Source organism: Pedobacter sp. SYP-B3415 (assembly GCF_004138205.1).
In the GTDB taxonomy this organism is placed as follows: Bacteria; Bacteroidota; Bacteroidia; order Sphingobacteriales; family Sphingobacteriaceae; genus Pedobacter.
The window spans coordinates 1-56,065 of record NZ_RXNQ01000034.1 but is presented as its reverse complement, the minus strand read 5'-3'; the positions used below and the strand labels follow the sequence as shown (position 1 = coordinate 56,065).

Annotated in this window: 57 protein-coding genes, 1 tRNA gene and 1 riboswitch (1 of these 59 cut by a window edge); of the genes, 38 read left to right on the top strand and 20 right to left on the bottom strand. The window is 48.1% G+C overall.

Features of this window, described 5'->3' with window-relative positions:
- The 4 genes in view from EJV45_RS15145 to EJV45_RS15130 are tightly spaced (at most 15 nt apart) and all read left to right on the top strand, a layout consistent with a single transcriptional unit that may run on beyond the window.
- A protein-coding gene (locus EJV45_RS15145) for a response regulator (protein ID WP_129716861.1) crosses the window boundary here: on the top strand, positions 1-2,825 show its 3' portion. It extends 775 nt beyond the left edge of the window; only the last 2,825 of its 3,600 coding nucleotides appear in the window; the start codon falls outside the window, past its left edge; its stop codon occupies positions 2,823-2,825.
- Positions 2,826-2,840: 15 nt separating this feature from the next.
- On the top strand, positions 2,841-3,209 hold the full coding sequence (locus EJV45_RS15140; RefSeq protein WP_129716859.1) for a response regulator: 369 nt from the start codon (positions 2,841-2,843) through the stop codon (positions 3,207-3,209).
- 1 nt (position 3,210) lies between these two features.
- Positions 3,211-4,035 carry a protein-glutamate O-methyltransferase CheR gene (locus tag EJV45_RS15135; protein WP_129716857.1) on the top strand — a complete coding sequence of 275 codons (825 nt, stop codon included), beginning with the start codon at positions 3,211-3,213 and terminating at the stop codon, positions 4,033-4,035.
- Complete coding sequence (locus tag EJV45_RS15130) at positions 4,014-4,601, top strand: chemotaxis protein CheB (protein ID WP_129716855.1); 588 nt, start codon at positions 4,014-4,016, stop codon at positions 4,599-4,601. Before EJV45_RS15135 ends, EJV45_RS15130 begins: the two co-directional genes overlap by 22 nt.
- Before the next feature lie 2 nt (positions 4,602-4,603).
- On the opposite strand, the gene EJV45_RS15125 is transcribed toward EJV45_RS15130, so the two are convergent.
- Positions 4,604-6,277, bottom strand: a complete 1,674-nt coding sequence (locus EJV45_RS15125) for a Zn-dependent hydrolase (RefSeq protein ID WP_129716853.1) — start codon at positions 6,275-6,277, stop codon at positions 4,604-4,606.
- Positions 6,278-6,394: 117 nt separating this feature from the next.
- Between EJV45_RS15125 and EJV45_RS15120 the strand changes: the two genes are divergently transcribed.
- Positions 6,395-7,222 (top strand): N-acetylmuramoyl-L-alanine amidase, encoded by an 828-nt coding sequence (locus tag EJV45_RS15120; RefSeq protein WP_129717287.1) that lies wholly within the window; start codon positions 6,395-6,397, stop codon positions 7,220-7,222.
- 53 nt (positions 7,223-7,275) lie between these two features.
- On the opposite strand, the gene EJV45_RS15115 is transcribed toward EJV45_RS15120, so the two are convergent.
- The gene (locus EJV45_RS15115) at positions 7,276-8,928 is read right to left on the bottom strand and encodes a glutamine--tRNA ligase/YqeY domain fusion protein (RefSeq protein WP_129716851.1); all 1,653 of its coding nucleotides are present in this window, start codon (positions 8,926-8,928) and stop codon (positions 7,276-7,278) included.
- Between the two features lie 107 nt (positions 8,929-9,035).
- Here EJV45_RS15115 and EJV45_RS15110 point away from each other — a divergent pair, with 107 nt between their 5' ends.
- The 7 genes from EJV45_RS15110 (at position 9,036) to EJV45_RS15080 (ending at position 14,089) form a co-directional block, all read left to right on the top strand.
- Entirely contained in the window at positions 9,036-9,455 is a 420-nt protein-coding gene (locus EJV45_RS15110) for a cobalamin B12-binding domain-containing protein (RefSeq protein ID WP_129716849.1), read from the top strand.
- Positions 9,456-9,457: 2 nt separating this feature from the next.
- On the top strand, positions 9,458-10,234 hold the full coding sequence (locus EJV45_RS15105; RefSeq protein ID WP_129716847.1) for an enoyl-CoA hydratase/isomerase family protein: 777 nt from the start codon (positions 9,458-9,460) through the stop codon (positions 10,232-10,234).
- Positions 10,235-10,345: 111 nt separating this feature from the next.
- The gene (locus tag EJV45_RS15100) at positions 10,346-11,758 is read left to right on the top strand and encodes a sigma-54 dependent transcriptional regulator (RefSeq protein WP_129716845.1); all 1,413 of its coding nucleotides are present in this window, start codon (positions 10,346-10,348) and stop codon (positions 11,756-11,758) included.
- A 51-nt stretch (positions 11,759-11,809) separates the two neighbouring features.
- Positions 11,810-12,862: an AI-2E family transporter gene (locus EJV45_RS15095; protein ID WP_129716843.1), complete on the top strand. Its 1,053-nt coding sequence runs from the start codon at positions 11,810-11,812 to the stop codon at positions 12,860-12,862.
- Between the two features lie 71 nt (positions 12,863-12,933).
- The gene (locus tag EJV45_RS15090; RefSeq protein ID WP_129716841.1) at positions 12,934-13,200 is read left to right on the top strand and encodes a YtxH domain-containing protein; all 267 of its coding nucleotides are present in this window, start codon (positions 12,934-12,936) and stop codon (positions 13,198-13,200) included.
- 69 nt (positions 13,201-13,269) lie between these two features.
- Positions 13,270-13,662 carry a phage holin family protein gene (locus tag EJV45_RS15085; RefSeq protein WP_129716839.1) on the top strand — a complete coding sequence of 131 codons (393 nt, stop codon included), beginning with the start codon at positions 13,270-13,272 and terminating at the stop codon, positions 13,660-13,662.
- Positions 13,637-14,089: a hypothetical protein gene (locus EJV45_RS15080; protein ID WP_129716836.1), complete on the top strand. Its 453-nt coding sequence runs from the start codon at positions 13,637-13,639 to the stop codon at positions 14,087-14,089. Before EJV45_RS15085 ends, EJV45_RS15080 begins: the two co-directional genes overlap by 26 nt.
- A gap of 34 nt (positions 14,090-14,123) precedes the next feature.
- On the opposite strand, the gene aspS is transcribed toward EJV45_RS15080, so the two are convergent.
- On the bottom strand, positions 14,124-15,872 hold the full coding sequence (gene aspS / locus EJV45_RS15075; RefSeq protein WP_129716834.1) for an aspartate--tRNA ligase: 1,749 nt from the start codon (positions 15,870-15,872) through the stop codon (positions 14,124-14,126).
- Between the two features lie 170 nt (positions 15,873-16,042).
- Between aspS and EJV45_RS15070 the strand changes: the two genes are divergently transcribed.
- From EJV45_RS15070 to EJV45_RS15050, 5 genes are all read left to right on the top strand, one after another.
- Positions 16,043-16,594: an RNA polymerase sigma factor gene (locus EJV45_RS15070; RefSeq protein ID WP_129716832.1), complete on the top strand. Its 552-nt coding sequence runs from the start codon at positions 16,043-16,045 to the stop codon at positions 16,592-16,594.
- Positions 16,591-17,121 (top strand): hypothetical protein, encoded by a 531-nt coding sequence (locus tag EJV45_RS15065; RefSeq protein WP_240755299.1) that lies wholly within the window; start codon positions 16,591-16,593, stop codon positions 17,119-17,121. The genes EJV45_RS15070 and EJV45_RS15065 overlap by 4 nt, the downstream gene beginning before the upstream one ends.
- Positions 17,118-18,497, top strand: coding sequence for a DUF4097 family beta strand repeat-containing protein (locus EJV45_RS15060; protein ID WP_129716829.1), 1,380 nt, complete (start codon positions 17,118-17,120; stop codon positions 18,495-18,497). The genes EJV45_RS15065 and EJV45_RS15060 overlap by 4 nt, the downstream gene beginning before the upstream one ends.
- A gap of 86 nt (positions 18,498-18,583) precedes the next feature.
- A complete protein-coding gene (locus EJV45_RS15055; protein ID WP_129716828.1) occupies positions 18,584-19,366 on the top strand; it encodes a TerC family protein in 783 nt (260 codons plus the stop codon).
- Positions 19,366-20,010, top strand: a complete 645-nt coding sequence (locus EJV45_RS15050; RefSeq protein WP_129716826.1) for a Pr6Pr family membrane protein — start codon at positions 19,366-19,368, stop codon at positions 20,008-20,010. Before EJV45_RS15055 ends, EJV45_RS15050 begins: the two co-directional genes overlap by 1 nt.
- Here the strand turns inward: EJV45_RS15050 and EJV45_RS15045 are convergent.
- Positions 20,007-20,900, bottom strand: coding sequence for a bestrophin family protein (locus EJV45_RS15045; RefSeq protein ID WP_129716824.1), 894 nt, complete (start codon positions 20,898-20,900; stop codon positions 20,007-20,009). The genes EJV45_RS15050 and EJV45_RS15045 overlap by 4 nt on opposite strands.
- Positions 20,901-21,031: 131 nt before the next feature.
- Here EJV45_RS15045 and EJV45_RS15040 point away from each other — a divergent pair, with 131 nt between their 5' ends.
- Together EJV45_RS15040 and EJV45_RS15035 are read left to right on the top strand one after the other, a co-directional pair.
- Complete coding sequence (locus EJV45_RS15040) at positions 21,032-22,558, top strand: MFS transporter (RefSeq protein WP_129716822.1); 1,527 nt, start codon at positions 21,032-21,034, stop codon at positions 22,556-22,558.
- Positions 22,559-22,568: 10 nt separating this feature from the next.
- Positions 22,569-22,826, top strand: a complete 258-nt coding sequence (locus tag EJV45_RS15035; RefSeq protein ID WP_129716820.1) for a DUF6814 family protein — start codon at positions 22,569-22,571, stop codon at positions 22,824-22,826.
- Here the strand turns inward: EJV45_RS15035 and EJV45_RS15030 are convergent.
- Positions 22,823-24,007 carry a class I SAM-dependent rRNA methyltransferase gene (locus EJV45_RS15030; RefSeq protein ID WP_129716818.1) on the bottom strand — a complete coding sequence of 395 codons (1,185 nt, stop codon included), beginning with the start codon at positions 24,005-24,007 and terminating at the stop codon, positions 22,823-22,825. The two genes, EJV45_RS15035 and EJV45_RS15030, sit on opposite strands and share 4 nt — an antisense overlap.
- Positions 24,008-24,082: 75 nt before the next feature.
- On the opposite strand from EJV45_RS15030, the gene EJV45_RS15025 reads away from it, so the two are divergent.
- The 4 genes from EJV45_RS15025 to EJV45_RS15010 all read left to right on the top strand — a co-directional run bounded on the left by EJV45_RS15025 (position 24,083) and on the right by EJV45_RS15010 (position 26,173).
- A complete protein-coding gene (locus EJV45_RS15025) occupies positions 24,083-24,418 on the top strand; it encodes a tRNA-binding protein (protein ID WP_129717283.1) in 336 nt (111 codons plus the stop codon).
- A gap of 4 nt (positions 24,419-24,422) precedes the next feature.
- On the top strand, positions 24,423-24,896 hold the full coding sequence (locus EJV45_RS15020; protein ID WP_129716816.1) for a nucleoside deaminase: 474 nt from the start codon (positions 24,423-24,425) through the stop codon (positions 24,894-24,896).
- An 81-nt stretch (positions 24,897-24,977) separates the two neighbouring features.
- Positions 24,978-25,586, top strand: a complete 609-nt coding sequence (locus EJV45_RS15015) for a superoxide dismutase (protein WP_129716814.1) — start codon at positions 24,978-24,980, stop codon at positions 25,584-25,586.
- A gap of 149 nt (positions 25,587-25,735) precedes the next feature.
- On the top strand, positions 25,736-26,173 hold the full coding sequence (locus tag EJV45_RS15010; RefSeq protein WP_129716812.1) for a hypothetical protein: 438 nt from the start codon (positions 25,736-25,738) through the stop codon (positions 26,171-26,173).
- Between the two features lie 4 nt (positions 26,174-26,177).
- On the opposite strand, the gene EJV45_RS15005 is transcribed toward EJV45_RS15010, so the two are convergent.
- Complete coding sequence (locus tag EJV45_RS15005; protein ID WP_129716810.1) at positions 26,178-27,110, bottom strand: hydrogen peroxide-inducible genes activator; 933 nt, start codon at positions 27,108-27,110, stop codon at positions 26,178-26,180.
- A gap of 108 nt (positions 27,111-27,218) precedes the next feature.
- Complete coding sequence (locus tag EJV45_RS15000; protein WP_129716808.1) at positions 27,219-28,157, bottom strand: GDP-L-fucose synthase; 939 nt, start codon at positions 28,155-28,157, stop codon at positions 27,219-27,221.
- A gap of 185 nt (positions 28,158-28,342) precedes the next feature.
- Here EJV45_RS15000 and trmB point away from each other — a divergent pair, with 185 nt between their 5' ends.
- The 4 genes from trmB to EJV45_RS14980 are packed head-to-tail and all read left to right on the top strand — an operon-like array spanning position 28,343 to position 30,277.
- Entirely contained in the window at positions 28,343-28,993 is a 651-nt protein-coding gene (trmB, locus tag EJV45_RS14995; RefSeq protein ID WP_129717281.1) for a tRNA (guanosine(46)-N7)-methyltransferase TrmB, read from the top strand.
- A 21-nt stretch (positions 28,994-29,014) separates the two neighbouring features.
- Positions 29,015-29,341 (top strand): MGMT family protein, encoded by a 327-nt coding sequence (locus EJV45_RS14990; RefSeq protein ID WP_129716806.1) that lies wholly within the window; start codon positions 29,015-29,017, stop codon positions 29,339-29,341.
- Between the two features lie 5 nt (positions 29,342-29,346).
- On the top strand, positions 29,347-29,697 hold the full coding sequence (locus tag EJV45_RS14985) for a carboxymuconolactone decarboxylase family protein (protein WP_129716804.1): 351 nt from the start codon (positions 29,347-29,349) through the stop codon (positions 29,695-29,697).
- 16 nt (positions 29,698-29,713) lie between these two features.
- On the top strand, positions 29,714-30,277 hold the full coding sequence (locus tag EJV45_RS14980; protein WP_129716802.1) for a DNA-3-methyladenine glycosylase I: 564 nt from the start codon (positions 29,714-29,716) through the stop codon (positions 30,275-30,277).
- Between the two features lie 18 nt (positions 30,278-30,295).
- On the opposite strand, the gene EJV45_RS14975 is transcribed toward EJV45_RS14980, so the two are convergent.
- Positions 30,296-30,988: a hypothetical protein gene (locus EJV45_RS14975; protein WP_129716800.1), complete on the bottom strand. Its 693-nt coding sequence runs from the start codon at positions 30,986-30,988 to the stop codon at positions 30,296-30,298.
- 98 nt (positions 30,989-31,086) lie between these two features.
- Between EJV45_RS14975 and polA the strand changes: the two genes are divergently transcribed.
- Positions 31,087-33,900, top strand: coding sequence for a DNA polymerase I (gene polA / locus EJV45_RS14970; RefSeq protein ID WP_129716797.1), 2,814 nt, complete (start codon positions 31,087-31,089; stop codon positions 33,898-33,900).
- A gap of 40 nt (positions 33,901-33,940) precedes the next feature.
- On the opposite strand, the gene EJV45_RS14965 is transcribed toward polA, so the two are convergent.
- The 3 genes from EJV45_RS14965 to EJV45_RS14955 form a co-directional block, all read right to left on the bottom strand.
- Complete coding sequence (locus EJV45_RS14965; protein WP_129716795.1) at positions 33,941-34,621, bottom strand: metal-dependent hydrolase; 681 nt, start codon at positions 34,619-34,621, stop codon at positions 33,941-33,943.
- Between the two features lie 9 nt (positions 34,622-34,630).
- A complete protein-coding gene (locus EJV45_RS14960; RefSeq protein WP_129716793.1) occupies positions 34,631-34,936 on the bottom strand; it encodes a YbaB/EbfC family nucleoid-associated protein in 306 nt (101 codons plus the stop codon).
- A gap of 74 nt (positions 34,937-35,010) precedes the next feature.
- On the bottom strand, positions 35,011-36,228 hold the full coding sequence (locus EJV45_RS14955; RefSeq protein ID WP_129717279.1) for a serine hydrolase: 1,218 nt from the start codon (positions 36,226-36,228) through the stop codon (positions 35,011-35,013).
- A gap of 165 nt (positions 36,229-36,393) precedes the next feature.
- Between EJV45_RS14955 and fumC the strand changes: the two genes are divergently transcribed.
- The 6 genes from fumC to EJV45_RS14925 are packed head-to-tail and all read left to right on the top strand — an operon-like array spanning position 36,394 to position 40,772.
- The gene (fumC, locus tag EJV45_RS14950) at positions 36,394-37,791 is read left to right on the top strand and encodes a class II fumarate hydratase (protein WP_129716791.1); all 1,398 of its coding nucleotides are present in this window, start codon (positions 36,394-36,396) and stop codon (positions 37,789-37,791) included.
- The gene (locus tag EJV45_RS14945; protein WP_240755298.1) at positions 37,791-38,321 is read left to right on the top strand and encodes a fumarate hydratase; all 531 of its coding nucleotides are present in this window, start codon (positions 37,791-37,793) and stop codon (positions 38,319-38,321) included. The genes fumC and EJV45_RS14945 overlap by 1 nt, the downstream gene beginning before the upstream one ends.
- Positions 38,322-38,342: 21 nt before the next feature.
- On the top strand, positions 38,343-39,146 hold the full coding sequence (locus EJV45_RS14940; RefSeq protein ID WP_240755297.1) for a S1/P1 nuclease: 804 nt from the start codon (positions 38,343-38,345) through the stop codon (positions 39,144-39,146).
- 11 nt (positions 39,147-39,157) lie between these two features.
- Positions 39,158-39,595 carry a hypothetical protein gene (locus EJV45_RS14935; RefSeq protein WP_129716788.1) on the top strand — a complete coding sequence of 146 codons (438 nt, stop codon included), beginning with the start codon at positions 39,158-39,160 and terminating at the stop codon, positions 39,593-39,595.
- Positions 39,592-40,038, top strand: a complete 447-nt coding sequence (locus EJV45_RS14930; protein WP_129716786.1) for a low molecular weight protein-tyrosine-phosphatase — start codon at positions 39,592-39,594, stop codon at positions 40,036-40,038. The genes EJV45_RS14935 and EJV45_RS14930 overlap by 4 nt, the downstream gene beginning before the upstream one ends.
- A gap of 53 nt (positions 40,039-40,091) precedes the next feature.
- The gene (locus EJV45_RS14925) at positions 40,092-40,772 is read left to right on the top strand and encodes a ThuA domain-containing protein (RefSeq protein ID WP_370291459.1); all 681 of its coding nucleotides are present in this window, start codon (positions 40,092-40,094) and stop codon (positions 40,770-40,772) included.
- A 5-nt stretch (positions 40,773-40,777) separates the two neighbouring features.
- On the opposite strand, the gene EJV45_RS14920 is transcribed toward EJV45_RS14925, so the two are convergent.
- The gene (locus tag EJV45_RS14920) at positions 40,778-41,467 is read right to left on the bottom strand and encodes a hypothetical protein (RefSeq protein ID WP_129716782.1); all 690 of its coding nucleotides are present in this window, start codon (positions 41,465-41,467) and stop codon (positions 40,778-40,780) included.
- A gap of 133 nt (positions 41,468-41,600) precedes the next feature.
- Positions 41,601-42,641: a dipeptide epimerase gene (locus EJV45_RS14915; protein WP_129716780.1), complete on the bottom strand. Its 1,041-nt coding sequence runs from the start codon at positions 42,639-42,641 to the stop codon at positions 41,601-41,603.
- A gap of 80 nt (positions 42,642-42,721) precedes the next feature.
- Here EJV45_RS14915 and EJV45_RS14910 point away from each other — a divergent pair, with 80 nt between their 5' ends.
- A complete protein-coding gene (locus EJV45_RS14910) occupies positions 42,722-43,684 on the top strand; it encodes a hypothetical protein (protein WP_129716778.1) in 963 nt (320 codons plus the stop codon).
- On the opposite strand, the gene EJV45_RS14905 is transcribed toward EJV45_RS14910, so the two are convergent.
- Both EJV45_RS14905 and EJV45_RS14900 read right to left on the bottom strand, forming a co-directional pair.
- Positions 43,673-44,284: a rhomboid family intramembrane serine protease gene (locus EJV45_RS14905; protein WP_129716776.1), complete on the bottom strand. Its 612-nt coding sequence runs from the start codon at positions 44,282-44,284 to the stop codon at positions 43,673-43,675. The genes EJV45_RS14910 and EJV45_RS14905 overlap by 12 nt on opposite strands.
- A 1-nt stretch (position 44,285) precedes the next feature.
- Positions 44,286-46,028, bottom strand: coding sequence for a M14 family metallopeptidase (locus tag EJV45_RS14900; RefSeq protein ID WP_129716774.1), 1,743 nt, complete (start codon positions 46,026-46,028; stop codon positions 44,286-44,288).
- Positions 46,029-46,131: 103 nt separating this feature from the next.
- Between EJV45_RS14900 and pepT the strand changes: the two genes are divergently transcribed.
- Positions 46,132-47,385 (top strand): peptidase T, encoded by a 1,254-nt coding sequence (pepT, locus tag EJV45_RS14895; RefSeq protein WP_129716772.1) that lies wholly within the window; start codon positions 46,132-46,134, stop codon positions 47,383-47,385.
- Here the strand turns inward: pepT and EJV45_RS14890 are convergent.
- The 4 genes from EJV45_RS14890 to EJV45_RS14875 all read right to left on the bottom strand — a co-directional run bounded on the left by EJV45_RS14890 (position 47,382) and on the right by EJV45_RS14875 (position 51,810).
- The gene (locus EJV45_RS14890; protein WP_129716770.1) at positions 47,382-47,876 is read right to left on the bottom strand and encodes a GNAT family N-acetyltransferase; all 495 of its coding nucleotides are present in this window, start codon (positions 47,874-47,876) and stop codon (positions 47,382-47,384) included. The two genes, pepT and EJV45_RS14890, sit on opposite strands and share 4 nt — an antisense overlap.
- Positions 47,873-48,487, bottom strand: a complete 615-nt coding sequence (locus EJV45_RS14885; protein WP_129716768.1) for a thiamine pyrophosphokinase — start codon at positions 48,485-48,487, stop codon at positions 47,873-47,875. The genes EJV45_RS14890 and EJV45_RS14885 overlap by 4 nt, the downstream gene beginning before the upstream one ends.
- Before the next feature lie 236 nt (positions 48,488-48,723).
- Positions 48,724-49,362 (bottom strand): thiamine phosphate synthase, encoded by a 639-nt coding sequence (locus tag EJV45_RS14880; protein ID WP_129716766.1) that lies wholly within the window; start codon positions 49,360-49,362, stop codon positions 48,724-48,726.
- Between the two features lie 6 nt (positions 49,363-49,368).
- Entirely contained in the window at positions 49,369-51,810 is a 2,442-nt protein-coding gene (locus tag EJV45_RS14875; RefSeq protein WP_370291430.1) for a TonB-dependent receptor, read from the bottom strand.
- A 58-nt stretch (positions 51,811-51,868) separates the two neighbouring features.
- A riboswitch (TPP riboswitch) is annotated at positions 51,869-52,010 on the bottom strand.
- A 272-nt stretch (positions 52,011-52,282) separates the two neighbouring features.
- Between EJV45_RS14875 and EJV45_RS14870 the strand changes: the two genes are divergently transcribed.
- On the top strand, positions 52,283-54,550 hold the full coding sequence (locus EJV45_RS14870) for a Tex family protein (RefSeq protein WP_129716764.1): 2,268 nt from the start codon (positions 52,283-52,285) through the stop codon (positions 54,548-54,550).
- Between the two features lie 4 nt (positions 54,551-54,554).
- Here EJV45_RS14870 and EJV45_RS14865 read toward each other — a convergent pair whose 3' ends face one another.
- Complete coding sequence (locus tag EJV45_RS14865; protein ID WP_107213703.1) at positions 54,555-55,031, bottom strand: Lrp/AsnC ligand binding domain-containing protein; 477 nt, start codon at positions 55,029-55,031, stop codon at positions 54,555-54,557.
- Positions 55,032-55,333: 302 nt separating this feature from the next.
- Here EJV45_RS14865 and EJV45_RS19515 point away from each other — a divergent pair.
- Positions 55,334-55,475, top strand: a tRNA-Asp gene (locus EJV45_RS19515).
- The last annotated feature ends 590 nt before the right edge of the window (positions 55,476-56,065 follow it).

Sequence of the window (56,065 nt, the reverse complement as noted above, 5' to 3'; positions counted from 1 at the left end):
GAAGCATGAACACCATGGCGCAGTCGTTGCAGGAGTCTTTCGGGCGTCTTGCCGATGAAGAATGGCTGCAGACCGGCATCGCCAATCTGAATAATAAGATGGTTGGCGAGAAAAATGAAGTGCAGCTTGTTGAAGATATCGTAGAAAACGTCGCCATGTATACAGATAGCCAGGTGGGCGCCATGTACGTTCTCGGCATGGACAACAAACTATATCTGATGGGCGGTTATGGCCTTGTGAAAAACAAAGCCCTGGCTCAAATAGAAATGGGAAGCGGATTGATCGGTCAGGCTGCGAAATCTTTGAAGACATTGCAGGTTAATGGGGTTCAGGAGGCAGACATTATCGTGTCGCACGCATCGGGTGAGCTTAAACCGGGGTATATTGTTGCCCAGCCGATTCTCCGGTACGGGCAGTGCATTGCTGTTCTCGAGCTGGCTTCGCTGGCCCCATACAGTGCCCAGGATATCACCTTATTAAACCGGATCAGCGAAAACGTAGGGCTGGCGTTATTTTCCGCTCAGAACCGCCGGCGGCTGCAGGAACTGCTTGAAGAAACCCAGGCACAGTCTGAAGAACTTCAGGTTCAGCATAACGAACTGGAAGGTCTGAACGCCGAACTCGAAGCGCAGACACAAAAACTGCAGGCATCTGAAGAAGAACTTCGCGTGCAGCAGGAAGAATTGCTGCAAAGCAACCAGGAGCTGGAAGAACGCAGTGCCCTGCTGGAAGAAAAAAACCAGCTTATTGAGGAAAGAAATGCAGATATCCAGGTTAAGGCTGCCCAACTTGAACAAAGCACAAAATACAAGTCTGAGTTTCTGGCGAACATGTCGCATGAGCTGCGGACACCGTTGAATTCGATCCTGTTGTTGTCTAAACTGTTGTCAGAAAATAAAGAGATTGAAAAGGAATACGTAGAATATGCAGAGGTTATCCAAAGCTCGGGGCAGGGTCTTCTTGCCCTGATCGATGAAATCCTCGATCTGTCGAAGATTGAAGCAGGCAAGATGACGCTTGAGCGTCAGAACATCCAGGTTAGCGAGGTATTGCAGGATATGCGGCTGCTCTTCGATCCGCAGGCAACCAACCGCGGATTAAAGCTGGTTGTAAATGAAGAAGCCGGTGTTCCTGAGACGCTCTTTACAGACAAAATGCGTTTGGAACAGGTGCTGAAAAATTTGCTTTCAAACGCGATCAAGTTTACATCAGAAGGTCAGGTGACGCTTAGCGTTTCAACCTATAAAAGCCCCGATTTTGTACGTTTTTCGGTCACAGATACAGGAATCGGCATTCCGAAAGATAAACAGGCTATGGTATTCGAAGCGTTCCAGCAGGCCGACGGGTCAACGAGGCGCAGGTTTGGCGGTACGGGTCTTGGTTTGTCAATAAGCCGGGAACTGGCGAAACTCCTGGGCGGCGAAATTTCGTTGAGCAGTACCGAAGGAAAGGGCAGTACATTCAGTATTGTTATTCCCCGTGATGCTACAAAAGTGCAGGCTGTACTTGAAGAAGATGTAACTGAATTGCAGCCAACCGCGGAGCCTGAACCTGAGCTGGCCGTAGCGCTTCCTGAAACACATCGTGTAACCCGGATCCCGCTGGATGTAGCTGATGACCGCGATCAGATTGCAGCAGGAGATAAGGTGATCCTGATCATTGAAGATGATACGGCCTTTGCAAAGGTACTTCTTGATTTTACCCGCAAACGCGGCTACAAAGGTATTGTTGCTGTGCGCGGCGATGCGGGCATTGAAATGGCTCAGAAATTTGCCCCGCTGGCTATCCTGCTCGACATCCAATTGCCTGTCAAAGACGGTTGGGAAGTGATGCAGGAGCTGAAGTCAAACCTGCAGACCCGCCCGATCCCCGTGCACATTATGTCTTCGCTTGAGGTGAAAAAAGAAAGCCTGCTGAAGGGTGCTGTAGACTTTATCAACAAGCCGGTCGCACTCGAACACATGCAGCAGATATTCAGGAAGCTGGAAGACGCACTTAGCCGGCATCCGAAGAAGGTACTGATTGTAGAAGAAAACCAGCAACACGCAAAAGCTTTGAGTTATTTCCTGAGCAATTTTAATATCCAAACGGAGATTGTAGATAACGTGGGTTCAGGCATCGATGCGCTTCAAAAGAGTGAGGTCAACTGTGTGATCCTTGATATGGGCGTACCCGATAAAACTGCTTACGACACGCTTGAACTTGTAAAACAAAATCCGGGTCTGGAGAATCTGCCTATTATCATTTTCACGGGTAAGAACCTGTCAAAAGGTGAAGAACGCCGAATCAGACAATATGCCGACTCAATCGTTGTTAAAACCGCGCATTCTTACCAGCGGATACTAGACGAAGCTGCGTTGTTCCTGCACCTGGTAGAAGAGAAAGCTGAAGATAAAAAGCCAAATGCAGCTAACGGATCGGTACTGGGCGGAATGCGTGAAGTGCTGAAGGAAAAAACCGTGCTGATCGCTGATGACGATGTACGGAACATTTTCTCCATTACAAAAGCCCTTGAACAGCATAAAATGAAAGTAATTCCTGCCACCGACGGTAAAGAGGCGCTTGAGATATTAAAGAAAAATCCGGGAATAAATGTCGTACTGATGGACATGATGATGCCTGAAATGGATGGTTATGAGTCGATACGGGAGATCCGGAAAATCCAGTCGTTCAGAAACCTGCCGATACTGGCCGTTACGGCAAAAGCAATGATGGGCGACCGCGAGAAATGTATCGCTGCCGGTGCCTCAGATTATATTTCAAAACCTGTTGATATTGACCAGCTGATATCCCTGCTGCGTGTCTGGCTGTATGATGCAGTTTAGTAAAAACCTGTACACATGGAAAACAAAAAAATTCTGATCATAGACGACGACAGCAGAAACATTTTTGCACTAAAAGCGGTTCTAAAGGCAAAAGGTTATAGCTGTGTATCAGCACTTGGCGCTGCCGAGGGGCTGGCTCTGCTCGAAAACGGTGATATCGCCGTGGTGCTGCTTGATATGATGATGCCTGAAATGGATGGTTACGAAGCCTTGTCGAAAATCAGGGCGAACGCGGTCACCGCTTCAGTTCCGGTTATCGCGGTAACTGCGCAGGCCATGGTTGGCGACCGGGAACGATGTCTTGACGCCGGTGCCGACGGGTACATCTCTAAACCAATCAACGTTGAGGAATTGATAAAACTTTTAGAACAATACGCCATTTAAATTGACCAGCCCATCCATCACAGATGAACAACTTGAGTTCCTGCTTTCAGATTTGCTGGAGTGGTATGGGTATGACTTTACCGATTACACCCGGGCGTCGCTGAAGCGTCGGGTAAACAGGCTGTTCGGTCTTGATAAGTTTGTAAGTTTTGCTGAGTTCAGGTATCAGCTGCAGACTGATCCGATCTATTTTAAGCGGTTTGTAGAACAGATTACGGTCAACGTGACAGAGATGTTTCGCGATCCCGGCTTTTACAGTGCACTGCGCAGGGAAGTTTTGCCTAACCTGAATACATATCCCGTAATTCGTATCTGGCTGGCCGGCTGCTCCACCGGCGAGGAAGCCTACTCGATGGCTATTCTTCTGCATGAGCACAACATGCTTCACAAGACGCTGATCTATGCGACCGATCTTAACCCGGCCGTGCTTGAGCGGGCAAGTCGTGGCACCTTTCCGTTGGCTTATATGAAGCAATATTCAGAAAATTATATCGGAAGCGGCGGCAAAAATGACTTTTCCTCTTATTACACCGCTAACTACAATAACGCTAAATTCGACGATCATTTTCGTTCGAAAATTATTTTTTCTACGCATAACCTTGTTTCAGACCACTCTTTCAATGAATTCCAGCTAATTCTGTGCAGGAACGTACTGATCTACTTTGAACGTAATCTGCAGGGGAAGGTGCTGGAGCTTTTTGACAGCAGCCTTGAAAATCTTGGTTATCTTGCCCTGGGCTCTAAGGAAACGATAGATTTTACCAGTATTGCCAAAACGTACAAACGTATACCCGGCGAGAAGATATGGAGGAAACGATCGTCATGAGATGTGAGGCATTATTTATAGGGGGCTCGGCAGGCAGCCTGGATGTGCTGCTCAAGGTTTTTCCTGACCTGAAAACGGATATTTCTTTCCCGATTGTAATCATTGTGCACCGCAAAAGAGGAACAGACTCACTGCTAAGTGACCTGCTGGCTTCCCGCACTTCACTCAAGGTTAAAGAAGCAGAAGAAAAAGAACCGCTGCAAAACGGCTGGGTCTACGTTGCCCCGGCAGACTATCACCTCCTTGTTGAACAAACGCGTACGCTGTCCCTTGATTATTCAGAAAAAGTAAATTACTCACGGCCTTCAATCGATGTTTCCTTCCAGACGGCTGCAGAGGTTTACCGCGACAAGCTGGTATGTGTGTTACTTTCAGGATCAAATGCCGACGGAGTAGAAGGCTTGCAGGTAACAAAAGAACATGGGGGCATCGCTGTTGTGCAGCGTCCGGATACAGCCCAGGTTCCATACATGCCCGCACAGGGCGCCGAGCGTGTAGATATCGATGCACAGCTTAGCCCGGCCGAAATGGCAGCGTTTATCAACGGGCTTAATCCGGAAGATTAAATCTATTTCATGCCAAGAATATCGGCACCCTGATCAAACACCACATCAACAGGAATACCTTTGCGGCTAAGCCTGTCAAGATCGGCTTGCAGATCTGCGGGAATTACAGCCATTTCGCGCTGAAGCTTCTCAACTGCTGTGCGGTCCCCATTGCCTTGCAGGGTCAGAATCACACCGCTGAGTTTGTCCATAGCCAGTCCGAACTTCTCGAAGTCGACCCTGTATGTGCCGTTTGCTGAGCGCTGAAATGCGCCTTCCTTTTTGAAGAAGTTGAAGCATTGCATGTTTGCCTTACCATGTGCACTTGCAGCACCAAAACGCACTGAGCGCAGAATGCCGGCCATAAAGGTTGTATAGAAGGATTTGAGATCGCCGCTCAGCTCGCCTTTTTTTACCAGTGCTGTAACCATATACAGACCCAGGATATCTGCCTTTCCCTCTTCCAGCCACGATGCCTGCTCCTGAAGGGCGCTGCGTACAGTGCCTTTGCCATTAACGGTTTGTTTGATACCGAGGCCGTGCGCAACCTCATGAAACATTACATTTGAAAAGAATGCATCAAAGTTGATCAGGCCGATCTGGTCTTTGTCAATCAATTCCTGCGCAATAGGCACCAGGATCTTGTCGAACTTGGCTTTCATGGCGTTCTTTAATTGAGACCGCCGGGTACCTTTTTTCTGCTGTATAATCTCGTCATTTGGCAGGTTCACGGCGATCGTTTTTGAACCCGAATTACAATCACCCGCATAAAACACTACATCATAAGCATTCAGCTCAGAGTCTGTACCAGGCTTTTCTGCTTTATATTTTGCAGCTACAGGAAGGCCTTTTTGCAGTTCAGGCAGCAAGGTAACATACTTAGCAAGACGCTTGCTCCACTCACGGTCTTTTACAAGCACATAGGCCTCATACGAAGTTCTGGCATTAAACAGTTTGTCCTCATAATTTTCTATCGGACCAATAATGATATCCAGCCCATTGTTTTTCATATCAAGCCAGGCATAATCGCTGGCTGTGAATTTGTCCGTAACCAGAGCATCGGCCCGCAGGTTCAGGTATTTTTTTAATCCCGGGTCTTCAGCAAGCAGGGCTGCCTGTTTAAGTAAGTTTGACGCTTTTTGAAGCTCAGCGGCAAAAGCAATATGATAGGGTACGGATGCCAATACACCCGCGCTATCACGCCTAAGGATTGAATAAGGATCGAGCTTGCCGGGCAGTTCTGACTTTTCGATTTCCTCTCTGGTAATCCCTGCCGGGTAAAAACCCGCGCCGTCAGGTTTCGCACCGACACCCGCTACAAAAGGTTTATCGCCGTTCAGGCGGTCCCAGGGGCCATAATTGATCTGTATAAACTCGCGTGTTTTTTCATCTTTCACAACAGCAAGAAGGCTGTCGCGTGCAGGATAGGTTTGTTTCCAGAACAGCTCATCCATAATTTCTGCCGCCTGAATAAGGAACGGCAGCATTTTACGCTCAGTAACACTGAGCTGGTTCAGGTCTGTGCTGAGCCTTACGCGCTCATAAATCGGCAAACGCTGTGACACATATTCCTGAAGGCTGTCGGCTACTTTTGCCGTACTGCCTTGTCGCGATTGCTCGGTACCGTTACAGGCACTCAAGCCGATTGCTGCAGCCGAACTGAGAAGGATGCCGATAGTTCTGAAGGAAAAAGCCATAACCCTGATTTGAATTTGGCAACGAAAATAGGAAAAAATCGGTCTAACGCATAAAGTTGACAAATAGCAGGGGCTTTTTATGGATATTCGTATTTTCATACACAAATAAAAAACATGATGTTTAAGGGATACCGGGCCGGCCTTTTTTCGGTGATTGCACTGCTTGGGCTTTCAGGCTGTGGAGCAGGCAAGTATGCCGCCACCGAAAAAGTATACAGGCAAAAAGCAAAAGAGTTTGCAAAGACGATACGTGCCACACCTCCTCAGGGGCAGGCAATCGAGAATTTCAATGCCGATCAGCAGTGGTGGGTTGGTTCAGTTAACTTTGGTATCCGCAAGCCTAATTATGTCGTTATTCATCATACCGCGCAGGACTCTCTGGAGCAGACCATCAAAACCTTTCATTCAACGCGGGCTGCGGTCAGCGCACACTATGTAGTTAGCCGCGATGGCAAGATTGTGCAAATGGTTAATGATTACCTGCGCGCCAACCATGCGGGTATCGGGAAATGGGGCAACAACACCGATCTGAATTCAAGTTCGATCGGCATTGAACTGGACAACAATGGGAGGGAACCCTGGCCCGATGCGCAGGTTAATGCGCTCATTCAGTTGCTGGGAACCCTGAAGAAGCGGTATAACATTCCCCAGGCTAATTTTATCGGTCACGCCGACCTTGCGCCGAAACGTAAACCTGATCCGGCCAATTTCCCCTGGCAAAAACTGGCGTACCGGGGCTTTGGTTTCTGGTATGATAAAGTACTGAAAAATCCGCCTGCAGATTTCAAACCAGAGATTGCCCTGAAGCTGATGGGTTATGATACAAAAGATCTTCCGGCTGCCATTGTAGCCTTTAAGAGGCATTTCATACAAAAGGACCTGTCGCCGGCTTTTTCACCGCTCGATAAACTGATCCTTTATAACGTGTATGAAAAATACATGTAATACAAAAACGGGTAACTTTCCAAAAGTTACCCGTTTTTTTTTTTCATTAAATGCTAGTTTTTCCAGCTGTCCTTTAATGTAACTGTGCGGTTAAAGATCAGCTTGTCAGGGGTAGAATTTTTATCTACGGCAAAGTAACCTTTCCTGATAAACTGGAACCGGCTGCCCGGGCTTGCGCCTGCGAGCGCGGGCTCGATATAGGCTGTCTGAAGCACTTCAAGGCTTGCCGGGTTCAGATAATCTTTAAAATCACCTTCTTCAGCATCGGGTGAGGCTACTGAGAACAAACGGTCGTAAAGCCGCACTTCTGCTGTCTTCGCATGTTCTGCGCTTACCCAGTGGATGGTGCCTTTAACATTTACACCGCTGGCGTCGTTACCGCTTTTTGATTCGGGAAGGTAGCTGCATATCACTTCAGTAACATGGCCTTCTGCGTCTTTAACGAAGTCTTCGCATTTGACAATATAGGCGTGCTTAAGCCGCACCATTGCTCCCGGAGCCAGCCTGAACCATTTTTTTGCTGGTTCTTCCATAAAATCTTCGCGCTCGATCCACAATGTCTTGCTGAATGGAATTTCGCGTGTGCCGCCTTTATCTTCTGCTTCCGGATTGTTTTCGCCGGTTAGTATTTCGGTTTCGCCTTCAGGATAGTTGGTAAGCGTCAGTTTGATCGGGTCAAGCACCGCCATAACGCGGTTTGCTGATTTATTCAGGTCTTCACGGATACAAAACTCAAGCAGGCTCAACTCGATCAGATTCTCGCGTTTTGCAATGCCGATACGGTCACAGAATTCACGGATACTTTCAGGCGTGTAACCGCGGCGGCGGAAACCGCTGATCGTCGGCATCCTTGGGTCATCCCAGCCATCAACCAGGTTTTCATTCACCAGTTGCAGCAGCTTGCGCTTGCTCATTACCGTATAACTCAGGTTAAGCCGGGCAAACTCGTATTGTTTGGAAGGGAAAATCTCCAGTTTATCGATGAACCAGTCGTACAGCTCCCTGTGTGGAACGTATTCAAGCGTACAAATTGAGTGCGTAATGTTTTCAATGCTGTCGCTCTGGCCATGTGCAAAATCATACATCGGGTAGATGCACCATTTGTCGCCGGTGCGGTGGTGGTGTTCCCGTTTTATGCGGTAGATGATCGGATCGCGCATAATCATGTTCGGACTCGCCATGTCTATCTTCGCACGGAGGGTCATGGAGCCGTCGGCGAATTCGCCCGCCCGCATGCGCTCAAACAGGTCGCGGTTCTCAGCGGGGCTGCGGTCGCGAAAGGGACTATTGGTGCCTACAGTCGTGGGCGTTCCCTTCTGCTGTGCAAGCTCTTCAGAAGTGCTTTCGTCTACATATGCAAAGCCCTTATCAATAAGTTTAAGCGCAAAACCATACAATTCATCAAAGTAATCTGAAGCATGAAGCTCATTTTTCCATTGAAAACCCAGCCATTTGATGTCTTCCTGCTGACTGTTTACATACTCGGTTTTTTCGGTTACCGGATTGGTATCGTCAAAACGCAGGTTGGTATAGCCGCCGTATTTTTGGGTGAGGCCGAAGTTCAGGCAGATTGCTTTAGCATGCCCGATATGCAGGTAGCCATTCGGTTCGGGCGGGAAACGCGTAACAAGCGTTTTATATTTGCCCGACTTCAGGTCGTTCTCAATGATTTCTTCAATAAAATTTAACGGTTTCTCGTCGCTCATAAAGTGTTCTGTATAAGAATGCAAAGTTACGAACATTAGGTGTTTTTGAGCGCATTAATAAATAAGTAGCTAAAATTTCTACATTTACTTTATCTTTCAGAGAGCACATGGAAAACGAATTAAAGCGGCCCATCCGCGTTCTGGTTGCAAAAGTTGGTCTTGACGGGCATGACCGCGGCGCAAAGGTCATTGCTACTTCGTTACGCGATGCCGGCATGGAGGTGATCTATACCGGTCTCAGGCAGACGCCAGAGATGGTGGTGAATACCGCGCTGCAGGAAGATGTAGACGCGATCGGCATCTCGATCCTGTCCGGGGCACATATGACCGTTTTTCCGCGGGTAATTGAAATCATGAAACAGAAAAAACTCGATGATGTCCTGTTAACAGGGGGTGGAATTATTCCGGAAAATGACATGCTTGCGCTGAAGAAGCTTGGTGTCGGCGAACTCTTTCCACCGGGAACGAGTATGGCAAGCATTGTCGACTACATTTCAGGTTGGGTGAAGGAAAACAGAAACTTTTAACAATGGCGTATCAGAATTTATTAATAGAGACCGATAACCTGGTGCAGGTCATCACCATTAACCGTGAGGCGAAGCTAAATGCGCTTAACCGGGAAACCCTGGCTGAACTTTCATCAGCCATCACTGCTGCAGCAGAAGACAAAGGTGTCCGCGGGATTATTCTCACAGGTGCCGGCCCGAAGGCCTTCGTTGCCGGGGCAGATATTGCTGAATTTGCTTCCTATTCAGCTGCTGAAGGTGAGGAGCTGGCCCGAACCGGGCAGGAAACCGTGTTTAACAAGATAGAGCACTGCCCCAAGCCGGTTCTCGCGGCTATAAATGGGTTTGCCCTCGGGGGCGGATTAGAATTGGCCCTGGCCTGCCATATCAGAATTGCAAGCAAACAGGCTAAACTTGGCCTTCCCGAAGTCGCTTTAGGTCTGATACCGGGCTACGGCGGCACACAAAGGCTTAGCAGCCTGATCAGCAAGGGAAAAGCATTTGAACTGATCGCAACCGCAGATATGCTTCCGGCTGAAGATGCTTTGCAGTGGGGTTTGATCAATCATGTTACTGAAGCGGAAGGTTTGCTTGCCAAAGCAAGGGAGATTATGGCAAAAATCACCTCCCGCGCCCCGCTCGCCATCTCGGCCGCCATACAGGCTGTGAACAAAGCAGGCACGCCGGAGGGTTTCGAAACGGAAATCGCAGGCTTTGGTGCATGTTTCGGGACGGCCGATTTCAAAGAAGGCACAAAGGCATTCCTGGAGAAACGTAAGCCGGAGTTTAAGGGGGAATAATGGGATAATTATTTCCCATAAGCTGCATCAGAATTTGGAAGTGTAGAAAAATATTCCCGGAATCTGGGGATTTACGTATCTTTACGGGAACGCCTACCTGGCTTATCTGTTATGAAGAAGATACTGATCGTCGACGACGAAATTAACACCGGGGTCCTGTTGTCTAAATTTCTGTCCAGAAATTCTTATGAGGTTACCACGGCACTAAGTGGCTCTGCAGCCATGGAACACCTGGCTTCAGGTGATTACGACCTCGTTTTATGTGATTACCGCCTCGAAGATACTGACGGTCGGGAGATGCTGATCAAAATCAAGGACCTGTATCCAAAAACCGGTGTCATCATCATTACCGGTTATTCAGATATCAAGCTGGCTGTCGAGCTGATCAAACTCGGCGCCTATGACTATATCACCAAGCCGCTTTATCCTGATGAAATTCTGAATACGGTCAACAAGGCAATTGAAACACAGATTGCTTTGAATGACACCAAAAGCAAAACCAGCACCAGCGAGGTAAAACAGCTGGAGAAACCAGAAATTACTTATATACGGGATGAGGCATTCGTTGTGGGACAAAGCGGTGCCTCGAAAGAACTGACCCGGCAGATCAAGCTTGTTGCACCAACAAGCTACAGCGTAATCCTGACCGGCGATAGCGGCACGGGAAAAGAGTCTGTAGCCAAGACAATTCACCTGAACAGTCCGCGTAAAGACAAGCCCTTTGTGGCCATGGATTGCGGTTCACTTACAAAAGAGCTTGCAGGAAGCGAGTTTTTTGGTCACGAAAAAGGCGCTTTTACCGGCGCACTCTACACAAAAATAGGGCACTTCGAGATGGCTAACGGCGGTACTTTGTTCCTTGACGAAGTTGGCAACCTCTCTTATGAGGTGCAGGCTATTCTGCTGCGTACGGTTCAGGAGCGAAAGGTGAAAAGGATCGGCAGCACAAAAGAGATCAATCTGGATGTGCGGCTCATTGTTGCCACCAATGAGAATCTTCAGGACGCCATACAGAAAGGACGGTTCAGGGAAGACCTTTATCACCGGTTCAACGAATTTTCTATCCACCTGCCGCCGCTTCACGACCGCGGAAAAGACATCCTGCTGTTTGCCGAAAACTTTTTGGGTGAGGCGAATCGGGAACTAAACCGCCAGATCAAAGGCTTTTCGCCCGAGGTGATTGAATGTTTTCTTAACTACAAATGGCCGGGCAACGTTCGTGAACTTAAAAACGTAATCAGGCGGGCAACCCTGCTCACAGAGGGCGATGAGGTGCAGGTTAAGGCGCTTCCGCTGGAAATTTCTACCTACTCAAATGTTTCGGCAGAAACCGGCGGACAACAGCCCTTACGTACAGAGGAGAAACCACGGGATCTGAAAGCGGCCGCGCTTGAAGCGGAGTATGAAACCATTCTGAAACTGCTTAAGGAAGTGAACTTCAATAAAACCAAGGCTGCAAAACTATTGAATATTGACCGCAAGACCTTGTATAACAAAATGAAGGCAATAAGCCGCAAGGACTAACTTAAAACAATTACAGCCGATTGTTTGTAGCATAGTCAGTTCAGCACCGCCATGTCTTTCTTTTCTTATAAGCAACGCAATAACATCAATCTGATTATCATCATTGCATTGGGTATGCTGATCGCATACTCCCTGCAGGGTATTTTCGGATCTATTCTGGCCACGCTGGTCATGTACACGGTCCTGCGACCCGGTTACGTCTACCTCGCCGAAAAGCGCGGCTGGAACCGCAGTGTCGCGGCTATCCTGATGATATTCATATCTGTGGTTGTGATCGTGCTGCCATTCTATGCATTGAGCAGTATGGTTATTGAGAAAATTGCAGAGCTTAATAACAATGTTGGCTACTTCAAGAAGGTGCTTGATAAGGTCAAACACCTGGTACCGGTAAATTCGACGGTGCAGAATTTTATTGAAGACGGGCTGCGCAAAGCGGGCACCTGGGTTACAGGCTTGTTCCCTTCGCTGATTACCGGAGCCTTCAATATCATTCTCGGGTTGCTGATCATGTACTTTCTGCTTTATTTCATGCTTATTGAGCGCGAACGCTTCGAGGCCGCTTTAATAAAGTATGCACCCATGCGCGAACAGAATGCGCTGCTCTTCGGGCAGGAGATGCGCAACACCACCTATGCCAACGTGGTGGGGCAGGGATTTATCGCGCTGGTGCAGGGTTCCTTGGTCAGCCTTGCTTTTTACGTGCTGGGTTATAAAGACCCGCTCTTCTGGGGTGTCGTGACCACGTTTATATCATTTGTGCCGGTGCTCGGTCCGCCGGTAATCTTCGTTCCTGCGGCCCTGTTACAGATGGCTAATGGCAACAACTTTGCGGCCTGGGCTATGCTGATCTTCGGTTTTGTTGTTGTAATCAACATTGATAATGTGCTGCGGTTTATTATTGCGAAGCGTGTAGGAAATATTCACCCGATCATTACAGTGATCGGTGTAATTATTGGAATTCCGCTGTTTGGCATTCTCGGGCTGGTATTCGGACCGCTGCTCTTGTCATACTTTATCCTGCTGGTCAGGATCTACGAAACAAGTACGCTGGCATCAGACAGACTTGAAAAGATTAAAACAATTGGCGACGAAAATCAGTTATAAAAATTAACATTGATGACGCACCAAGTTATAACTGGAAAATAACTTTGTAAACACTAAAAAAACAGAAAACCATGAACGATAACTCAAAAGTATTGGTCGCCTTATTGGCTGGTCTGGCAGCCGGAGCCGCATTGGGAATTCTTTTCGCCCCTGATAAAGGAAGCGATACCCGCGACAAATTAAGCGAATCATTAAAAGATCTTGGCGATTCAATCAGAGACAAGGCTGCAGATGAAATTAACAGCCTTGCTAACCTGAAAGACAAAGTGGTCAGTTCGATTAAAACGAAACTGCGCGGCGAAGAAGAAGAATACAACGACGAAATCGAGCACGCATAGTCGCGCTTTTATCTAAGATACGACCAGCTGGAAAGGGATATGCTCCCTTCCAGCTAAATTCTACCCAGTATGGAGCAAACTGACAAAGAGAAAACTTTCGAGGACATCATTGTCCAGGTTAAAGATTACATTGACACCCGGAAAGAGTACATGAGACTGTACGTGGTCGAAAAGGCATCAAAGATCTTTGCTGACCTCGTGACCAACCTGACTGTGGCTGTTTGTTTCATTCTGGCTTTCCTTTTCGGAACCTTTACCCTTGCGCTTTTCCTTTCTGATGTATTGGGAAGTTATACGCGTGGTTTTGGTTGCGTAGCCCTGATCTACCTGGCCCTGGCCCTGATCGTGTACTTTACCAAAGACAAGTATATCGAGAAAGCGATTATCAATATTTCCATCAGGAAATACTTTAACAAATTAGCCGATAAAGAAGAAGATGAGGAAAAAGTACAACATCCGTAACCTCGAAGAATTGCACAGAGAGGTGCTGACCCTTAAGGTTGATTATCAATTAAAGGGCGACCTTCTGGCGCATGATGCGAAAAATTATGTGAAACAGTTCACGCCCGGTAACCTGTTCAAAAAATATGTTACGGGCAGCAATCTGCTCAAGGCCGATGACAAACTGAACCTCAGCGGCACGTTGATGTCACTGTTCCTGCCGGGACTGCTGAATAAAACAATTTTCAGAGGTTCGGGACTTATTACCAAAACCGTTGTCTCGCTTGTTTCGGGCAAACTTGGTAAGTCTCTGGACGCCGAACATCTCACCGGGGCATTTAATTCAGCGAAAAACTGGGTTACAGGCCTGATACAGGGCAAAGATAAAAAGAAGAAAGCGGTAAAATTTGTCGACTACGGCATACCGCCGGATAGCGAAACGTATTAAAAAAAAGCGCGGCCCTTTCTGAGCCGCGCTTTTTTTATTTTACAGTTGAACGGATGCTAAGTTCGTCCATTTGCTTCTGGTCTATCGCAGACGGGCTGTCGATCATGACATCACGGCCCGAGTTGTTTTTAGGGAATGCAATCACATCTCTGATGCTGTCCAGACCGGCAAAGATAGAGCTGAGCCTGTCGAACCCAAATGCGATACCCCCATGTGGCGGCGCTCCATATTCGAAGGCGTCAAGCAGGAAACCGAACTGGTGCTGCGCTTCCTCGGGGCTAAAGCCAAGGTGTTTAAACATAAGCGACTGCAGTTCCCGGTCATGGATACGGATTGATCCGCCGCCAATCTCTGTCCCGTTAATCACCATATCATACGCATTCGCACGCACTTCGCCCGGCTGGCTGTCCAGCATCGCAATGTCTTCCGGCTTCGGTGAAGTAAAAGGATGGTGCATGGCATGGTAACGCCCGCTTTCTTCATCCCACTCCAGCAACGGAAAGTCGACTACCCACAGTGCGGCAAATTTGTTTTTATCACGTAAGCCAAGCCTGTTGCCCATTTCCAGGCGAAGCTCATTCATTTGTTTGCGTACCTTATCTTTGGTTCCGGCCATGATCAGGAAAAGGTCTCCCTTCTCGCCGCCAAAGGCCTTGGCCCATTCCTGCAGCGCAGGCTCATCAAAAAACTTATCTACCGACGATTTGATGCTGCCGTCTTCATTGAATCGGGCATAGATCAGTCCGGTGGCGCCAATCTGCGGTCTCTTGATAAAGTCGGTCAGTTCATCGAGCTGTTTCCGTGTATATGATGCAGCTCCTTTTGCATTGATTCCGATTACCAGCTCTGCCGAATCAAAAACACCAAAACCTTTACCTTTCACCAGATCATTCAGTTCAACGAACTGCATGCCGAACCGGGTATCAGGCTTGTCAGAGCCATACAGGCGCATGGCATCCGCATATTGCATGCGCGGAACTTCAGGCAGGTCGATACCCATTATTTCTTTGAACAGCGTTCTTACAAGGCCCTCAAAAGTGATCAGGATGTCTTCCTGCTCGATGAAAGACATTTCGCAGTCGATCTGTGTAAATTCAGGTTGCCGGTCTGCACGGAGGTCCTCGTCGCGAAAGCATTTGACAATCTGAAAATACCGGTCAAATCCCGAAACCATCAGCAGCTGTTTGAACGTTTGCGGCGATTGCGGCAAGGCGTAAAATTCACCTGGATTCATGCGGCTTGGCACAACAAAATCGCGTGCACCCTCAGGAGTAGATTTGATCAGAACCGGGGTTTCTACTTCGATGAAGTTGAGCTCGTCGAGATACCTGCGGATGGCTTGTGCCATTTTATGTCGTAACACCAGGTTGTTTCGAACCGGGTTACGTCTCAGGTCAAGGTAACGGTATCTCATGCGCAGTTCGTCGCCTCCATCGGTGTCGTCTTCTATAAGAAAAGGAGGAAGCTTCGCAGCGTTCAGAATTTGAAGCGTGGTTGTTTTGATTTCAATTTCTCCGGTTGGGATCTTGAGGTTTTTGTTAGTGCGCTCGATGACGGTTCCGCTAACCTGGATCACGAATTCGCGGCCCAGCTGGCGGGCCTGCTGACAAAGCTCGCTGTTATCATCCATATTAAAAACAAGCTGGGTCAGGCCGTAGCGGTCGCGAAGGTCAATGAAGGTCATGCCGCCAAGGTCCCTCGATTTTTGTACCCATCCACTCAGGGTAACCGTTTCTCCAAGGTTGTTGAGGCTAAGCTGGCCACAGGTCGCTGTTCTTAACATAATGATGCGTATAGTTTAAGGCGCAAAAATAAGGATTTTCAGCTTAACGAACTCAGTTTTTATCGGCATACCGGTATCTTGAACAAAAAAGACGGCAGTCATTTAAATTTTTTTTTATTCACGTGCAACGTTTGTAAACTGCCGCTGTCTTTTATCCAGAACCTAACATCTTGGAAGCGGTATATATCGATAAAAACAGCTCGCTCGTGGAAGCCTGTCGCAAGGGCAGCCGCAAAGCGCAATTTGACTTGTACAAATTGTATGCAAAGGCCATGTACAATGTATCTGTCAGAATACTGAATGATGAGGCTGAAGCAGAAGATGTGCTGCAGGAGGCTTTTCTTGATGCGTTTACAAGGATCAGCGATTTCAGACAGGAAACAACTTTCGGTTTGTGGCTAAAGCAGATCGTGATTAACCGGTCGATAAATTACCTGCGAAAACGTAAGGTCGAGCTGGTCAGCGTTGACGATGTTGAGGTGGCAGATGAAGCACCGGAAGATCTGATGTCTCAGCAGCTGCAGGCAGAAGAGATCAGACGGGCCATGATGCTGCTGCCCGACGGTTACCGGGTGGTATTGAGCTTGTATCTCCTGGAAGGGTACGACCATGAAGAAATTGCACATATTCTCCAGGTAAGTGAAGCAACGAGCCGCAGCCAGTATATGAGGGGAAAGAAAAAGTTAGTAGAGATTTTAGAAAAAAGGGGAATAGCAAGATGAAAAACAACATTGAAAACTTCGTTAAACAGAACCGCCGGGATTTTGATGTTTTTGAACCATCAGACGCAGTTTGGGATAAAATAGAGGCGGCACTCGACGGGCAGCAGCCAAAAAAGTCGCTGAGGCTTTACATGTGGTCATCGATAGCCGCTTCAATAGTCATTATTTCAGGCATATTCTGGCTGCTCGCAGTAAAGCCGCAAAAGGGTGGTCCCGTAGACATCGCAGACGTTAATCCGGCAATTGCACAGCGCGAAGTGCGGTTTGCAGGTATGATCGAAGAAAAAAGGGACAGCCTGCAGGTGCTCACAGAAAACCAGCCCGAGCTGTCTAAGAAGTTTAGTCTGGATCTGGAAAAGCTGGATGCAGACTACGAAAAGTTAAAAAAAGAATTACCTCAAAGCCCGAACCCGACACTGGTCGTAAAGGCTATGGTTAAGAACAGGGAGATTCAGCTTGGAATCTTAAATCAACAATTGCTGATAGCCAATCAGGTTAACGGCAATAAAAAAGAAGATCAATTATGAAAAAATTAACGTTCGCCGCGTTCATGTTGTTGCTCCTTACAGCGCGGCTCTATGCTCAGGAACAGGGGCATCAGCTAAGAGTTAGCCGGGAAGCCGGAACCCGGGCCGTACTTGCCCGGTCGGCAAGCGCCCGTGCCGCTGCTGAGGCAATGCATGCCGCGCATCTCACTGCACCAGTGCCACCAGCGCCACCGGCCGCACCGGTACAGCCATCAGGCCCGGCTGTCGTTTTTATGCAATCAGATCCTTCCGATGATCCGGTACTGCGAAAGGTGTTCAGTAAATCTTTTTCGGTAGACCGCTCAAACAGGGTGGTGATCAATAACCAGTTTGGCGAAGTGCAGATCAAAAGCTGGGACAAAATGGAAGTGCGTGCAGAAGTCGAGATCAAGGCCTATGCGACTGAAACCGAAGATGCACGGCGCCTCCTGGACGGTGTGACCATACAGGCCAGCCAAAACGGAAACGTCGTCACTTACCGCACCAATATAGACGACAACCGGGGCAAGTGGGGCAGCTGGTTTAGCGGCGGCAAGCGCGGACGGCGCGAAGTGCGGGTAAATTACGTGGTTTACCTGCCAACGGTAAACAGCCTCAATGTAACCAATCAGTATGGAAACGTAGAGATGGGGAATTTTTCAGGCCCGCTGACAGCCAACGTGCAGTACGGAAATTTCAACGCTGTTAAACTGACCAATAGTGCCGTATCTATCAGTACACAGTACGGAAAAACGACTGTAGAAGCCTTAAATCGGGCCAATATACGTCATGAATATGGCGCAGGCATAACGATCGGTGCCGCTTCAGGCCTTAATCTGCATGCACAGTATGCTAAAGTTACTATTGGTAGCGTAGCAAACGATGCACTCATCAGGCAGGAGTATGGCGAAGGGCTTACATTAGGAACAGTTGGTTCGCTCGACCTGAGTGCACAATATGTCAGGGTAAACATTCGGGAGATTAAAAGTGCGAATCCATCCATCAGGCTTGACTACGGGAGCCTCCTGCTTGGCAATGTGCGCAGCCTGAGCCTTGACGCAGATTATACCGACGTAAATATCAGTAACCTCAGGGGTGACGGCCGCTTTAGCGTAACTTATAATAAACTTTCCATTGGTCAGGTCGGTGCCGGCGTGAGGTCGCTGGTGGTGAACGGTCAGTATGCCGATATCTCCCTTGGATTTGTCGATGACTTCAATGGAGATTTTGATGTTCAGACGAATTATTCGAACCTGCGGTACGGCGGCAACAACCGGATATCTGCGCGCAGCATAGCAGATGACAACCATACAAGCCGCCGGTATCAGGGCAAGATCGGCAGCGGCGGGTCTGTTGTAAAAATCAATTCAGATTATGGCGGAGTAACCTTTCGCTGATCCGGATAAATACTTTAATAAAACAAGGCCTGCCGCAGTAACATCGGCGGGCTTTTTTTATATTCGCAGGATAAACCTTTTACCTGATGGAATTCTTAAGCACGCCCGAAGCGTGGATATCGCTGGTCACCCTTACCGTACTTGAAATCGTACTGGGTATTGACAACATTGTATTTATCTCGATCCTTACAGGCAAACTGCCGCAGGAGCAGCAGAAAAAAGCCCGCCAGATTGGGTTGGGACTTGCCATGATAACCCGCGTCCTGCTTCTTTTTTCGCTCAGCTGGATCATGCGTCTTACCTCACCGCTGTTTAACGTTGGCGACTGGATTGGCATTACCAATGCAGAATGGATGCAGAAGCTTGCGGTTTCGGGCCGCGATCTGATCCTGATCCTGGGTGGTCTTTTCCTGATCTATAAAAGTACCCACGAAATACACAACAAGCTGGAAGGCGAGGAAGAAGGCGAAAACAAATCAAAAGTGCATTCTTTTGCAGGTATCATTTTTCAGATCCTGATCCTGGATGTCGTATTTTCGCTTGATTCAGTAATTACCGCTATTGGTATGGCCGACCACATCGAAATTATGATCGCAGCTGTTATCATCGCAGTAGGTATCATGATGGTTTCGGCGGCATCGATCGGGAATTTTGTAAACAAACACCCCACGGTAAAGATGCTCGCATTGTCATTTTTGCTTCTTATCGGCGTTTCATTGCTTGCAGAGGGTTTTGACCAACATATTCCGAAAGGTTACGTTTATTTCGCAATGGCCTTTTCGGTACTCGTTGAGCTGCTGAATCTCCGCATGAAAAAGAATTCAGGCAAAAAACCTGTGAAACTGCGTAATTCGCCGCCAACACCCTGATGCGCACAGAATCCTGGTCAAAATCGTTTTTTATCTGGACAGGATTTCTGACTGCCCTGTTCGCAGTCGTTGTGCAGCTTTATCTGAATATTGACCGCGGTGGACTTTCATTTATCGGCACGCTGATAAATTTTCTGAGCTTTTATACCATCCTTACCAATATCCTGATCATGGTCTGTTATGCCGCGCTGCTGTTCGGACATGAGGGAAGAATTTCAGCCTTTTTCGAACGGCCGGTTACGCAAACTGCGCTGATGATCAATATTTTTGTGGTAGGCGCTATATATAATGTCGTGCTCAGAAGTCTGTGGGCCCCCGAAGGTTTGCAATGGATCGTGAATGAGCTGCTTCATGCGTTTAACCCGGTTTGGTTCCTGTTATTCTGGCTGCTTTTCACAGACAAACGAAATATGCCATCCGGACAGCTGCTTAGCTGGCTTTTATATCCTGCAACCTATCTTGTTTATACACTTGTGCGCGGATCTTTTACAGGCTGGTATCCTTATCCCTTCGTAAACATTACGCAGCTCGGCCTTGGCAGGGTTTTGCTGAACTGTGTCGCCATTACTGCTTTTTTTCTCATTCTCTTTTTGCTTAGCATAGCCGTCGGGCGCGCTGCAACCCGCAGACAAAAAACGAATTAAAGAATATATTCGTCGTTGATTGGCTTAACCGGTGCCGGTACATTTTTTTCGCCCAGCATTTGCAGCAAATTGATCTCTATGGTTCTTGTAATTGAGTTCAGTGGAATAGAGGCCGAATTATTCTCAAAGGGATTTACCAGGCTCATGCCATTTATCTGGGTTGAGACAAATACAAACCCAATGATCCAGCCCATAAAGATAGACCATACACCCATCGACTGGCTGATTACGAGCGTGAACGACACCACAAACAGCCAGATAAACACCTTTGTCAGGTAACTGTATGTTGTTGGGAAGACTGTATTTTTAATCCGTTCAGACATGCCCATCTCGTCAGAAAACTTGACAAGGAGTTCATTCATCTCGATAAAACGGAAACTGTCTATCGATTTGTTCTGCGCAAGCCGTTGCAGGTCGCGCGATTGCAGGGAAAGTATGGCATTGTGCAGGTTGCTGTGACCGGCAATGGCCAGTTCATCTTCTACTGTAAGGTATTCTGCCCTGAAGTTTTGGACTTCGCCGCGAAGCGCTGCTTTTAGTGCATACAAAAAACCAATATGACGGAAAACCATAGCGCGTGCAAGTACAATATCCGCAGGGTCTACATAATGGATAAGACCACGTGCCCAGGAGCGCGAATCATTTACCAGCGCACCCCAGACTTTGCGGGCTTCCCACCACCGGTCATAAGCCTGGTTGTTGTTGAAGCCTATAAAAAAAGCGATAGCAGTACCTAAAACTGTCGGGATAATGGAGGGTATTTCAAGGTGATGCGCAATCAGGAATTCGCGTATCAGGTAAGCAGCCGTGCAGGAGACGATCATAATCAGGTCTACCTGCCAGGTGTTGCGCAAAATGCGCGAAAATCGGATATTCTGAACGAGAAGCATTGTATGGGTTTAAATTCTTAAGTACAATCGAGTGCTTTAAATGTTTTCAGACGCCTGGTCTTTTTAACATCGTTGTGGAATAGGCTATCCCGAAAAAAAGGATATCTTTATAAACACCAAATTAAATCTTTATGAGTAACGCACTGCCTGAGCGCAGCATTTTCCGGGTGATCGGGGCCTCGTCGCTCGGAACACTGATTGAATGGTACGACTTCTATATTTTCGGCAGCCTGGCTGCCATTATCGGTACGCAGCTGTTTCCTGATGATGCAGGCGCATCGGCGCTGATCAACACCCTGGCAATTTTTGCCGCAGGTTTTATTGTGAGGCCATTTGGCGCCCTCGTGTTTGGCAGGCTGGGCGATCTTATTGGCCGTAAGTATACCTTTTTATTAACGCTTGTGCTTATGGGCGGTTCGACCTTTCTGATCGGCCTGATTCCCTCATACAAGTCGATCGGGTATGCCGCCCCGATACTCGTGCTGGTGCTGAGGCTTGTACAGGGGCTGGCACTCGGCGGGGAGTATGGCGGTGCAGCGACTTACGTTGCCGAACATGCGCCTGCCGGAAAAAGGGGTTTTTTCACCAGCTGGATCCAGACCACGGCAACTTTAGGGTTATTTCTCTCCCTGGGGGTGATCGTGATCAGTAAAAACCTGATCGGAGCTGAGGCCTTTGCCGACTGGGGATGGCGTATTCCTTTCCTAATTTCCATTCTGCTGGTTGTTGTTTCAATTTATATCCGCATGCGGATGCACGAATCGCCACTGTTCAGCAAACTAAAGTCTGAAGGTAAAGTTGCAACGAACCCGCTTAAGGAGAGTTTCAGCCGCAAAACCAATTTCAAAATGGTGCTGCTGGCTCTTTTCGGCGCGGCGATGGGGCAGGGAGTTATCTGGTACACAGGACAATTTTACGCGCAGTCATTTCTTGAAAACACATGTAAGCTTGATTTTAACGTTTCCCGTTATATCCTGCTGTGGGGAATTGCCTTTGCAACGCCGTTTTTTGTAATCTTTGGCTCGTTGAGTGACCGCATCGGACGCAAATGGATTATGCTGCTGGGCATGCTGGGCGGCATTTTACTGTACCGGCCTATCTACCAGCAGTTCCTTGATGACACGCATGTTGAAGCTATTCCGGCGACTGAGGTCGTGGAAGTTAGCGAGCCGGTTACAGAGATTAAAACCATCAGCGGGAGTAACCTTGGATTGAGGTTGCGAAAACAGAGCTTTCATCTGGCTTCTGGTATGAGTTACCTGAAGACGGAAACAGACACGATTGAAAGTGGTCAGGTTATTTCAAGGGAGCCCCACGTTGGCTATAGCGACAAAAAACTTTCAGACCCTGTCTTCTGGAAATTCGTGGCACTCGTATTTGTACAGGTTCTGCTGGTAACCATGGTTTACGGGCCTATAGCCGCCTTTCTGGTAGAACTATTTCCGACAAGAATACGCTATACATCCATGTCGCTGCCTTACCATATTGGCAATGGCGTTTTCGGCGGGCTTGTTCCTTTTATTGCAACGCTCATTGCCAGTTTCCCGGGCGCAACGCCGCTGTCGGGCTTATGGTATCCCATTGCTATAGCTGCACTGAGCTTTGTAATCGGAGCTGTTTACCTGAATAACCGCCAGGAAGAAAATGTTAACGATTAAAAACTGAACAATGGACGTGATAAAGAAGATTCTGGGCGTTGTCTGGATCGTACTTGGCCCTGCAGCCATCATCTTTCTGGCCGCGCAGGCCTATGAGAAAATCAACCTGGCCGCTGAAGGCGCCGAACGCACCAACACGGCCTTACAATGGGGAATCATCCTGTTTATCTTTCTTCCCATCTGCACCGGGCTGGTTATTTTCGGTTACTATGCCCTGCGTGGTGAATATAATCGCCTGCCGGCGGATTCAGCATCCGGGAAAAATTAGAGGACCCTGACCAGCAGGCCCTTCAGGTACTCTCCTTCGGGGAAGGATAGCCTAACCGGGTGATCTTCCGGCTGCGTAAATTGTCTGATGACCTGCACCTCTTTTCCTGCATCAAGGGCAGCCCAGGCAATGATTTGTTTAAATGTCTCAATGTCTACAGCGCCTGAACAGGAAAACGTAGCCAGTAGCCCGCCCTGATTCAGCAGCAGCATGCCAAGCCGGTTCAGGTCTTTGTAAGCCCTGGCGGCCCGGTCTAAAGCAGAACGCGACGGCGCGTATTTTGGCGGATCGAGCACGATGATATCGAAGGTACGGCCTGCGTCGCGAAAAGCACGCAGTTGTTTATTGACATCAGATTGGATGGATTCTGACCTCGACAGGTCCAGGTTATTTAATTGGACATTCTGACGCAGGGTTTCGATGGCCAGCGCTGAACTGTCTACACTGGTTACCCGGGCAGCGCCCTGTTTCAGGCTGTTCAGGCTGAAGCCGCCGCTGTAAGAAAAACAATCGAGCACATCTTTGTCTTTTGCATAACCCGAAAGCAGCAGGCGGTTCTCGCGCTGGTCGCAGTAAAAGCCCGATTTCTGTCCTTCAGCAATGTTTACGTGGTAAACGATGCCGTTTTCCTTTACAGGTAAAAATTCGGGTGGCTGCGCGCCCCACAGCAGACCCGTACCGGCTGAGAGCCCTTCATGCTCACGGGCCGAGGCATCGCTTTTGTCGAAGATGCCCTTTGGCTGCAGCTCCTTTACCAGAATATTGATGAGGAGGGATTTTTTTTTCTCCATTCCGGCACTCAGTATCTGCAGGGAAAGAAAATCGCCGTATTTGTCAACGATAAGTCCGGGTAAAAAATCAGCTTCGCTGAAAACAATGCGGCAGGTGTCAGTCTGATCGTTCAGCAGGCTGCGACGCGCGGAAACTGCCTGTGCAACGCGGCTTTCAAACCAGGTGTCATCAATCTGGCGTTCTTCATTCCATTCCATAAGCCGAACGGCAATGCGGGAACGGCTGTTGAAAAATCCGTAGCCAAGAAACTCCTTGTCGAATGCGACAAGGCGAATTACATCGCCGTCTTCCGGACTGCCTTTGATCTTTTCTACCGCACCGGAAAATACCCAGGGATGTCGCTGTATAGCAGCTTTTTCTTTGCCTTTCTTCAGAATTACCTCAACCATCCCGCAAAGGTAAATAAAAAAACAGACCGATGTTTCGGGCTATAAATGCTAAGTTTGAGCCATAAGATCATGATCATGGATGAGATTAGCTGGAACGATTTTGAAAAGGTTGAACTGAGAGCCGGGACGGTTATCGGCGTACTTGCTTTTCCTGAGGCAAGAAAACCTGCTTACAAATTGCAGGTAGATTTCGGGCCGTTCGGTGTCATGACAAGCAGCGCCCAGATTACGGCTTTATATGAACCGGCATCACTGATCGGCAGACAGATCGTAGGCGTCGTTAACTTTCCGAAAAAACAGATAGGCAAGTTCTTTTCTAAGTTTCTGGTTACCGGTTTTGAAGATGAAAGCGGCGCAATTGTGATCACGACTGTTGAACGCCCGGTACCAAATGGAAGCCGTTTAAAATAAGTTTATGAGTTTTTTCAGTTTTGAAGAGGAAGAGCCACAGCCGCAGCAGGATGACTTTTACATGGGGCATGCACTTCGTGAAGCTGAGCTTGCATACAGCCTTGAAGAAATTCCTATCGGTGCAATCGTGGTTTGCAGGAACCGCATTGTAGGCCGTGGACACAACCTGACCGAGCGGCTTAATGATGTTACCGCACATGCCGAAATGCAGGCCTTTACAGCAGCAGCCCAGACACTCGGCGGTAAGTATCTGAAAGATTGTACCCTGTATGTTACCATTGAGCCATGCGTCATGTGTGCCGGTGCCAGTTACTGGATGCAAATCGGGCGGATCGTCTACGGGGCACGTGAAGAAAAGCGCGGATTTCTTTCCAAAGGCGGATCCATCCTGCACCCGAAAACTAAACTTCAGGGAGGTGTGAGGGCTGTGGAATGTGCCGGGCTGATGAAGCGTTTTTTTGCAAGCCGGCGGGACTAACATGACAAAGTATTGAACAAAACTGCAGGAGGGAATGTTATATTTGTTCAGAAATTTTTTAAATCCTAAAAATTAAATCATATGGCTTTTGAATTACCTGCGTTACCATACGCAACCGATGCGCTCGAACCACACATCGATAAAGCAACCATGGAAATTCACCATGGCAAACACCACCAGGCTTATGTGACCAACCTGAACAAGGCGCTTGAAGGTAAACCTGAGGCGAATTCAAGTATCGAAGACCTGATTAAAAATATCTCGAAGCATCCCGCAGCTGTACGCAACAACGGCGGCGGTCACTATAATCACTCTTTGTTCTGGAATATTTTAGGTCCGAATAAAGGCGGTACGCCAAGCGGCGACCTGGCGAAAGCGATTGATGAAACTTTCGGTTCTTTTGATGCGTTGAAGACAAAAATTTCTGAAGCCGGAGCGACCCGTTTCGGTTCTGGCTGGGCCTGGCTTTCTGTCGGCGCCGACAAGAAACTGGTTGTGTCATCAACGCCAAATCAGGACAACCCGCTTATGGATGTTGCTGAAGTAAAAGGTACACCAATCCTTGGTATTGATGTTTGGGAACATGCTTATTACCTGAAATACCAGAACAAACGCCCTGATTACCTGGCTGCGATCTGGAACGTAATAAACTGGGATGCCGTTTCAGAACTGTATAAAAAAGCACTTTAAGCTTAATTATCAGGCATCAATCAGAAGCCCTGCAACCCTGGTTGCAGGGCTTCTTTGTTTATAGCAGTTTTGCGGTTCACGCGCGTATGCCTATCTTAGCAAACGAACTGACCACTGCGCGTTTTGGCTTTGGTCTCAGACGATTGAAAATGAAGAAGATCTTAATTCTGTTTCTGCTGTTCATCGCCATTGCTAGCGGTGCCTATGCGCAACAGCAACCCAAGATGCCTACGGCCGAAGAGATTGCAAAGAAGAACCTGGACGAGCTGGAGAAAAAGCTGAAGTTAAACCCGACGCAAAAAACCGTCATTTCTACCTATGTGCTTAGTCAGGCGAAAGACGAACAAGGGCTTATGAAAATGCAGCAAAGCGGTGCTACCCGCGAAATGCTGATGGACAGGTATTACAAAATTCAGGAAGACGCCAGCCGCAACATCAAGGCCGTGTTAAAGCCCGAGCAGCAAAAAGAATATGATGCCTGGGTACTTGAAAAAAGAAGCGGCCCGGAAAAAAAGAAGAAAAAAGGCAAAAAAAATAATGAGGATGACGAGGTTGTTGATGGCGTTGAAGCATTAAAACTTCAGTAGCCGCCTAGATAGCAATTACTTCCTTCTTCTTTTTGGTCTTCATCTCTTTCGGGATCGCATTTGTGATCTCATCTTTAAGCGCCTGAAGCATTCTTTTCTTGATGAAATTTTTGTGGGTCACCAGGCTGATTTCCCTCACCGGTTCAGGCGTTTTGAAATGCCTGATCTTATTCAGCTGTTTGCTGTTCAGCTCAGCCAGAGCCAGTTCAGGAAGCAACGTCGCACCATCATTAAGGTCTACCATTCTGATTAATGTCTCTACACTTCCCGTGTTATACTCAAGGCCCTGCAGCCTGTTGTTTTTTGTAGTACGGCAAATGTTCAGCACCTGCTCACGCATGCAATGCCCTTCGTTTAAAAGCCAGACATTTTCCTGCTGAAGATCATCCGGATCAAGTGTTTTCTTCTTGAACAATTTACTGTTCTTGCTGATATAACTCACAAAGTTTTCATAAAACACCGGGTACTCAAGAATATTTGGATCAGTTAGCGGGGTAGCCAGTATACCACAATCAAGCACGCCGGTTTTCAGATGATGCACAATATCCTCAGTCGTATACTCCCAGATAAGCAGTTTAAGACCCGGAAAATTTTTCATCATTGCAGATATAACGCCGGGCAGCAGGTATGGAGCCACGGTTGGGATTACCCCCAGCCTCAGTTCACCGCTGATCTCCTGCTGCTGGCTGCTGATCAGCTCCTTAATTTTTCCGCTTTCCTGCAGTACAATACGCGCCTGTTCAAGAATCTGAATGCCAATTTCTGTGGGCGTTACCGGTTGCTTACTGCGGTCAAAAATCTTAACATTGAGCAGTTCTTCCAGTTTTTGCACCTGCATACTCAGCGTTGGCTGGGTAACAAAACATTTTTCTGCGGCGGTAACAAAACTCCGGTAGGTATCTACTGCAACGGCATATTCAAGCTGAACAAGTGTCATATAGCAGTTGTCTATTTGTTATAAACAAATGTATAAATAAAAACTTTATCTGTAATTGCCGAAAAAAAAAGCCCGGAACGTTGTTCGGGCTCTATAGCTAAATTTCTTTTAAAATTGTGAACCGTTTTTGCTGAGGAAATCTTCGTAGGCAAGTTTTATTCCTTCAGGCAGTTCAACCTGGTGTTTCCAGCCTTGTGCATGGAGTTTTGAAACATCCATGAGTTTGCGTGGGGTGCCATCGGGCTTGGTTTCATCAAATACCAGTTCGCCTTCAAAGCCTATGATGTCTTTAATAAGCAGGGCAAGCTCCTTGATGCTGAGGTCCTCACCGGTTCCAATATTGATCAGGTTTGGCTCGTTGTAGGTTTGCATCAGGTAAAAACAGGCATCGGCAAGATCGTCTGCAAAAAGGAACTCTCTTTTCGGCGATCCTGTTCCCCAGATGGTAACGGTTTTATCCCCGTTATTTTTGGCTTCGTGGAATTTTCTGATGAGCGCAGGCAGTACGTGCGAATTTTTAGGATGGTAATTGTCGTTATAGCCGTACAGGTTAGTCGGCATAACTGAGATGAAATTGCAGCCATACTGATCGCGGTACGCATCGCACATTTTAATACCGGCAATCTTCGCAATCGCATACGGTTCGTTGGTGTTTTCCAGCAGGCCTGTCAAAAGGTACTCTTCTTTCAGGGGTTGAGGCGCAAGTTTCGGATAGATGCAGCTGGAACCCAGGAACATCAGTTTTTTTACGCCATTCAGATAAGACTGGTGTATGACGTTGTTCTGAATAGCCAGGTTTTCATACAGGAAGTCGGCACGGTAGGTATTATTGGCTACGATACCGCCAACTTTTGCTGCCGCAAGAAATACATAGTCCGGTTTTTCAGCTTCAAAGAAGGCTGCAACCGCGGTCTGGCTGCGTAAGTCCAGCTCAGCCGATGTACGTACGATCAGGTTTGTAAAGCCTTCTTTTTCAAGTTTACGGTATATCGCTGAGCCAACCATTCCGCGGTGTCCGGCGATAAATATTTTTGCGTTCTGTTCCAAAGTCTGTTTCTTAAATTCAGCGCAAAAATAGTCAAAAATGATTTAACCCGATACCCCGAAATAGGTATTTATCAGTGCGTTGGTGAACATGTCAGGGATTTTAATGAGCGGGACATTGGTCCGGCTTTTTTTAACCACACCCACACGGGATAAATTGTATTTTTGTGCGTTTTACAAAAAAATCAGTGGGCAAAGACAAATTAAGAAGATTCGCGGAGATAGAAACGTTTGCGAATGTGTACCAGCTGGATCAGGCAAAACCGCTAAAGGGAAAGTGGGCCGAACAGCATTTCAAAAATAGTAATCCGGTAGTACTGGAGCTGGCCTGCGGCAAGGGTGAATATTCAGTAAACCTTGCGCGCATGTTTCCTGACAAAAATTTTATCGGTATAGACTACAAAGGGAACCGCATCTGGCGTGGCGCAAAGACAGGATTGGAAGAAGGCATAAGTAACGTTGCATTTTTGCGTATCCAGATTGACCACATTCTTGACTATTTTGCGAAAGGCGAGATTGCAGAGATCTGGATTACTTTCCCCGATCCGCAGCCGCAGGATAAGCGCGAGAAAAAGCGGCTCACTTTTCCGGCATTTTTAAACCGGTACAAGGAAATTCTAGCAGATGGCGGCAGTGTGCATCTTAAAACAGACAATGACGGTTTATATGCGTATACCTGCGCAAAGGTCGATGAACTGGGGCTGGTGTGCAAGCGCAAAACGGATGCATTATATGCGTCTGAGTTTGTTGATGAAGTCCTGTCTATCAAAACGCATTATGAAAAGATTTATCTGAAAAGCGACAAGAATATCAACTATATTGAGTTTGCTTTCGCCTGAGGCGGACCCTGCAGCGTTGCTATGGAAACTAATTTTTACGAAATGGTTTATGAGCTGGTGCGCCTGATCCCGGCCGGACGCGTTAGCTCTTACGGCGCCATAGCTAAAAGCATCGGTGCAGGTGGAACAGCCCGCATGGTTGGTTACGCCATGCGCCACGCCGGCACGGCTTATCCGGCGGTCCCGGCACATCGCGTGGTAAACAGCAGCGGACTTCTGACCGGTAAGTTTCATTTTGATCCGCCGGAGGCGATGGAAGAACGACTGGCTGCCGAAGGGGTTCAGGTAAAAGATAACAAAGTGGTAGATTTTAGAAACATTCACTGGGATCCCCGGGAAGAACTTTAACACATATGGGAAAATTACAGGACGACTTTAACAGTTACCGCAGCCGCATGAACGAGCGCGTTATGGAAACGGCAAACACAAACATCAAGCGCTTCTTTGCTCTCGATACAACGAGTTACGCCGCAGGAGCACTGGATGTTAAAACAAAAGAAATGCTTGGCCTGGTCGCTTCAATGGTGCTGCGCTGCGATGATTGCATCAAATATCACCTGCAAAAATGTTATGAGGAAGGCGTGAACACAGATGAAATGAACGAAATCTTTATGATAGCCAACCTTGTGGGCGGTTCAATCGTGATCCCGCATTACCGCCGGGCGCTCGAATTCTGGGAAGAGCTGACCGAACAAGAAGCATAACCACATAATCATCCCGATGCAAACAAACCCGAAACGATGTGCCTGGTGCGGAACAGACCCGCTTTACATCAAATATCACGACGAGGAGTGGGGAAAGCCCGTTTATGATGACAAGACCCTTTTCGAATTTCTGATCCTTGAAGGGGCGCAGGCTGGTCTGAGCTGGATAACCATTTTACGGAGGCGTGAGCACTACCGCAGGGCTTTTGCAGATTTTGATGTTGCTAAAGTTGCGTCTTTCAACGAAGAAGATGTATCCCGGCTTATGCAGGACACCGGCATCATCCGCAATAAACTTAAGATTAGCGGGGCAATCCGGAACGCCCAGCTTTTTATCGGGATTCAAAAAGAATTTGGCAGCTTTTCTGCATACATCTGGGGATTTTTGCCTGACGGGAAACCCATATTAAACAACGTACGAAGTATGGGTGATGTGCCGGCACGGACCGCGCTGTCTGATCAGATCAGCAAGGACATGAAGAAACGTGGTTTTAAATTCTTCGGAACGACAATTTGCTATGCGCATATGCAGGCGACCGGTATGGTAAATGACCATCTGGTTGACTGTATCAGCAGATAGGCAGATGTCAGTTTATCTCTAGGGCTGTTTTGACGGGTGCTTTGTATTGTACGCTTTGATCAGCGCGAGCACGTCTTTCCGGTCAAAGGCTTCAGAAGTGTTAATTTGAGCTGCAATTTCCGGGTCATCGCCCAGATTTAGCAGCAGGATGTCTTTAACAGCGCGTTTGTAGGCATCGGGGGTTACAATCGCAAACGGGATAGACTGAACACCGTTTTTGCCGGGCTTCTCGACATAATACCAGGTTTTGGGTGCAGGCTGGGGCCGGTCGTCGGCAGAACCTCTGCCGCCGCCGAATGAAATACTGCCGCCAATGCCGCCTCCCAGGCCGCCGGTTCCCATCCCGACACCTATATTGGGCCGTGCCCTGACCGTACTGCGCTGGGAAGGCTGAGCGGTCGGGCTTCCGCCAACGGCGTAAAGGTTTACAGCACCCGATTCAAGTACTTTAGCAAAACGTTCTTCGGGTTTCTTTGCATCAAAAAAGGTCTTCACGATATAGGTGTCTCCATTCCAGAAAAAATCCCTGACATCTTTGATTTTGAATATCTTTTCGCCGCCTCTTTCGTCTTCAATGACTACGTTATAGGCATCGCAAGCCTTGATGATACCACGCAGATAATCGCCGTTTCGCCGGGTTATGATATCCTGGCCGTGGAGCAGTGTGCCAGAAAACAGAAAAAATATGATGCTGAGAATGACCCTGTTCATGTGCTCTTTTTAGACCGGCAAGTTGCGACAAAATATTTATTCATGCAAAATTAAGAGGCTGCGCCATGCTATTTAAAGGGGATTGTTAACTTTGGTTTATGAACAAAAAACTCTTCCTTCTGGATGGGATGGCACTCATTTACAGGGCGCATTTCGCACTAAGCAAAAGCCCAAGGTTCACATCTACCGGCATCAATACATCGGCAGTGATGGGATTTACAAATACCCTGCTTGAGGTGCTCAAGAAAGAGCAGCCCACTCACCTGGCTGTTGTGTTTGATACCGATGCACCAACTGAACGGCATACCGAATTCGAAGCTTATAAAGCACACCGCGAGGCTATGCCTGAAGATCTTGCGAAAGCGCTGCCATATGTGTTTCAGCTTATAACCGGCTTTAACATTCCTGTAATTACCTCTGATGGTTACGAGGCCGATGATATTATCGGGACGCTTGCAAAAAAAGCCGAAGACAAGGGTTATACGGTTTACTGCATGACACCCGATAAGGACTTTGCTCAATTGGTTTCTGAAAATATTTTTATCTATAAGCCTGCCCGGATGGGCAATGATATGGAGATTCTTGGTGTGAAAGAGGTGCTTGCCAAGTGGGAGATTGAGCATGTGCACCAGGTGATCGATATCCTTGGTTTGTGGGGCGATGCGGTAGACAATATTCCCGGCATTCCCGGTATCGGCGAAAAAACCGCAAAAGCATTGATCAAACAGTATGGGTCGATGGAGAATATTATTGCCAATTCGCATCAGCTGAAGGGTAAGCAACGGGAGAACGTAGAAACTTATGCCGAACAGGGGCTTATTTCAAAAAAACTGGCCACCATTCTCCTGAATGCACCGGTCGAACTTGATGAAGAAGCCCTCAAAGTAACGGCACCGAGCCGTGAGATGCTTGAGCCGCTCTTTGCCGAACTTGAGTTTCGCACGATCGGCCGGCGTGTATTCGGCGACGAATTCAGCATCACAGACGGGAAAATTTCTGTTAATCGGCAGACCGATCTGTTTGGTAACCAGGTTGAGGAGGTGAGGGTCCAGGTAACAACCAGCGCTGCCCCCGAGATATTTGAGCCGCTTACCCCGGCAAATACCATCGACAATACGCCACACGATTACCGGCTGGTCGATACACCCGAAGGGCGCAAGGAGCTGATTGATCAGCTTTCGGCACAGCAAAGTATTTCTTTCGATACGGAGACGACAGGGACCGACGCCAACGAGGCCGAACTTGTCGGTCTTTCCTTTTCCATTGAGCCTGGTACGGGATTTTATGTGCCGGTGCCTGCCGAACGTGATCAGGCGCAGGCAATCATTGATGAATTTAAGCCCGTTCTGGAAAATCCCGCAATTATCAAGATTGGCCAGAATACAAAATACGACATCCTGATGCTGAAGTGGTACGGGGTAAACGTGCAGGGCGAGCTGGTTGATACCATGCTGGCACATTACCTGATAGACCCTGATACGCGGCACAATATGGACGTGCTTTCTGAGAATTATCTCGGTTATACACCTATATCTATTACCAGTCTGATCGGCCCTAAGGGCAAAGGGCAGGGCACGATGCGCGAAGTAGCGCCTGAGCGCGTAACCGATTATGCGGCCGAAGATGCCGATGTAACATTGCAGCTTTCCCAGGTCTTTCAACCTCTGCTGAAAGAGCGGCGCGTTGATAAGCTGGCCCAGGACGTTGAATTCCCCCTGGTATACGTGCTGGCCGATATGGAAAAGGAAGGTGTACGTATAGATACGGATAACTTGCGCGAATATTCTGCACAACTGGAAAGCGACATTCGTAAATATGAACAGACCGTTTATGAAAAGGCCGGACTGAAATTTAACATTGCATCGCCAAAGCAGCTTGGAGAGGTTTTGTTTGATAAATTACAGCTCGATCCGAAGGCAAAAAAAACCAAAACCGGCCAGTACCAGACCGGCGAAGACGTGCTGATGGCGCTGGCAAGTAAAAGTGATATCGTTCAGGATATTGTAGACTTCCGGCAGCTGCAGAAGTTGAAGTCGACCTACGTGGATGCGCTTCCGCTGCTGGTTAACCCGAAAACCGGACGGGTGCATACATCATTTAACCAGGCCGTGGCCGCTACGGGAAGGCTAAGTTCAAATAATCCGAACCTTCAGAACATCCCGATCCGCACAGACCGCGGCAGGGAAGTAAGACGCGCTTTCATTGCGCGCGACGAGGAGCATATCCTGCTTTCTGCAGATTATTCACAAATCGAACTCCGCATCATTGCAGACATTGCAAAAGAAGAAAATATGCTGGATGCTTTCAGCAAAGGGCTTGACATTCATACCGCTACGGCAGCCCGGGTGTATGGGGTAGATATTGCAGATGTTGACGGCACACAACGCAGAAACGCCAAAGCAGTAAATTTTGGCATTATCTACGGACAGTCTGCCTTCGGTTTGTCGCAAAGCCTCGGTATACCCAGAAAGGAAGCTGCAGAAATTATTGAGCAGTACTTTAACCAATACCCGGGCATAAAAAAATACATGAGCGATACGATGAATTTTGCCCGTGAACATGGTTTCGTCAAGACCATTATGGGAAGGCGAAGATACCTGCGCGATATCAACTCGGCCAACATGACCGTGCGCGGCTTTGCAGAGCGAAATGCCATAAACGCACCGATACAGGGTTCTGCGGCAGATATGATCAAAATTGCCATGATCAACATTCACCGGGAAATGAAGAAGCAGGGATTACGATCAGCTATGACCATGCAGGTGCATGATGAGCTGGTTTTTGATGTGCTTCAGCAAGAAAAGGAAACAATGAAGCAGCTTATTGAAGAGGGCATGCGCAACGCTATCCCGATGTCGGTGCCGATTGTGGTTGAGATCGGTGAAGGCTTCAACTGGCTCGAAGCCCATTAGACGCATAAAAAAGCGGAGCCTGTTGTGCTCCGCTTTTCTCTTATAAAAGGTTGATTGTTTCGTTGATAGCCGGCAGCAGGAGCGTCTTGCCTTCCCGGCTGAATTTCGCCTGCGCATCTTCCTCATTGATGCGGATTGGCGGAAAGGTGTTATAATGTACGCCAATCACACGCTCGCAGCCAACAAATTTTGAAGCGAGGAGGGCGTCATCAACATCCATGGTATAATGTCCGCCGATAGGCAAAATAGCGTAATCAAGGTTGTACAGATCGGCGAGCAATTTCATTTCCAGGGTGAGGGCCGTATCGCCGGCATAGTAGATCTGCTTGCCTTCGAGCTCAAGGACGAAGCCCGCCGGATTGCCGCCATAACTTCCGTCAGGATTTGAACTTGAATGCAGGGCATGCACAGTTCTTAGTTTGCCGAAATCAAAATGCTGCACGCCGAAGTTGACACCGGCAACATTGCTCAGGCCCTGACTGCTGGCCCAGGCTGCCACCTCGACCATGGCGATAACTTTTGCCCCGGTTTGCTCTGCGAGCGTAATGAGATCAGCAACATGGTCATCGTGGCCATGGCTGATTAAAATAAAATCAGCTTCTATGCTATCTGTATCAACATGCGCTGCAAGTTCATTTGGCGTAATGAAAGGATCAAAAAGCAGCTTTTTGCCGTCAGCTTCCAGCAGGAAGCAGGACTGGCCGTAGTACGTATATTTCATGGTTTCTGGTTATTGTCCGAACATTCCGCCCAGTCCGCCAAGCATATCTTTTGTTGCGGCCTGCATTTCGTTTGCACTAACCTGGTCGGCCTGCTGCAAAGCACGGTTTACGGCGGTTACCAACAGTTCTTCAAGCTCTTCACGATCGGCACTGGCCAGGAAGTCGTCTTTCAGTTCAATTGCAGTAATCGCTTTGTTTGCTGTAGCGGTAACGCGGATAGCGCCACCTTCCACCTCGCCATACACCGAAACCGTGTCCAGTCTTTTTTTTATTTCTTCTGCCTTCTGCTGGGCAGCCATGATTTTATCGAACATGTTATTCTGAGTTTGTTGTAAGTATAAAATGTTTACATGGTAAATTGTTTCAATAAGCTGAAAATAGCCGACGGCTAGTCTTCATCGCTTCCCGGCTGGCTGCCGTTGCCGTGGTATGCACCTTTTCTGATGATCGGCATCTTCAGATAGCGGTACAGGTCATCCAGGTGCAGCAAACTTCCGTTTGTCAGGTTGCCCAGGAAGATCACAACCAGGTCCTGCGTCAGGTCGCGCACATAAATGTGTCTGAAACCATGCCACCAGCCGGTATGGTAGACAACTTTATCCATTTTCTCGCCGTCAAACATGCGCCAGCCATAACCATAGTTGAAATGGCCGTTAACAGGCTTGTTTCTGCCGAGGTAAGCGGAGTCCAGACTCTTTTTGCTAAGTAATCTGCCTTTTTTCAGGGCATGGTCGTACAAGACGAGATCGTGTATGGTGCTGTAAATTCCTTTATCACCAACCGGACCATCAAGAAAGTTCTGCACGACTGAATACCGCCATGTACGGTCGTGGCCAACCACATCGACAGGAATTTTTGGATACACGGTAGTTGAATAAACATGTGTATTTTTCATGCCTGCCGGTTTAAAAACGTTCTCCATCATGTACTCGGCATAGGTCTTTCCGGTTACCTTCTCAATGATGGCGCCTAGCACCATGTAGTTCGAATTGTTGTAATGGAAGCGCGTATCAGGCGCAGCATAACGCTGTGGTTTGTGAACAGCAAGAAGTTTCATTACATCCTGGTTGCTCATCGGTTTTTTCTTATCCGGCCAGATTTCCTTTTTGTCAGCGAAATAAACATAGTTCATCATACCGCTGCGGTGTGTGAGCAACAGCCTGACAGTGATGCCATCCCAGGGAAAATCGGGATAAAATTTTTTGACATTGTCATTCAGCGAGAGTTTGCCCGCTTCAACAAGCTGCATAATGGCTACGCCGGTAAATGTTTTGGTCACCGAGGCCAGTTCGAATTCCGAGTTGATTTTTAGGCTGTCGCGATGCAGGTAATCTGCCCAGCCAATGGCCTTCTCAAAAATGATCTTACCTTTTTTTGCTACAAGAACGTTTCCGTTAAATCCGGAGCGTTTATGCAGGCGCTGTACAAAGTCTGCAATCCACTTGTCTTCTTTTTTCGGATTGTAAACAAGGAGCAAGCTATCGGTTTTATCGTCCTCTTTGGTTCTGATGCGCGCGTCCTTTTCTTTTTGTTCGGGGTCTGATGAACAGGCTGTAAAAATTGATGCCGACATTGCTGCGGCAAGCAAAATATTTCTGACGGTCATTCGGTGTGTATCGTTAAAAAGCGGAAAAATAAACAATCCCGCATGTTTAAACGCAAAAGAGTTTTGAACATTGCCGCGTGCCGATGCTTTCCTATTCAAAATCTTACGTTTATCCCAGCCATTCAAAACCAAAAAGCCTAAATTTGCGGCTAAAATGTAAATCTTATGAGTTTCAGAACCGAACACGATACCATGGGCGAGGTGCAGGTACCTGCCGACAAATATTGGGGAGCGCAAACCGAGCGTTCGCGGAACAACTTTAAAATCGGTCCGGAAGCATCCATGCCGAAAGAGATTATCCATGCGTTCGGATATTTGAAAAAGGCTGCTGCCCTGGCCAACCAGGAACTGGGTGTGCTGAGCGCTGAAAAAGCTGAACTCATCTCGCGTGCCTGTGAGGAAATTGTTGCAGGTAAACTTGACGATCAGTTTCCGCTGGTGATCTGGCAAACCGGTTCGGGAACCCAGAGTAACATGAACGCGAATGAAGTGATTGCTTACCGCGCGCACGTGCTGAACGGCGGCGATCTTGCCGATGAGAAAAAAGTTCTTCATCCGAACGATGATGTGAATAAATCGCAGTCATCTAATGATACTTATCCAACTGCTATGCACATTGCTGCATACAAGGTTGCCGTAGAAACAACGATACCCGGGCTTGAAAAACTACGCGATGCACTGAAGCAAAAAGCTGCAGAATTTGGCAGTATCGTAAAAACCGGCAGAACCCATTTTATGGATGCCACACCGCTTACACTCGGACAGGAATTTTCGGGTTATGTACAGCAGATCGACAACAGCATCAGGGCGATTAAAAATGCGTTGGTTATGGTTGCAGAGCTTGCTCTTGGCGGAACAGCTGTTGGCACCGGTCTGAACACACCAAATGGTTACGATGTTCTTGTTGCCAAAAAAATCGCCGAATTAACAGGTTTACCTTTTGTAACCGCTCCAAATAAATTTGAGGCGCTTGCTGCGCATGATGCCATGGTCGAACTTTCGGGTGCACTGAAAAGAAGTGCGGTCGCGTTAATGAAGATTGCGAACGATGTGCGTATGCTTAGCTCGGGACCACGGTGCGGAATCGGTGAAATCATTATTCCTGACAATGAGCCGGGATCATCAATCATGCCCGGTAAAGTTAACCCTACCCAGCCTGAAGCATTAACTATGGTTTGCGCACAGGTAATAGGTAACGATGTTGCTGTATCAGTTGGCGGTGCAACCGGCCATTTTGAACTGAACGTTTTCAAACCGCTTATCGCGGCAAATGTGCTTCAATCTGCACGTTTAATTGGCGATGCGTGTGTATCGTTCACCGACAAGTGTGCTGCGGGTATCGAACCAAATTATGCGCAGATTAAAACACATCTTGAAAATTCGCTGATGCTTGTTACGGCGCTCAATCCGCACGTAGGTTATGAGAATGCAGCAAAAATTGCAAAGAAGGCACACAAGGAGAACAAGACCCTGAAAGAAGCTGCTGTTGAACTTGGCTTGCTGAGTGCAGAAGATTTTGATAAATGGGTACGACCTGAAGATATGGTAGGCAGCCTTAAGTAATGACGCGTTACAGCATCCAACCAGCTCAATGGCTGCAGGTTAATATTGTGATGGCGGGCATGCTGTGCCTGTTCCTGCTGGGCAGTTGTGTCAGGCAGGAAAATATCCAGGGCCCGGGTGATTCACGGATGCAGGGAATTTGGAATCAGGACAGCATTCCGTATCGCGAGCAGCTGAACAGTTTTACCGAACACCGGCTGAAATTTACCTGCGATTCATTTTATGTCGATCTTACAACTCACAGTAAAGTAAACTATTACGAAGAGGCTTGTTTCAACAAAGGTGTCTGGCAAGAGTATGCCAAAGGAAACTATGCTGTTCGGGGCGATACGCTGTTTCTGGCAGGAACCTTTACAAAATCCAACTACAAGCAAAAGGTTAGCGGCTGTTACCGCACGGGGCGGTATATGGAAAATTTCCTGATTAAAAAAGCCACTTCGACACTGCTTGTGCTTGAAAGTCTGAGCGATCACCGGGAGTCATCGCTGGCATTGAAACAGAAAATAACCTGTGTGCCTAAACCGCTTTAACGTTTTTCAAAACAAATGTATATGATCAAAAAACACATGTTCAGCCTGCGCGCAATGACTGTCGCTGCGCTGATGTTTGTCCTGCCGCTCACCGCCTCGGCCTGGGGAATGCTTGGCCACCGGATTGTTGGCGAAATTGCCAGCACGTACCTGCAGCCAAAAGCCCGGAAAGCCATTATCGCTTACATGGGTCACGAATCGCTGGCCATGAGTGCAAACTGGGCAGATTTTATAAAATCAGACACCAGCTTTAATTATCTGAACAACTGGCATTACGTAAACCTGCCGGCCGATCTGAACAGGGAAGGCGTTTTTAATTTTTTGAAGGCTGATAAAGGAGCCAACGTCTACAATAAGATCACGGCAATGATCAGGCAGTTGAAAGATCCGCGAAGCACCGCAGATCAGAAACGTTTTGCCCTGCGTATCCTGGTGCACCTGGTGGGCGATGTACACCAACCCATGCATACTGCCCGCAAGGAAGACCTGGGCGGCAACAAAGTAAATGTAACCTGGTTTGGCCAGCGCAGCAACCTGCACCGCGTCTGGGATGAGCAGCTTATCGATTATCAGCAGCTGAGTTACACAGAATATGCAAAGGCCATCAATGCACCTTCAGCCATTCAACTGGTTAACTGGCGCAAAGCTGCGCTTGAGGACTGGGTCTGGGAATCATACCAGGTCTGTAACCGTATCTACAGCATGACTGCCCCAGATGCAAAATTGAGTTATCGTTACAATTTCGATTTTGTTGAAAGCCTGAATACACAGCTGCTGAAAGGAGGCATCAGGCTGGCCCGCATTTTGAACGAAATTTACGCCTGATCAGATAAGCAATGAACCGTTTTTACATCATCCTGATGGCCGCTGTGCTGTGTGGTACCGCCGCCTGCAAACGTATCGACCCGGAACCGCAGAACATTTTGCGTATGCACGCCTGGCGGCTGAAGAGTGCTACAGTCGAACCCGCGATATCCGTAAATGGACGGGAAACCACAAATCTGTTTGAGGCTGATCCTTCTGGTTGTCTGGCCAATAATTTCACTTTGATGTTCGGATCAGACTCCACCTACCATGTGAGCAGCAACGGTCCGTTGTGTGATATGGTTAACGGTCCATCAAAATGGCAGCAACGCGATAACCTGCTCACCTTATCGGCCTCGGTTTACACAATCAGGGCGATAGACAACAGCAAAATGATTTTGGAACGTGATGAGCAGATACAAGCGCTTAATCGCAAAACAACGTATATTTATCAGGCAGAGGACAAATGAGGATACTAATGGTTTGTCTCGGCAATATTTGCCGTTCGCCGCTGGCAGAAGGCATTATGCGGCACCTGGTTCTTGAACAGGGACTGAATTGGGAAATCGCGTCTGCAGGCACCGGAAACTGGCATGTAGGCGAGGCCCCTGATGCACGTAGTATTGCTATAGCCAGGAAATATGGTTATGATATCAGCAGGCAGTGTGCCCGCCATTTTAACCATAGCATGTTTAATATGTATGATCATATTCTGGTCATGGACAGAAGTAACCTGCGAGATGTGCTTGCGCTGGCGAAAACAGAAGGTGAAAGGAAAAAGGTGAGGCTTTTTTTAGAGGCTGATGCCGAAGTACGCGACCCATGGTATGACAATGCGCTTTTCGAACCGGTGATGCTTGAAATTGAAGCGCGCTGCAGGCAATGGATAGAAATTTTTAAAAACCAGATATGAACAAGATCAGAACCCTGCTTTCCCTGCTGTTTCTAGCTGCAGGATTTGCCGGCATTGCCTGTGCGCAAAAAAGTGCACCGAAAATTCTCGTTTTCTCAAAAACCGAAAAATTTCGTCATAATTCCATTCCTGATGGGATTGCAGCCATTAAAAAGCTGGGCTCAGAGAATAATTTCCTGGTCGATGCTACCGAAGATGCATCTGTTTTTAATCCGTCTGACCTGAAAAAATATGCCGTTGTACTTTTCCTCAATACAACCGGCGATATCTTAAACGATGAACAGCAGCGGGCTTTTGAAAAATATATCAAGAGCAAAAAGGGATATGTAGGTGTGCATGCTGCCACAGACACAGAATACGGCTGGCCCTGGTATGGGAAACTGTCAGGTGCGTATTTCCTAAGCCATCCGGCTGTACAGACCGCACGCTTCAGGGTGGAGGATAAGAAACATCCGGCCACCGCCTTTTTACCTGATTCGGTTTGGGTTCGCAGAGATGAGCTTTATAACTTCAAAGACATCAATCCTAACCTGCATATCCTCCTCACCATCGACGAGCAGTCATATAAGGGCGGAACTAACGGGCCGAACCATCCGATGGCCTGGTGTCACGTGTACGAAGGCAGCAGGGCTTTTACCACAGCGCTTGGTCACACAAAAGAATCGTATACCGACCCCTTATTTTTGAAACACCTGCTGGGTGGCATTGAGTATGCGCTCGGTCGCAGAAAATAGTCCGCTCAGGCAGCAATGCGTTCTTCCTTTTCTATGGTCTGCCCTGCGTTAACAAGGTAGATAAACCTGAACATACAGAACGCTGCAATGGCGCCGAATGTATGCCAGAGAAAATGTGTTCCCATGGTCAGCCATTCCCAGCGGTCAGCAATCCGGAATGTCAGGGCAAACACAAACGCAACCAGTGCAAAACCGACCCATTTGCCAAATCTCCAGTTCGTTTTAATGAGGTAAGCAAGAACAGGAAACAGGACAAGTGCGGCCATCATGGCGTAATTCAGGTTTACAAAAAACTGGGGATCGCTGGCCATCATCGACCGTCTGAAAATAAACTGGAAAGCTACATAGGCGGCCACAATAAGAATAGCAAAGTACCAGCGCACAACCTTTGAAAGGAAGTAAACACCCGCCGATACGCACAGGAGCATGATCGGCATCCAGTCCATCATAATAAATACGCTCCACTGCCTGAGGCCATGATAGACCGTACCGCCGATGCCGCCAATATAAAGCAGGATCAGTGCGATGCTCAGGTAGGTGTGCGTTTTAAATTTTCCCCAGAGTTTGAATGTCCAGTAAATGGCAATACAAAGAAAAAAGCAGCTGGTGATGGTATTGAAGGGTTCGGGGAAGAGGTGCAGCATGTTCGTTTCAGTATACAGGCTGCCACCGTCAGGAGGTCTTTGCGTCATCATGAAGGATTCGGACTTTTTCCAAAAAACAGCGCTTCAGGATTAAATGTTTGGAAACGGCCCTTTTTTGCCGGCTGGGGGCTTACAGCAGCAGCCAAATGAACGCCGCTTCCGGGGACTTCTGTAGGCAGGCGTATTATGGGTACTGATCAAAAGCAATAGATGCGGTGCCGTTTAGTCCGAGTCCGGGCGAATGATTCAGCAGCCATTTCCCATCCTGAAGTGATGGTGTTTCGAAAGGATTGTTTTTTGTAAGCAGGGGCCCGTCAAGGTCAGCCCAATTGCACAGCGGGGCGAGAGCCGCAGCAGCAAGGGTTGCGCAGGATGTTTCGCTCATACATCCGATCAGGACTTTCATTCCCCAGGCTTTTGCCTGAAGAATCATCTGGTGGGCCTCAAACATACCGGCACTTTTCATCAGTTTAACGTTGATGCCATGGTAGGCGCCTTTGATAGCCTGCATGTCGCTGAGGCGCTGCACCGCTTCATCTGCAAGAATCGGTATCGGACTTCGTTCTGTAAGCCAGGCGTTGCCGTCAATGTTAGTTTTATCCATCGGCTGTTCAATCAGCAGAACGCCCTGATCGTGCAGCCAGTAAATCATATCAATGGCCTGCTTGCGGTCGCTCCATCCCTGGTTGGCATCTACATAAAGCGGCAGATCGCTGACAGACCTGATGGTTTGAATCAGTTCGCGGTCATTGTCCCGGCCCAGTTTGATCTTTAACACTTTGCAGGCACGCGCATCAGCAACTTTTTCGCGAAGTACTTCGGGGGTATCGATTCCAAGTGTGTACGATGTTACCGGCATTTGCGCGGGGTTTGCGCCATACATTTCGTAACAGGGAAGGCCCAGCAATTTGCCCTGGATATCATTCAATGCAATGTCTATCGCAGCTTTTATGGCCGGTTGCCCCGGCGCCAGGTTATCCAGATAAGAAATGATGGCTGGAAAGTCGAATGGCGCGCGAAACTGGTTCAGGTCTGTCTTAGCGAGAAAAGCCGCAGCGGTTTCAAAACTTTCGCCCATATAAGGCACCATAGATGCCTCGCCAAATCCTTCCGTACCCTGGTACGTGATTCTGAGAAGAAGCACAGGGGTATGGTTGCGCGAAAACTTCGCAATGGAAAAGGTGTGTTTTAGTTCTAGCTTGTAGGCGTGATAGGCGAGCTGCATGTCTGGATCTGATCGGTAATGCCAAAGTTAAAAAAAGTAATATACAGCAAGCAGGAATTTATAATGCCTAATTTTGGCCGATGCAGCTGATCTATCAACCGTTCAAAAATTTCGATTTCTATTACCGCAACTGTTTTTTGAGCGGGGAGACGTTTCACACACCCGTAGTGCAGGTACCGGTTATTCCCCAATGGCTGATGCAGCAGGCGGGCTTAACCGGCGACGAGGCCATCAAGCTGCTCGATGAAAGCATACGCAGTTACCGGTCGCTGCAGATTCCTGTCAATACTGAAGTAAATGAAAGTTTTCTCGATCCGCTTGAGGCTGAAATTGAGGCAGCCTTTGCTGGCGGGTATGACACCCTGAAGGCGCTTGATGAACGAAAGTTGTTTCACTGGCTGGGCAAATTCATTTACGGATTTGTTTACATTGAAATGCACGCGGCTCTGAGGCAGAATGGCGGTGCCGGCCAACTGAATATGTCGCAGTCACTGATGATGAAATTCGGCAACCTGCACACGCATTTGCAGGGAATCTACACAGACCTTGTTTTTGAAAATGTAAACCCCTGGAGCATTGTGCTCACCGAACTTGAAGAACAGGATACACCTTTTAGTTTCAGAGATGAGATTAATACGCTTACGTTTTCCCTGCGCTTCAAGAACTTTGGAATCGTGGCCTGTCTGCAGGATAATGGCGCCAACAGGAAATACCACGACACCCTGCTTGAAGAAATAAAAAACAGACCCCTCAGCCTCCAGCAATTCGAGGAGTTATGTGCGCGGTTTTATTATTCGGCCTATCTTTTTAACCGGCTACCCGATTATACTATCGTAACCCTGAACGGGACAACCTATATTGAGGCGATGCCTCTCAGGGGCGCTTCGGCAAAACCACTGTTTGATCACTGGCAGCACAAAACCTACGGACAGGTACTGGAGAACTTCTGGAAACCATGGGGACTCACGCTGTTCGAGATCATCAAAAACCCGGAGGCACCGATGAGCTTTTTTGACGACCCCGCTCTTCCCCTAACCGAATAAGGTATTCAGAAAATGATTAATGATTCCCGGAACCATCAGAACCGTGAGAATCAAACCCGCCAGGGCCCCAAAAAAATGGGCGTCATGGTTGATGTTGTCCCGGGAGTTTTTGGACATGTATACGCAGTAGACAAGATATATTCCGCCGAACAGAACTGCCGGAATTCCAATTGGTATAAACATGATGTATAACTTTGAAAGCGGATCAAACAGGATATAACTGAATAATACTGCGCTGATTGCGCCCGAGGCGCCGAGACTGTTGTACCAGAAATGATCCTTATGTTTAACCACCGAGGGAATATCTGCCAGAACCATTCCGGCGAAATAAATTATGGCAAAACGCAGGCTCCCAACCTGTGCTTCGAGCCTGAAAGCGAAAAAGAAAAAGGTCATCATGTTAAAAAACAGATGGCCCCAGTCAGCATGGATAAGGCCGCTGGTGATGAGTGTCCAGGGTTTCGCGCCTTTTGCTACTGAATAGGGATGCAGCATAAATTTGCCGTAGACATTTGTGTTTGAAAAGGCATACAGGCTGGTTATAATCGTCAGCGCAAAGACGAAGCAGGCAACGGGTGCAATTTGAAGGTATGCGTTCATATTAACGGAGGCTTAGATAGGCGGCACTTGCAAGGCGACCGATCGGATAGCGGAGGTGTGTTTTCTCGTAATAATCAGAATTTTTATACACAAAGTCAAGCTGTGCAGCCGCGTTTTGCGCAAATGCAGGGTCTGCCGCCTTCTTATCGCTCAGTTTTTTGCGCAGCGCGGCATCATTTTTCAATAGCGCTGCCGCAGTATCTTCGAACACATAAGCCGAAAAATGTTCTTTCTGACCAAGAACAGCGTCAAAGAAGTTCCAGTTGAAATAGGAATCGGCTGCCTGCGGCTCGAGCGTTTCGACAAGGTACCGGTTCGATGCCTGGTTGGTTTCGGCAACGTAGTCGCCGGCATAAAAGTTCATGGTTACCGTTGCCGGTTTCAGTTGTACTGCCGAATGAAGATAATGCCCTTCATAAGGTCTTGCTGCGGTTTTATAATCGCCGATTGTATATAACTCCATTTCTACAGTGATGTCTCTGTCAAGGCGTTTCAATTTCACATTGTTCAGTTTCAGCAAAGCGATAACCTTTTCGTAAGCCTGCGGGATGATGTAGGCGGCCGGTTTTTGCACGGACATAGCCGGAATAAAGTGGTTCCACTCTTTGATATTGCGGGTGTAGGGCCTGTTTCTGTCGTAGTACAGCCGGTCCTTTCCGCTCACCTCGCTGGGCTTGTACCTGGCTTCGTAGCCCTTGAAGGTAATTTCGGCAGAGCGGCTCTGGTCAAGTTTCCAGTCCAGCACAAATTCCTGCTGGGCAGCAACCGCCCGGTCTGCGGCCATCTTATTGGCTACGATGGTTTTTACGTCTTTACTGATTACTTCGACATAGGTTTCGAGCAATTTCCGTGTTGCATCTACGCGCTGGCTATAGGGTTTCAGCATATGCGTTTCCGGCATAAAGCCGATGCAGTTATGCAAAGCTGCATATCCGGTCGAGTAGCGCGGGGACTCCATAAAACCGGTGATGCCCTGGTCGGGTGTTTCGGCAACCGAATTTACATAAGGTACCAGCGGATAGCCCTTACTTTGCATCTTACCGTAAAGCTCGGGCAGCATTGTCTTTTGCAGGTAAGCAGACAAAAGCGGCTGCAACTTGTCTTTCTGAGCGGGTATCAGTGTCATGGTATACTGGTAGTCGGCCCCGTTGCTTGTGTGCGTATCAACAAATATGTGCGGCTGCCAGGTATTAAAAATCTGCTGAAAACTTTCAGAATTTCGTGAATCGGTTTTTATGAAATCACGGTTCAGGTCATAGTTCCGGGCATTTCCGCGAAAACCATAGGCCGCCGGCCCGTTTTGGTTTGCTCTCGATGTGCTGCTTCGGTTCAGCATGCCGTCAATGTTGTAGGCCGGAATAATGCAGATTACAGTGTTTGCCGGAATTTTCTTGTCTTTCAGAAGATCGCGTGCAAACATCATAGAAGCATCAATGCCTTCCGGCTCGCCGGGGTGGATGCCGTTGTTAACCAATAAAATACATTTGCCGGCCGCACGGATCTTCTGCGGGTCAAAACTGCCATCGGCCGACAAAATCAGAAGGTGCAGCGGTTTGCCGGCGTCGGTCAATCCGCCACGCAGCAGGCGTGCCTGCCCGGGATAGGAAGCTGCCAGTTTCTCATAATAGGGGATAAGTTCGGCATAGGTTGTCGTGGTATTGCCAGAGCCCCGCTCAAAAGGTGTTTGCTGGGCAGTTGCCGTTGTGATCGATAAAGCCAGCAGCCAGGTATATATGATCTTCATGAGTTTTAGTATTGCGAAGGGGCTAAGTTACGCAACACCAGATATTACAGATTGTCTTCCAAACAAGCGGCAGCATTTGTCTCTATTATTTTACCTTTGAAATATGTTAACAGATCAGGAACCCCGCAATACCCTTGAAGCCCGTTTTATGCGTTATGTACGTATCGATACGCAGTCAGATCCCGCATCACCGACCTGCCCCTCTACAGAGAAGCAAATGGATCTTGGCAGGGTGCTTACTGAAGAGCTTCTGGCGCTTGGCCTGACAGATGCCCTCCTGGACCAGTTTGGTTATGTGTACGCAACACTGCCTGCTAATTCGGTAAAAAACGTCCCGGTCATCTGTTTTTGTTCGCATATGGATACATCGCCCGATAGTCCGGGCGAGAATGTAAAGCCGATCATTCACCGCAATTATGACGGGCGCGATCTGGTCCTGCCTGACGATCCCAATGTGGTAATCCGCGAGTCGGCACACCCCGACCTGCGCGCTCAGCATGGAAATGATATTGTCACTGCTTCAGGTCTTACACTGCTTGGTGCTGATAACAAAGCCGGCATTAGTGCCATTATGGAGGCCGTTTCGTTCCTCGTGGAACATCCGGAAGTAAAACATGGTGCCATCCGCATCCTGTTTACGCCTGATGAAGAGATTGGTCGTGGGGTCGACAAGGCTGACATGAAAAAACTGGCTGCAGACTTTGGCTACACCATTGACGGGGAGAGCCTGGGTTCAATAGAAGACGAAACGTTTTCGGCAGATGGAGCAGTACTGAAGATCAACGGCGTGAGCAGTCACCCTGGCTTCGCGAAAGGTAAAATGGAAAATGCCATGCAGATCTTGGCAGAGGTTTTAACCAGCCTGCCCAAAGACCGGCTGCGGCCCGAGGTTACAGAAGAAAAGGAGGGATTCATCCATCCGGTCAGCATAAAAGCTGAAGTTGAATATGCAGAGGCGCACTTTATTCTCCGTGATTTTGACAATGCCAGGCTGGAGGGCCATGGACAGCTGCTTCACGATGTAATTGAAACGGTCATGAAAAGATATCCCGGGTCGTCATACAGCCTGGATATTAAACCGCAATACCGCAACATGAAAGAGGTGCTTGACCAGCATCCGGAGGTTGTCAGCTTCGGGGAAGAGGCCATCAGGCAAGCCGGGCTGGTAGTGAAAAAACGCAGCATCAGAGGCGGTACCGATGGTTCCCGTCTATCATTTATGGGATTGCCCTGCCCAAACATTTTCGCTGGAGAGCACGCCTTTCACAGCAGGCAGGAATGGGTTAGTATTCAGGATATGCAAAAAGCTGCTGAAGTTATCGTGAATCTGTCACGGATTTGGGAAGAACGCAGTTAAAGCGGCTTTTCCATGATATAATCATTCATAAAATACCCCTCGCCAATATCAAGGTCTACAGTTTCCCTGACCACAAATCCAGCGCGCAGGTAAAAATCGTAGGCCTTATTGAGGCGGTTCACGTTAAGTTCAAGCCGTTTACCGCCGAGCTTTCTAACCTGATCGGTCACTTCGCTGATCAGTAGCTTACCTATGCCAAGGCCATTCGCTTCGGGCAGAACGTACAATTTATGCAGTTTGAAGAGGTGTTCTTTCGCGTTCGAGACTGAAAATCCGGCGAAGCCGCAAACCTGCTCCGGTTTTTCAGCCAGCAAAAACGTATGGCCCGCCATAAACTGGCGTTGCAATTCGCCGGGGTTATACATCTTTTCAAGCATGTAATCCACCTGCGGCTGTCCGATAATCGGCACATAGGTGGGCTGCCACGTTATCTGGGCAATTTTCCTGATGGTTTCAATGTCAGATTCATGGGCTCTTCGCAGGGTAATCATAGTTGTTCGCTGATAAATATGGGATCGCCGGCAAAAACAAACTCTACAAAGCCGTCCTCGATAACGCGGAATTCCGGAGCGGGCGTATGCTCATGTTCTGCATGATAATCACGCTCCTCGTCATCCGGCATTTCACCAATCATTTTCAGGTTGGTTACTTCGATATAAGCATTGCCGAGAATCTTAAATATGGTGTCCTTTGGCTTCCAAACCGAAAAGCCGCTTTGAATGGCATACGTTTTTTCAGTTTCGTTAAAGACTACAATGGTTAGCCGGGAGGAAAACGCCGTCATGAATTTGAGATCGTGCTGCGGCGTAATGACGTTTACGGCCGGATAGCCTGCCTGCACCAGGTAGTTGAGCACCAGCGGCAGAGCATCGCCCAGACCATCGATGGTTTGTGTGCTTTCCTGTAGGGTGATATTGCTGGGCTGCACGACCGCATCAACCTTGATACCAAGCGAGTCTATTTTTTCATAGGCCTGCCCGTGTACAATGACGGTCGGACTCCATTCAAGCAACTGCCCGAGCAGCTCTTCACTAAAGTTTCCAAGTTCATGGATATAAAGCGCAGGCTCCTGTTTCTCCCTTACGATGTGGTGTGATGACATGCAGCGAAGATAAGGAATGGAGTGAAGGGAAGCAATATTGTTTAAATCAGCATATTTTCAAGCGCAAATCTTTCAGCCTTTTTTTGAAAACGCACGCTTCTGCCGCATGGCAGCCTGCAGCCCCGCTTTTTGCTTCAAGTCAGCGATCGTTCCTCGCCGCGGGCTTTACGCGTCAATCGGGTTTAGAAACAACGCAAACCCTCCGAAAACCTGCACCCGCCAGCAGGCAACGTTGTTTATCGGGTTTTTACCAGGTTATAAAGCCCGGCATACGCCACTTCAAAATCGGGCGCCCCGTAAACGGCTGCTGAGGTAGCAATGCCGTAAATGCCTGTTTTAAGCAGCGCGGGAATGTCTGCGGCCGTTACGCCGCCAACGGCCAGTACCGGGAAATCAAGCCCCGCGGCTGCAAGCGCCGCAATGGCTTCGCGGTATCCGGCAATGCCAAGATGGGGATAGTCATTCGGTTTTGTTCGGGTGGCTCCGAAAGGCCCCAACCCGGCATAATCTGACCCTTCAGCCGCCAGGCGCAGCAGGTTTTCAATTGTATTTGCAGAGCCGCCTAGCGTCACATCCGGACCAAGCCTGTTTCGAAGACTTCGGAAGTCTGCGTTCATATCTTCAATATGGAAGCCCTGAATATCGGCCTGCCCGTGAAGATGCACATGATCTGTTACGATCAAAGTGGTTCCCCAGTCATCACAGATGGCAGCAATTGTGTTGATGTCTTCAAGCAATGACTCATCTTCTTTGCTCAGGCAGCGGTATTGAATCCATTTCGCACCGGCCTGACAAGCAAGCTCCGCCTGCCGGATATGCGGGAGATCCGGCAGGTCATGCGTTATGTATTGAAACGGTTCTATAAATTTTTTCATTGGTAGCTAGAATTTCACGTTCAAACTTAACAAAAAGTTGGTCCCTGCCTGCGGGAAGTAAAAGTTCTCGCGTACCATAGTTCCCCATTGGTAACCATAGGTATAACCATTGTTAGCATAAACTTTATCGAAAAGGTTATTAACCAGCAGGCCCACGTTGACGTTGCGTACACCACTAAATGAAAAGTCATACCCAAGGCGCAGGTTCGCCACATGGTAACCGTTTAACTTGCGGTCTTCGCTTTGGGTATTGTCCAGGTATTGCCTGCCCACATATTTGCTCTGGTAGGCGGCAGCAAAGCCTTTGAATGGCTTGTATACCAGCTCGCCGAACAGTACCTGCCGTGGTGAAAAGGAAATATCTGTATTGCTGAATTCATAGGCGAGCTGACCACCGGTATCATAGTCATCTATAAACTCGGTAAAGTTTCTGATCTTATTGCGGCTGAAGGCGGCATTGGCATTAATGGCAAACCGGGGCGAGATGACGTAAGACACGTCAGCTTCAATGCCCATGCGGTAGCTGCGGTCCACGTTCTGGCGGAAGTACTCGCCAACATCGTTAATTTTTCCGGTTGTAACCAGCTGGTCTTTGTAGAACATCCCATAAACGTTCAGGCCTGCGTTTAAGGCCCCGGTATTGATGCGGTAACCCGCCTCAACATTTTGCAGGCGCTCTGAGGTAGGCAGTGTATTGGCCGGAACATTGATATAGTCGTCGCGGTTGGGTTCCTTGTTTGCAATGCTGTAAGACGCGTAAAGTGTTTGCGCAGCGGCAACTGTATAACTCAGGCCTACCTTCGGATTAAAGAACTGCGGAATATCTTTAATAGCAAGTGTATTCAGGTTCTTTTCGGTTCCGTTAATCGAATAAAAGATGCGGCGATACTGCAGGTCTGCGAAGAGATTCAGCTTGGAAGCAACCTGGAAATTCACCTTCAGGTAAGTGTTGAAGTCACTTTTGAAGGCATCATTCATATAATAACGACGGTCATTGGTGCCGTTTGACGCGTATTGCGCCCAGATAACCTGCCCATAATGATCGCCGGTATATTCGTTATAAGCTCCGCCAAGCGTGAAACTTATTGCAGATGAAGGGCGATAGTCAAATGCGTACGTGAGCCCGTAGAAATGGTTGTCCAGCCAGCGGCGGCGAACCAGATCAGTCGAAGCAATCGTATCAGTTCCGATAATTACCGGGTTCAGGCCATAGCTTTCGAGGTCTTCGCCCGGTTTCAACTCTTCGTAATAGCCCTTACCACGGGTATAGTGAAGAGCGCCGTTGAAGGAAAATTTCTCGGTGAACTGCCGGGCGTAGAGAAGCTGGTAGTGGTCCTGCCAGTAATTGTCTGTCTGGTCCCTGTAGGTAAAACTGTTGTAAGTGCGGCCCGAGGTCAGGAGGTTTTGTGCGTCGGCCTCGTTCAATCCGTTGCGTTCAATATAGGCCTGCATACCGGCGGCATCATTGAAGTAACGTGATTCGGGAATACCGTTCCATGCCTGGTAAGTACGTTCAGTGCCTGAAAACACATTAATCCGCAGCAAATCTTTTTTGCCCCGGTAGGCGCCGGAAAGGAAATAAGATTTGAGATCGGATGAGCCGCGGTCTACATAACCGTTTGATTTTATCCGCGAAAGACGGCCATCGAAGCTAAATTTGCCGTCGATCCAGCCTGTGCCCAGCTTCAGGGTATTTTTCCAGGTATTGAATGAACCAAATGTATTATTAAGCTCGGCATACGGCGTTTCCTGCGATTGCCCGGTCTGGATATTCAGACTTCCGCCGAAGGCGCCCGCACCGTTTGTAGAGGTGCCTACGCCGCGCTGTATCTGTACATTGTCTATTGAAGAGGCGAAGTCGGGCATATTGACCCAGAATGTTCCCTGGCTTTCGCTGTCGTTATAAGGAATTCCGTTTACAGTAACGTTGATTCGTGTAGCGTCGCTGCCGCGGATGCGGATGCCCGTATAACCAATGCCTGCGCCGGCATCTGATGTGACCACCACACCGGGGGTATTGTTAAGAATGAAAGGCAGGTCCTGACCGAAGTTGTTTCTCTCTATTTCGTCCCGGCCTACATTCTTGTAGGTGGCGGCCGATTGATCGCCCGCCCGTGTGGCCCTTACAATTACATCCTCGGCAAGAAAGGATGCAGGTTCTAGCTTGAAATTCAGCTCGCTGTCTGTGTTGACGGAGAGCTGGCGGCGCTGTGCAGTGTAACCTACAAATGAAGCAACAATGACGTAACGGCCGGTCTGAAGAGAAGTAAGGCTAAACGATCCCTGTTCATTTGTCTGGGTAACGCGTTTTCCATCGGCTGTTTTTACTGTGGCTCCGGCGAGCGGCCGGTTGTTGTTGTCTGTTACAGTTCCCGTTAAGTTTACCTGGGCAAGTACCATACAGGGCATCAGGACGGCAAAACATGCCGCAAGCAGAATTTTTTTCAATTTTTCCTCCGTTCAATCAGCCGGAAGCAGGGGCTGTTCCCCCGGCAAGTCTAAATATTGTTTAACATATCCGTTTCCCTACGCCGGCATTATCCGGATCAGGTGTATCCGATCGGTTTGCGGGAAGCGAACGTTTCGGAATGGGTATGATCTCAGCCTGTCTTTGTGTTTGAAAAAACAAGGCACCCCTTATGATTGGCGCAAAGGTAAGGAAAATGAATTGAAAATGGGCGTGAAACCCGCCGGTGCACACTTCGACTCCTGCAAAGTTGGTAACTTTCGTAAAGTTACCAACTTTAAGTTAAAAAATTTGCGTTTTTATGCTGTTTTTTGTGCCGCCGGGCTGCAGTAAAAATTTAACCTCATGATAGCGCATTTTTTCCAGCTGCTGTATCAGGCCAGATTTTTCACATAAACGCTGCCGTTTCTTTTCGGGATTGATAACTTTGCGTCCTCTTAAAAGGATAGCTTTATGCAAGACCACCAATCTATCATAGCCCGCGAATTGCTCGTCGGCGAAAAACAAGTCCGGGCAACCGTTACGCTGCTTGATGAAGGGGCGACTGTGCCATTCATCAGCCGTTACCGCAAAGAAATGACAGGTAGCCTGGATGAGGTACAGGTGGCTGCTATACGCGACCGTATCCAGCAACTTCGGGAGCTTGATAAAAGGCGCGATGCGATTCTCAAATCGTTGGCTGAACTGGGGAAGTTAAGTCCCGAACTGGAGCAGGAAGTCAATGCAGCGGCAACCATGGCTGCACTGGAAGATATTTATCTCCCTTACAAGCCTAAACGCAAAACGAGGGCCTCTATAGCCCGCGAAAAAGGGCTGGAGCCCCTGGCTGAAAAACTCCTGCTGCAGGAGACCATAAATCCTGAAGAGTTTGCTGCTGGCTTTATTGATGCTGAAAAGGGTGTCACGACCGTGGTAGAAGCGCTCGCCGGCGCCCGCGATATCCTGGCTGAATACATCTCTGAGAATGCCGAAACGCGCACACGTATGCGTAGTTATTTCCAGGAAAAAGCAACATTCAAATCTGTTGTCATTAAGGGTAAAGAAGAGGAAGGCCAGAAATACAAAGATTATTTTGAATGGGAAGAGCCGGTTAAAACTGCCGCCTCACACCGCGTTTTGGCCATGCGGCGCGGCGAAAAAGAGCTTATTCTCCGGCTGGATGTGCTTCCACCGCAGGAAGGTGCTATAACATTACTGCATGATCAATATATTAAAGCCGCCAATGCATCGGCGCAGCAGGTATCGCTTGCCATAGAAGACGGTTATAAGCGCCTCCTTGAACCGGCTATGGAGACAGAGTTGCGCGTGCAAAGCAAACAACGCGCAGATGAAGAGGCGATACGGGTTTTTGCAGAAAATGCCCGTCAGCTACTGCTCGCAGCACCAATGGGCCAGAAAAATACGCTGGCCATTGATCCGGGTTTCCGGACCGGGTGCAAGGTTGTTTGTCTTGACAAACAAGGCAAATTGCTGGAAAACACGACCATCTACCCGCATACAGGTGCCGGAAACCAGCGCGAAGCTGCTTTAACTCTCGAGACGTTATGCCGTAAGTATGAGATTGAAGCCATCGCCATCGGTAATGGTACCGCCGGCCGCGAAACCGAGGCCTTTGTGCGGTCGCTGAAGATTGAAAATGTGATGGTTGTGATGGTTAACGAAAGCGGAGCGTCAATATACTCAGCATCTGATGTTGCCCGCGAAGAGTTTCCGGATTACGATGTTACCGTACGCGGCGCCGTTTCAATCGGTCGCAGGCTGATGGATCCGCTGGCGGAGCTGGTTAAAATCGATCCAAAGTCGATTGGCGTAGGGCAATACCAGCATGATGTAGACCAGACCAAACTACAGCAAGGCCTGGATGATACCGTAATCAGCGCTGTAAATGCTGTGGGGGTTGAACTTAATACTGCATCCAAACAGATCCTGGCTTATGTATCAGGTCTTGGGCCTGCGCTTGCCCAGAATATAGTTGCGTATCGAAACACGCATGGTGCGTTTAAGAACCGTGAAAGCCTTAAAAAGGTGCCCCGCCTTGGCGACAAAGCATATGAACAGGCTGCCGGCTTTTTACGCATCAGAAATGGTGAAAACGTGCTTGATGGCAGTGGTGTGCACCCTGAACGGTATGCACTGCTGAACCGCATCAGTCATGACCTTGGGACGACCGTAAAAGGTCTGATGGCAGACCCCGAACTGCGCAAACAAATTAAACTGCAGCAATATGTGGACGCCGAGATCGGTTTGCCAACGCTGAACGATATCATGGCTGAACTTGCAAAGCCCGGCCGTGACCCGCGCGAAAAGTTTGAAAGTTTTAGCTTTACTGAAGGAGTAAACGAAATCTCTGACCTGAAAGCGGGTATGAGACTTCCTGGCATCATTACCAATATTACCAATTTCGGTGCCTTCGTAGATATCGGTGTACATCAGGATGGTCTGGTGCATACCAGCCAGTTGTCTAATCGCTACGTGTCGAACCCCAACGATCTCGTAAAAGTGAACCAGCATGTTGAGGTTACTGTGATCGAGGTCGACATCCCGCGCAAACGCATCTCTTTATCAATGAAAAAAGAGGAGCAGGCTGCGCCGAAGAAGCAACGCGAGCATGACCGTCGCAAACAGGGCGATCAGAAACCGGGTAACTTTCAGAAAAAACAGAAAGATGCCGATGGCGATCTCCAGGAAAAACTGGCGAAACTGAAGGGACTTTTTAAATAATCGTTTAGCCCAGTTCGATCTGTCGCCTGATGCTTTCTTCGAGCGAAATAAGCGTTTCCGTTCGCTGTATTCCGGGAACTGCCTGGATCTCCTCGTTCAAAACATGCCTGAGATGGGCGGTATCCCGGCAGATGATTTTGGCGAACATGCTGTACGCACCGGTCGTGTAATGGAGCTCTACAACTTCTTTAATTTTGCTTAACTGCGCAACCGCGTCCTTATATTGAATTCCTTTTTCAAGGTATATGCCGAGAAATGCACAAATGTCAAAACCGGCTTTCTGCGGATCGATAATAAGATGCGAGCCCCTGATTATGCCCATTTCCTGAAGTTTTTTCATCCTGACATGAATGGTGCCGCCGGATACGATCAGATCTTTTGCAATTTCCGTATAGGGTTTCGTAGCATCCTGCATAAGTTGTTTCAGGATATCGATGTCGAGGTTATCAATATCTAAATTTTGACTTTCCCTTTTGCTCATTGGTTTGGTATTTGATAATGAAATTCAAAATTGGTTATAATTATTATAAAAATAAAATAAAATGTTTAAAATATTTGTAACGTATTCGATCTTCCCTTACATTTGTATCAAGCAACAGTAAAGAGGTACGTTCTTATACAGCGGTTGCTTCAAAAACAGATACTGTAGGGTGGTGAAACAGGCAGACACACCTCCTTGTCTCGGTGGCGGAGAAACTGGAAAAATCGGCAACGATCTAACCACTCCTTGAAGGTTCGATTCCTTCCCCTACAGCTTCAGCAGGCTCGCCTGCTGATCTACCATGTTGGGTGGTGAAATTGGCAGACACACCTCCTTGTCTCGGTGGTGGGGATTACGGGATAAACGCAGTTTATGGGTTGACCACAAATTAATTTTTGAACTGTAGCTAACTACCCCTTGAAGGTTCGACTCCTTCCCCAACAGCAGTTTTTTTATGAATAATAAGTTAGTTAAATTGAGCGAACTTGGATGGGTTCGCTCTTTTTATTTGTATTAGAATCCGGTGGTGCCGGACGAATCAGGTGATCTTAGGGATCAAGCAAATAATCTGGGGGGATGGATTAATAAGTTTTAGTTTTGTGGTTTAAATGAATGACTTGGAAACTGAACTTTTAAAGCTATTACTCCCACCAGACTTAGTGGATCAATTTGAACTTATCCGTATAGAAGCAATGTCTGATGGCTCCCATTTATTTCTCGATCAGCGCAATCTTCCTCCTGAGGAATATCATGGACACAAACTTGAGTCAAAAGGTTTTCTAGATCAGGTCATCATCCGAGACTTTCCCCTTCGCGGCAAAGCTTGTTTTCTGCATTTAAGGAGACGAAAGTGGTACAATCACACAACAGGAACGACGATTTACACCTCTTGGGATTCAGTGGCCGAAGGCACACGGTTAACAGCGGAATTCGCTGCTTTTTTAAAAGGATTTAATTGATAATCATCCAATAAGCTGTAAACTTTTAGGACAGCTTTTTCAATTGGATGGTAAACGACTGCAGGAACAATACAT

What these genes read in the sequence shown, in the direction of transcription:
- EJV45_RS15140 (WP_129716859.1), top strand. Translation starts at nt 2,841, where the DNA reads ATGGAAAACAAAAAAATTCTGATCATAGACGACGACAGCAGAAACATT.
- EJV45_RS15130 (WP_129716855.1), top strand. Translation starts at nt 4,014, where the DNA reads ATGGAGGAAACGATCGTCATGAGATGTGAGGCATTATTTATAGGGGGC.
- EJV45_RS15125 (WP_129716853.1), bottom strand. Translation starts at nt 6,277, where the DNA reads ATGGCTTTTTCCTTCAGAACTATCGGCATCCTTCTCAGTTCGGCTGCA.
- EJV45_RS15120 (WP_129717287.1), top strand. Translation starts at nt 6,395, where the DNA reads ATGTTTAAGGGATACCGGGCCGGCCTTTTTTCGGTGATTGCACTGCTT.
- EJV45_RS15115 (WP_129716851.1), bottom strand. Translation starts at nt 8,928, where the DNA reads ATGAGCGACGAGAAACCGTTAAATTTTATTGAAGAAATCATTGAGAAC.
- EJV45_RS15110 (WP_129716849.1), top strand. Translation starts at nt 9,036, where the DNA reads ATGGAAAACGAATTAAAGCGGCCCATCCGCGTTCTGGTTGCAAAAGTT.
- EJV45_RS15105 (WP_129716847.1), top strand. Translation starts at nt 9,458, where the DNA reads ATGGCGTATCAGAATTTATTAATAGAGACCGATAACCTGGTGCAGGTC.
- EJV45_RS15100 (WP_129716845.1), top strand. Translation starts at nt 10,346, where the DNA reads ATGAAGAAGATACTGATCGTCGACGACGAAATTAACACCGGGGTCCTG.
- EJV45_RS15095 (WP_129716843.1), top strand. Translation starts at nt 11,810, where the DNA reads ATGTCTTTCTTTTCTTATAAGCAACGCAATAACATCAATCTGATTATC.
- EJV45_RS15090 (WP_129716841.1), top strand. Translation starts at nt 12,934, where the DNA reads ATGAACGATAACTCAAAAGTATTGGTCGCCTTATTGGCTGGTCTGGCA.
- EJV45_RS15085 (WP_129716839.1), top strand. Translation starts at nt 13,270, where the DNA reads ATGGAGCAAACTGACAAAGAGAAAACTTTCGAGGACATCATTGTCCAG.
- EJV45_RS15080 (WP_129716836.1), top strand. Translation starts at nt 13,637, where the DNA reads ATGAGGAAAAAGTACAACATCCGTAACCTCGAAGAATTGCACAGAGAG.
- aspS (WP_129716834.1), bottom strand. Translation starts at nt 15,872, where the DNA reads ATGTTAAGAACAGCGACCTGTGGCCAGCTTAGCCTCAACAACCTTGGA.
- EJV45_RS15065 (WP_240755299.1), top strand. Translation starts at nt 16,591, where the DNA reads ATGAAAAACAACATTGAAAACTTCGTTAAACAGAACCGCCGGGATTTT.
- EJV45_RS15060 (WP_129716829.1), top strand. Translation starts at nt 17,118, where the DNA reads ATGAAAAAATTAACGTTCGCCGCGTTCATGTTGTTGCTCCTTACAGCG.
- EJV45_RS15055 (WP_129716828.1), top strand. Translation starts at nt 18,584, where the DNA reads ATGGAATTCTTAAGCACGCCCGAAGCGTGGATATCGCTGGTCACCCTT.
- EJV45_RS15050 (WP_129716826.1), top strand. Translation starts at nt 19,366, where the DNA reads ATGCGCACAGAATCCTGGTCAAAATCGTTTTTTATCTGGACAGGATTT.
- EJV45_RS15045 (WP_129716824.1), bottom strand. Translation starts at nt 20,900, where the DNA reads ATGCTTCTCGTTCAGAATATCCGATTTTCGCGCATTTTGCGCAACACC.
- EJV45_RS15040 (WP_129716822.1), top strand. Translation starts at nt 21,032, where the DNA reads ATGAGTAACGCACTGCCTGAGCGCAGCATTTTCCGGGTGATCGGGGCC.
- EJV45_RS15035 (WP_129716820.1), top strand. Translation starts at nt 22,569, where the DNA reads ATGGACGTGATAAAGAAGATTCTGGGCGTTGTCTGGATCGTACTTGGC.
- EJV45_RS15030 (WP_129716818.1), bottom strand. Translation starts at nt 24,007, where the DNA reads ATGGTTGAGGTAATTCTGAAGAAAGGCAAAGAAAAAGCTGCTATACAG.
- EJV45_RS15025 (WP_129717283.1), top strand. Translation starts at nt 24,083, where the DNA reads ATGGATGAGATTAGCTGGAACGATTTTGAAAAGGTTGAACTGAGAGCC.
- EJV45_RS15020 (WP_129716816.1), top strand. Translation starts at nt 24,423, where the DNA reads ATGAGTTTTTTCAGTTTTGAAGAGGAAGAGCCACAGCCGCAGCAGGAT.
- EJV45_RS15015 (WP_129716814.1), top strand. Translation starts at nt 24,978, where the DNA reads ATGGCTTTTGAATTACCTGCGTTACCATACGCAACCGATGCGCTCGAA.
- EJV45_RS15010 (WP_129716812.1), top strand. Translation starts at nt 25,736, where the DNA reads ATGAAGAAGATCTTAATTCTGTTTCTGCTGTTCATCGCCATTGCTAGC.
- EJV45_RS15005 (WP_129716810.1), bottom strand. Translation starts at nt 27,110, where the DNA reads ATGACACTTGTTCAGCTTGAATATGCCGTTGCAGTAGATACCTACCGG.
- EJV45_RS14990 (WP_129716806.1), top strand. Translation starts at nt 29,015, where the DNA reads ATGGAAACTAATTTTTACGAAATGGTTTATGAGCTGGTGCGCCTGATC.
- EJV45_RS14985 (WP_129716804.1), top strand. Translation starts at nt 29,347, where the DNA reads ATGGGAAAATTACAGGACGACTTTAACAGTTACCGCAGCCGCATGAAC.
- EJV45_RS14980 (WP_129716802.1), top strand. Translation starts at nt 29,714, where the DNA reads ATGCAAACAAACCCGAAACGATGTGCCTGGTGCGGAACAGACCCGCTT.
- EJV45_RS14975 (WP_129716800.1), bottom strand. Translation starts at nt 30,988, where the DNA reads ATGAACAGGGTCATTCTCAGCATCATATTTTTTCTGTTTTCTGGCACA.
- polA (WP_129716797.1), top strand. Translation starts at nt 31,087, where the DNA reads ATGAACAAAAAACTCTTCCTTCTGGATGGGATGGCACTCATTTACAGG.
- EJV45_RS14965 (WP_129716795.1), bottom strand. Translation starts at nt 34,621, where the DNA reads ATGAAATATACGTACTACGGCCAGTCCTGCTTCCTGCTGGAAGCTGAC.
- EJV45_RS14960 (WP_129716793.1), bottom strand. Translation starts at nt 34,936, where the DNA reads ATGTTCGATAAAATCATGGCTGCCCAGCAGAAGGCAGAAGAAATAAAA.
- EJV45_RS14955 (WP_129717279.1), bottom strand. Translation starts at nt 36,228, where the DNA reads ATGACCGTCAGAAATATTTTGCTTGCCGCAGCAATGTCGGCATCAATT.
- fumC (WP_129716791.1), top strand. Translation starts at nt 36,394, where the DNA reads ATGAGTTTCAGAACCGAACACGATACCATGGGCGAGGTGCAGGTACCT.
- EJV45_RS14945 (WP_240755298.1), top strand. Translation starts at nt 37,791, where the DNA reads ATGACGCGTTACAGCATCCAACCAGCTCAATGGCTGCAGGTTAATATT.
- EJV45_RS14940 (WP_240755297.1), top strand. Translation starts at nt 38,343, where the DNA reads ATGATCAAAAAACACATGTTCAGCCTGCGCGCAATGACTGTCGCTGCG.
- EJV45_RS14935 (WP_129716788.1), top strand. Translation starts at nt 39,158, where the DNA reads ATGAACCGTTTTTACATCATCCTGATGGCCGCTGTGCTGTGTGGTACC.
- EJV45_RS14930 (WP_129716786.1), top strand. Translation starts at nt 39,592, where the DNA reads ATGAGGATACTAATGGTTTGTCTCGGCAATATTTGCCGTTCGCCGCTG.
- EJV45_RS14920 (WP_129716782.1), bottom strand. Translation starts at nt 41,467, where the DNA reads ATGATGACGCAAAGACCTCCTGACGGTGGCAGCCTGTATACTGAAACG.
- EJV45_RS14915 (WP_129716780.1), bottom strand. Translation starts at nt 42,641, where the DNA reads ATGCAGCTCGCCTATCACGCCTACAAGCTAGAACTAAAACACACCTTT.
- EJV45_RS14910 (WP_129716778.1), top strand. Translation starts at nt 42,722, where the DNA reads ATGCAGCTGATCTATCAACCGTTCAAAAATTTCGATTTCTATTACCGC.
- EJV45_RS14905 (WP_129716776.1), bottom strand. Translation starts at nt 44,284, where the DNA reads ATGAACGCATACCTTCAAATTGCACCCGTTGCCTGCTTCGTCTTTGCG.
- EJV45_RS14900 (WP_129716774.1), bottom strand. Translation starts at nt 46,028, where the DNA reads ATGAAGATCATATATACCTGGCTGCTGGCTTTATCGATCACAACGGCA.
- pepT (WP_129716772.1), top strand. Translation starts at nt 46,132, where the DNA reads ATGTTAACAGATCAGGAACCCCGCAATACCCTTGAAGCCCGTTTTATG.
- EJV45_RS14890 (WP_129716770.1), bottom strand. Translation starts at nt 47,876, where the DNA reads ATGATTACCCTGCGAAGAGCCCATGAATCTGACATTGAAACCATCAGG.
- EJV45_RS14885 (WP_129716768.1), bottom strand. Translation starts at nt 48,487, where the DNA reads ATGTCATCACACCACATCGTAAGGGAGAAACAGGAGCCTGCGCTTTAT.
- EJV45_RS14880 (WP_129716766.1), bottom strand. Translation starts at nt 49,362, where the DNA reads ATGAAAAAATTTATAGAACCGTTTCAATACATAACGCATGACCTGCCG.
- EJV45_RS14870 (WP_129716764.1), top strand. Translation starts at nt 52,283, where the DNA reads ATGCAAGACCACCAATCTATCATAGCCCGCGAATTGCTCGTCGGCGAA.
- EJV45_RS14865 (WP_107213703.1), bottom strand. Translation starts at nt 55,031, where the DNA reads ATGAGCAAAAGGGAAAGTCAAAATTTAGATATTGATAACCTCGACATC.